Source organism: Clostridium ljungdahlii, assembly GCF_001636845.1.
Classification (GTDB): Bacteria; Bacillota; Clostridia; order Clostridiales; family Clostridiaceae; genus Clostridium_B; species Clostridium_B ljungdahlii_A.
The window spans coordinates 1-44,698 of sequence record NZ_LITT01000017.1 but is presented as its reverse complement, the minus strand read 5'-3'; the positions used below and the strand labels follow the sequence as shown (position 1 = coordinate 44,698).

Annotated in this window: 41 protein-coding genes, 7 tRNA genes, 3 rRNA genes, 1 other RNA gene, 1 pseudogene and 3 other annotated features; of the genes and pseudogenes, 4 read left to right on the top strand and 49 right to left on the bottom strand. The window is 32.4% G+C overall.

What is annotated here, in order from left to right; translation table 11 throughout:
- From WY13_RS08955 to WY13_RS08855, 22 genes are all read right to left on the bottom strand, one after another.
- Window positions 1-540: ribosomal RNA gene (locus WY13_RS08955) — 16S ribosomal RNA — on the bottom strand; the annotation flags it as partial.
- Window positions 541-1,234: 694 nt separating this feature from the next.
- Window positions 1,235-2,179, bottom strand: a complete 945-nt coding sequence (locus tag WY13_RS08950; protein ID WP_063555341.1) for a GNAT family N-acetyltransferase — start codon at window positions 2,177-2,179, stop codon at window positions 1,235-1,237.
- Between the two features lie 335 nt (window positions 2,180-2,514).
- Window positions 2,515-3,765, bottom strand: coding sequence for a DUF1015 domain-containing protein (locus tag WY13_RS08945; protein WP_063555340.1), 1,251 nt, complete (start codon window positions 3,763-3,765; stop codon window positions 2,515-2,517).
- An 11-nt stretch (window positions 3,766-3,776) separates the two neighbouring features.
- Window positions 3,777-4,703 carry a D-2-hydroxyacid dehydrogenase gene (locus WY13_RS08940; protein ID WP_063555339.1) on the bottom strand — a complete coding sequence of 309 codons (927 nt, stop codon included), beginning with the start codon at window positions 4,701-4,703 and terminating at the stop codon, window positions 3,777-3,779.
- Window positions 4,704-4,723: 20 nt separating this feature from the next.
- Window positions 4,724-5,794: a pyridoxal-phosphate-dependent aminotransferase family protein gene (locus WY13_RS08935; protein WP_063555338.1), complete on the bottom strand. Its 1,071-nt coding sequence runs from the start codon at window positions 5,792-5,794 to the stop codon at window positions 4,724-4,726.
- A 111-nt stretch (window positions 5,795-5,905) separates the two neighbouring features.
- Window positions 5,906-6,101: a binding site (T-box leader), on the bottom strand.
- A gap of 78 nt (window positions 6,102-6,179) precedes the next feature.
- Window positions 6,180-6,377 (bottom strand) — a binding site (T-box leader).
- A 101-nt stretch (window positions 6,378-6,478) separates the two neighbouring features.
- Window positions 6,479-6,667, bottom strand: a complete 189-nt coding sequence (locus WY13_RS08930; protein WP_063555337.1) for a hypothetical protein — start codon at window positions 6,665-6,667, stop codon at window positions 6,479-6,481.
- A 26-nt stretch (window positions 6,668-6,693) separates the two neighbouring features.
- On the bottom strand, window positions 6,694-6,879 hold the full coding sequence (locus tag WY13_RS08925) for a hypothetical protein (RefSeq protein WP_063555336.1): 186 nt from the start codon (window positions 6,877-6,879) through the stop codon (window positions 6,694-6,696).
- A gap of 119 nt (window positions 6,880-6,998) precedes the next feature.
- Entirely contained in the window at window positions 6,999-7,625 is a 627-nt protein-coding gene (locus WY13_RS08920) for an EFR1 family ferrodoxin (RefSeq protein ID WP_242866418.1), read from the bottom strand.
- Between the two features lie 2 nt (window positions 7,626-7,627).
- A complete protein-coding gene (locus WY13_RS21795) occupies window positions 7,628-7,780 on the bottom strand; it encodes a hypothetical protein (protein WP_242866417.1) in 153 nt (50 codons plus the stop codon).
- Between the two features lie 75 nt (window positions 7,781-7,855).
- Entirely contained in the window at window positions 7,856-8,539 is a 684-nt protein-coding gene (locus tag WY13_RS08915; RefSeq protein WP_063555335.1) for a hypothetical protein, read from the bottom strand.
- Between the two features lie 18 nt (window positions 8,540-8,557).
- Entirely contained in the window at window positions 8,558-9,109 is a 552-nt protein-coding gene (locus WY13_RS08910; protein ID WP_063555334.1) for an NAD(+) diphosphatase, read from the bottom strand.
- A gap of 133 nt (window positions 9,110-9,242) precedes the next feature.
- Entirely contained in the window at window positions 9,243-9,935 is a 693-nt protein-coding gene (sfsA, locus tag WY13_RS08905) for a DNA/RNA nuclease SfsA (RefSeq protein ID WP_063555333.1), read from the bottom strand.
- A gap of 87 nt (window positions 9,936-10,022) precedes the next feature.
- Window positions 10,023-10,295 carry a pro-sigmaK processing inhibitor BofA family protein gene (locus tag WY13_RS08900; protein WP_013236791.1) on the bottom strand — a complete coding sequence of 91 codons (273 nt, stop codon included), beginning with the start codon at window positions 10,293-10,295 and terminating at the stop codon, window positions 10,023-10,025.
- Window positions 10,296-10,409: 114 nt separating this feature from the next.
- The gene (locus WY13_RS08895; RefSeq protein WP_063555332.1) at window positions 10,410-10,697 is read right to left on the bottom strand and encodes a DUF2508 family protein; all 288 of its coding nucleotides are present in this window, start codon (window positions 10,695-10,697) and stop codon (window positions 10,410-10,412) included.
- Window positions 10,698-10,801: 104 nt separating this feature from the next.
- Window positions 10,802-11,398, bottom strand: a complete 597-nt coding sequence (gene recR / locus WY13_RS08890) for a recombination mediator RecR (protein ID WP_013236789.1) — start codon at window positions 11,396-11,398, stop codon at window positions 10,802-10,804.
- Between the two features lie 48 nt (window positions 11,399-11,446).
- On the bottom strand, window positions 11,447-11,791 hold the full coding sequence (locus WY13_RS08885; protein ID WP_063555331.1) for a YbaB/EbfC family nucleoid-associated protein: 345 nt from the start codon (window positions 11,789-11,791) through the stop codon (window positions 11,447-11,449).
- 81 nt (window positions 11,792-11,872) lie between these two features.
- The gene (gene dnaX / locus WY13_RS08880) at window positions 11,873-13,534 is read right to left on the bottom strand and encodes a DNA polymerase III subunit gamma/tau (RefSeq protein WP_063555330.1); all 1,662 of its coding nucleotides are present in this window, start codon (window positions 13,532-13,534) and stop codon (window positions 11,873-11,875) included.
- 94 nt (window positions 13,535-13,628) lie between these two features.
- Window positions 13,629-13,894: signal recognition particle sRNA large type (gene ffs / locus WY13_RS08875), an RNA gene on the bottom strand.
- Window positions 13,895-13,905: 11 nt separating this feature from the next.
- Window positions 13,906-13,995, bottom strand: a tRNA-Ser gene (locus WY13_RS08870).
- Between the two features lie 255 nt (window positions 13,996-14,250).
- Window positions 14,251-14,343: transfer RNA gene (locus WY13_RS08865), tRNA-Ser, on the bottom strand.
- Between the two features lie 3 nt (window positions 14,344-14,346).
- Window positions 14,347-14,784 (bottom strand): nucleoside deaminase, encoded by a 438-nt coding sequence (locus WY13_RS08860; protein WP_063555329.1) that lies wholly within the window; start codon window positions 14,782-14,784, stop codon window positions 14,347-14,349.
- Between the two features lie 150 nt (window positions 14,785-14,934).
- Window positions 14,935-15,011: transfer RNA gene (locus WY13_RS08855), tRNA-Arg, on the bottom strand.
- A 122-nt stretch (window positions 15,012-15,133) separates the two neighbouring features.
- Between WY13_RS08855 and WY13_RS08850 the strand changes: the two genes are divergently transcribed.
- Both WY13_RS08850 and WY13_RS08845 read left to right on the top strand, forming a co-directional pair.
- Complete coding sequence (locus tag WY13_RS08850; RefSeq protein WP_063555328.1) at window positions 15,134-15,433, top strand: phasin family protein; 300 nt, start codon at window positions 15,134-15,136, stop codon at window positions 15,431-15,433.
- Window positions 15,434-15,467: 34 nt separating this feature from the next.
- Window positions 15,468-17,069, top strand: coding sequence for an ABC1 kinase family protein (locus WY13_RS08845; RefSeq protein ID WP_063555327.1), 1,602 nt, complete (start codon window positions 15,468-15,470; stop codon window positions 17,067-17,069).
- 8 nt (window positions 17,070-17,077) lie between these two features.
- Here the strand turns inward: WY13_RS08845 and WY13_RS08840 are convergent, their stop codons facing one another.
- A complete protein-coding gene (locus WY13_RS08840) occupies window positions 17,078-17,656 on the bottom strand; it encodes a TetR/AcrR family transcriptional regulator (protein ID WP_063555326.1) in 579 nt (192 codons plus the stop codon).
- Between the two features lie 187 nt (window positions 17,657-17,843).
- Here WY13_RS08840 and WY13_RS08835 point away from each other — a divergent pair, with 187 nt between their 5' ends.
- On the top strand, window positions 17,844-18,737 hold the full coding sequence (locus WY13_RS08835) for a phosphatidylserine decarboxylase (protein WP_063555325.1): 894 nt from the start codon (window positions 17,844-17,846) through the stop codon (window positions 18,735-18,737).
- Between the two features lie 118 nt (window positions 18,738-18,855).
- On the opposite strand, the gene WY13_RS08830 is transcribed toward WY13_RS08835, so the two are convergent.
- The 5 genes from WY13_RS08830 to WY13_RS08810 all read right to left on the bottom strand — a co-directional run bounded on the left by WY13_RS08830 (window position 18,856) and on the right by WY13_RS08810 (window position 25,108).
- Window positions 18,856-19,749 carry an AraC family transcriptional regulator gene (locus WY13_RS08830; protein WP_242866415.1) on the bottom strand — a complete coding sequence of 298 codons (894 nt, stop codon included), beginning with the start codon at window positions 19,747-19,749 and terminating at the stop codon, window positions 18,856-18,858.
- Between the two features lie 210 nt (window positions 19,750-19,959).
- Window positions 19,960-20,562 carry a cupin domain-containing protein gene (locus WY13_RS08825; protein WP_063555323.1) on the bottom strand — a complete coding sequence of 201 codons (603 nt, stop codon included), beginning with the start codon at window positions 20,560-20,562 and terminating at the stop codon, window positions 19,960-19,962.
- A 204-nt stretch (window positions 20,563-20,766) separates the two neighbouring features.
- Window positions 20,767-22,116, bottom strand: a complete 1,350-nt coding sequence (locus WY13_RS08820) for a GntP family permease (RefSeq protein WP_063555322.1) — start codon at window positions 22,114-22,116, stop codon at window positions 20,767-20,769.
- 46 nt (window positions 22,117-22,162) lie between these two features.
- On the bottom strand, window positions 22,163-24,136 hold the full coding sequence (locus tag WY13_RS08815; protein WP_063555321.1) for a YjhG/YagF family D-xylonate dehydratase: 1,974 nt from the start codon (window positions 24,134-24,136) through the stop codon (window positions 22,163-22,165).
- Between the two features lie 66 nt (window positions 24,137-24,202).
- Window positions 24,203-25,108 (bottom strand): dihydrodipicolinate synthase family protein, encoded by a 906-nt coding sequence (locus tag WY13_RS08810; protein WP_063555320.1) that lies wholly within the window; start codon window positions 25,106-25,108, stop codon window positions 24,203-24,205.
- A gap of 455 nt (window positions 25,109-25,563) precedes the next feature.
- Between WY13_RS08810 and WY13_RS08805 the strand changes: the two genes are divergently transcribed.
- Window positions 25,564-26,313: an IclR family transcriptional regulator gene (locus WY13_RS08805; protein WP_063555319.1), complete on the top strand. Its 750-nt coding sequence runs from the start codon at window positions 25,564-25,566 to the stop codon at window positions 26,311-26,313.
- A gap of 276 nt (window positions 26,314-26,589) precedes the next feature.
- On the opposite strand, the gene WY13_RS08800 is transcribed toward WY13_RS08805, so the two are convergent.
- The 21 genes and pseudogenes from WY13_RS08800 to WY13_RS08705 all read right to left on the bottom strand — a co-directional run.
- On the bottom strand, window positions 26,590-29,175 hold the full coding sequence (locus tag WY13_RS08800) for an ABC transporter permease (RefSeq protein WP_063555318.1): 2,586 nt from the start codon (window positions 29,173-29,175) through the stop codon (window positions 26,590-26,592).
- On the bottom strand, window positions 29,172-29,855 hold the full coding sequence (locus tag WY13_RS08795; protein WP_063555317.1) for an ABC transporter ATP-binding protein: 684 nt from the start codon (window positions 29,853-29,855) through the stop codon (window positions 29,172-29,174). Before WY13_RS08795 ends, WY13_RS08800 begins: the two co-directional genes overlap by 4 nt.
- An 82-nt stretch (window positions 29,856-29,937) precedes the next feature.
- Entirely contained in the window at window positions 29,938-30,927 is a 990-nt protein-coding gene (locus WY13_RS08790) for a sensor histidine kinase (protein WP_063555316.1), read from the bottom strand.
- On the bottom strand, window positions 30,914-31,600 hold the full coding sequence (locus WY13_RS08785) for a response regulator transcription factor (protein ID WP_063555315.1): 687 nt from the start codon (window positions 31,598-31,600) through the stop codon (window positions 30,914-30,916). The genes WY13_RS08790 and WY13_RS08785 overlap by 14 nt, the downstream gene beginning before the upstream one ends.
- Window positions 31,597-31,791: a hypothetical protein gene (locus tag WY13_RS08780; protein ID WP_063555314.1), complete on the bottom strand. Its 195-nt coding sequence runs from the start codon at window positions 31,789-31,791 to the stop codon at window positions 31,597-31,599. Before WY13_RS08780 ends, WY13_RS08785 begins: the two co-directional genes overlap by 4 nt.
- Before the next feature lie 174 nt (window positions 31,792-31,965).
- Window positions 31,966-32,700: a hypothetical protein gene (locus tag WY13_RS08775; protein ID WP_063555313.1), complete on the bottom strand. Its 735-nt coding sequence runs from the start codon at window positions 32,698-32,700 to the stop codon at window positions 31,966-31,968.
- Window positions 32,691-34,064: a hypothetical protein gene (locus WY13_RS08770; protein WP_242866410.1), complete on the bottom strand. Its 1,374-nt coding sequence runs from the start codon at window positions 34,062-34,064 to the stop codon at window positions 32,691-32,693. The genes WY13_RS08775 and WY13_RS08770 overlap by 10 nt, the downstream gene beginning before the upstream one ends.
- 34 nt (window positions 34,065-34,098) lie before the next feature.
- The gene (locus tag WY13_RS21790; RefSeq protein WP_242866408.1) at window positions 34,099-34,698 is read right to left on the bottom strand and encodes a hypothetical protein; all 600 of its coding nucleotides are present in this window, start codon (window positions 34,696-34,698) and stop codon (window positions 34,099-34,101) included.
- On the bottom strand, window positions 34,699-35,550 hold the full coding sequence (locus tag WY13_RS08765; RefSeq protein WP_063555312.1) for an ATP-binding cassette domain-containing protein: 852 nt from the start codon (window positions 35,548-35,550) through the stop codon (window positions 34,699-34,701).
- A 473-nt stretch (window positions 35,551-36,023) separates the two neighbouring features.
- Window positions 36,024-36,100 (bottom strand) — tRNA-Arg (locus WY13_RS08760).
- A 163-nt stretch (window positions 36,101-36,263) separates the two neighbouring features.
- Window positions 36,264-36,354 (bottom strand) — tRNA-Ser (locus WY13_RS08755).
- 29 nt (window positions 36,355-36,383) lie between these two features.
- Window positions 36,384-36,474: transfer RNA gene (locus WY13_RS08750), tRNA-Ser, on the bottom strand.
- A gap of 257 nt (window positions 36,475-36,731) precedes the next feature.
- A complete protein-coding gene (gene serS, locus WY13_RS08745; protein WP_063555311.1) occupies window positions 36,732-38,012 on the bottom strand; it encodes a serine--tRNA ligase in 1,281 nt (426 codons plus the stop codon).
- Window positions 38,013-38,078: 66 nt separating this feature from the next.
- Window positions 38,079-38,277 (bottom strand) — a binding site (T-box leader).
- Window positions 38,278-38,389: 112 nt separating this feature from the next.
- Window positions 38,390-38,677 (bottom strand): DUF1667 domain-containing protein, encoded by a 288-nt coding sequence (locus WY13_RS08740; RefSeq protein WP_431602453.1) that lies wholly within the window; start codon window positions 38,675-38,677, stop codon window positions 38,390-38,392.
- 57 nt (window positions 38,678-38,734) lie between these two features.
- A pseudogene (locus tag WY13_RS08735) lies at window positions 38,735-40,125 on the bottom strand (NAD(P)/FAD-dependent oxidoreductase).
- A gap of 77 nt (window positions 40,126-40,202) precedes the next feature.
- Complete coding sequence (locus WY13_RS08730) at window positions 40,203-42,920, bottom strand: UPF0182 family protein (protein ID WP_063555309.1); 2,718 nt, start codon at window positions 42,918-42,920, stop codon at window positions 40,203-40,205.
- Window positions 42,921-42,965: 45 nt separating this feature from the next.
- Complete coding sequence (locus WY13_RS08725; protein WP_063555308.1) at window positions 42,966-43,481, bottom strand: transcription repressor NadR; 516 nt, start codon at window positions 43,479-43,481, stop codon at window positions 42,966-42,968.
- A gap of 104 nt (window positions 43,482-43,585) precedes the next feature.
- Window positions 43,586-44,089, bottom strand: a complete 504-nt coding sequence (locus tag WY13_RS08720) for an HDIG domain-containing metalloprotein (protein ID WP_063555307.1) — start codon at window positions 44,087-44,089, stop codon at window positions 43,586-43,588.
- 92 nt (window positions 44,090-44,181) lie between these two features.
- Window positions 44,182-44,258, bottom strand: a tRNA-Ile gene (locus WY13_RS08715).
- Window positions 44,259-44,263: 5 nt separating this feature from the next.
- Window positions 44,264-44,380, bottom strand: a 5S ribosomal RNA gene (gene rrf / locus WY13_RS08710).
- 113 nt (window positions 44,381-44,493) lie between these two features.
- A 23S ribosomal RNA gene (locus tag WY13_RS08705) occupies window positions 44,494-44,698 on the bottom strand; the annotation flags it as partial.

Genomic DNA, 44,698 nt, shown 5'->3' with positions numbered 1-44,698 from the left:
CCCAGTAATTCCGGACAACGCTCGCCACCTACGTATTACCGCGGCTGCTGGCACGTAGTTAGCCGTGGCTTCCTCCTTGGGTACCGTCATTATCGTCCCCAAAGACAGAGCTTTACAATCCGAAAACCTTCTTCACTCACGCGGCGTTGCTGCATCAGGCTTTCGCCCATTGTGCAATATTCCCCACTGCTGCCTCCCGTAGGAGTCTGGACCGTCTCTCAGTTCCAATGTGGCCGATCACCCTCTCAGGTCGGCTACGCATCGTCGCCTTGGTAGGCCGTTACCCTACCAACTAGCTAATGCGCCGCGGGTCCATCTCAAAGCGGATTACTCCTTTAAATCAATTCCCATGTGAAAACTGATTATTATGCGGTATTAATCTCCCTTTCGGGAGGCTATCCCCCTCTTTGAGGTAGGTTACCCACGTGTTACTCACCCGTCCGCCGCTAATCCACTCCCGAAGGAGTTTCATCGCTCGACTTGCATGTGTTAAGCACGCCGCCAGCGTTCGTCCTGAGCCAGGATCAAACTCTTAATTTAAAAGTTTTTATGGCTCTGTTAAAAATCAATACTAACTTCGCATTTCTGCGTCAAACCTTTCGCTGTGGTGCTCATTTACTTAAGTAAACTCCGCTCCTCGCTCAAGGCTTTCCTTGAACTACTCGTTATTATTGATTTTAGAAAATTGATATTAACTTCGCCCTGCGACCTCAAATACTTCACTGTGGTGCTCAATTACGTTAGTAAGTTCCGCTCCTCGTTCAGCATTTTCCTCGCTGTACTCGTTACTATCAATTTTAGTATATTACTAAATGTAATACACAAAATTACGAAATTACTTTTTTAGCTGCTCTCGCAGCTCAAAAGAATTGCTGGTTTATTCTAAATAAGTTATACTTATATCTTCCTCTGTTTAATTTTCAAGGATCATTTTGCCGTCTCACTTCGACAGCTTTTATAGTATATCATCTGAGTTTTAATCTGTCAACATGTTTTTTATTTCTTATAAAATATATTGGCTGAAATCTTTTTTCTCAAGACAACGAAGATTATTATACCACAGGCTAAAGTTCTATAATCTATAATAACTTAAAAATTTTAAGTTTATATCACTAATACTTCTATATTCTATTTATTTCTACATTTTTTATATAAAGATACACATGGATATGTTTATGTAATTTATACTTACAAACTCCTGCTTTTAAGGAGCAAACTTTACTTTCTTTTATTATTATCCTCTGGGATTAATCTTACTAAAAGTTAAATGATCTTGCCACTTTCCATTTATAAATATGTACTTTTCATTCAATCCAATTTTCTTAAACCCACAACTTAAAAGAACTTTCTGGGATCTTATGTTATCCACTAATGTAGAAGCTTCTATTCTATGAAGGTCCATTTCATTAAAGGCATACTCAAGAGTTAATTTTAGTGCCTCTTTCATATATCCATTCCCCTGCTCATCTTCATCTATAGAATATCCTACAAATGCGCTTTTAAATACTCCCATAACTATATTAGATATCTGTATCTTTCCTATAAACGTTTTATCTTTATATATTCCAAGATTCACACTTTTGCCGCTCAAAAATTCTCTGTAACTTTCAATTAAAATCCTCTTTTGAATATCTAAAGTATAAAAATTTTTTTCACGGTCAGGTTCAAATTTGCTCAAATAATCTTTATTCTTTATATAATAATTTAGTACACTTTCTGCACTCTCTGGCGTTAGTACTGAAATATTTATCTTGCTACCTTTTATATGTAATCCCCTACTAATGCTTATGTTTTTAAATTTATCCAGTTCTAATCCAAATAATATTTCATTCTTATATCCAGAATCAGACTTAATACTATTTGATATTATACCCTCAAGTTCAAATCCTAAATCTGTAAATGCAGCTATATTTATATCTTCATCTGCTAATATATTTATTTTATTTAAGTTAGCATTTTTAAAAAGTATTTCTATAAATATGCTAAGTGAATTTTTAAGCAACCTGTAACTAGATTCCCCCCACTTATAGAATTTTATTCTAAGCATACAGCATTTATTTTTAGAGGAAATTTCAATTATGAACGTCCGTCCTAAAGTTATGCCGCAGTTATCCCTTATTATATATTCACTATTACTCCCACTAACTAGACTAATGGTTACAAGTTGTTCTTTAAGCATTTCTACCTCTCCCAATTAAATCAATACTATAGAAATTCCAATTTAAAAATTAATTCTTATATTTTTGTATATACTAATTTAAAATTAAACTTTCTTAATTAATTATAACATAAAAAATGGCTATTATTTTATCAGTAAAAATGCTTTTTCTTCCTTAATACTAGTTATACTAATCTTTCCATTAAATAAAAACTCCAACCTAACCAGGCTGAAGCTTTATTTAATATTATCCTAATATTATGGAGTTAACGACCTATAGTGATTCTAATTTAAATTTTAACTTATATAAAATATACTAACAAAATTGAAATCACACTTAAGAATTTCTATAATATTTACTTTAATTCATGAATGAATAAACCACTTCTAAGTTTAGGTTCAAACCAGGTGGATTTAGGAGGCATTACTTTTCCCGCGTCAGCAATTCCCATTAAGTCATCTAATGTAGTTGGGTACATGGAAAAAGCAACTCCTTCTCCCTCCTTGTCTACCCTTTTTTCCAATTCATTAAGTCCCCTTATTCCTCCTACAAAATCAATTCTAGGATTTGTACGCGGATCGTCTATACCAAGAATTGGATTCAATAAATTATTTTGAAGGACAGAAGCATCTAGCTTTTCAACAACATCACAAGGATCATAAGTACCCTCTTTTGCTTCAATCTCATACCACTTTCCATCTAAATACATACCATAAGTACGTTTCTTAGACGGTCTATAAGGATCTTTACCTTCATATTCTTGTACATTAAACTTTTCTGAAATCTTATTCATATATTCATCACGGGTAAGGCCATTTAAATCTTTTACAACTCTGTTATAATCCATAATGCTTAACTCTGAATCTGGAAAAAGTACAGACAGGAAGAAATTAAATTCTTCATCTCCCTTATAACCTGGATTTTCTTTTCTTCTTTTAATACCAACTTTAACTGCAGAAGCTGTCCTATGATGGCCATCTGCTATATAAAGACTGTCTATATTATTAAACAACTGACAAATAGTATCTATTACCTTGTCATCATCTATAACCCATACAGTATTTGTAACGCCGTCCTCGGCTATAAAATCATAAACCGGTTTTTTTTCATTAGTCCATTTATCTACTATATTATTAATTTTTTCATTATGCCTATATGTCAAAAAAATTGGTCCTGTATTTGCATCACAAGTATCAACATGGTTTATTCTATCCTGTTCCTTGTCTTTTCTTGTAAATTCATGCTTTTTTATTTTATTATCAATATAATCATCTATAGAAGTACATCCTACTATACCTGTCTGAGCCTTCCCATTTCTAATCAATCTGTATATATAGAGATTTCTCTTATTATCTTTTATAAGCAAATTATTATTTATCATGTTTTGCAAATTTTCATTTGCCTTTTCATATACCTTTTTATCATAAGGATCTATATTCCTATCTAAATCAATTTCAGCTTTATCTATATGCAAAAAAGAATATGCATTGTCTTTTGCCATTTCTCTTGCCTCTTCACTATTCATAACATCATAGGGAAGTGCAGCTATTTTACAAGCTGCATCTTCCCTTGGTCTTATGGCTTTGAAGGCTTTTAAAGTTGCCATTTTAGTCCTCCTTATGCATTAACCAAATTTTTATCTAAACATTTTTCAACTATATCTACAATTTCCATTCCAATTCTCTTTTGAGCTTCAACTGTTGAACCACCTATATGAGGTGTTACTGATACTCTATCATTATTTAAGAGTTCTTCACATGGTTTAGGCTCATTTTCAAATACATCCAGTGCAGCTCCTGCTACCTTTTCTGTATTTAATGCCTTTGCTAGAGCTTTCTCGTCTATGACTCCGCCTCTTGCACAGTTTATTACAAAAACTCCATCTTTCATAATGTTGAATTCTTTTTCTCCTATTACAGCTCCCTGCTCTTTATTGAAAGGTATATGAACAGATATATAATCTGCTTTCTTTAACAAATCGTTGAGTTCACAGAATTCATAATTATTATATCCTTTTGCCATACCAAGAATGTCTGTATATATTATCTTCATTCCCATAGCAGCTGCTCTCTTTGCAACCTCTTTTGCAATTCTTCCAAATCCTATAAGCCCCAATGTTTTTCCATACAATTCTACGCCTTTATATTTCTTTTTCTCCCATTTTCCATCTCTCATAGTTACATTGGCTATATTAATATATCTTGATACTGCAAATATATGGCCCATAGTAAGCTCTGCTACTGACACAGTACTGGCATTTGGAGTATTTCTAACTGTTATTCCGTTTTGAGTAGCATACTTTACATCTATATTATCTACTCCAACTCCCCCTCTTATTATAAGTCTTAAATTACCTTTTTTAGCTTCATCTATAAGTGGTTTTCTCATTTTAGTAGCAGATCTAACTACTATTACATCAAATTCTTTTATTTTTTCTTTTAATTCATCTTCTTCAAAATGTTTGTCTACAACTTCATAACCATCTTCTATTAATTTATTTAAAGCTTCTTTTTCCATTCCATCACTAACTAATACTTTTATCATTTCCCTAGCCCCCTTAAAACTTATAATCCTAATATGTCATTGATATTTTCCAAAAGTTCTTTTATATCATCAAGAGTACAATCAGCCATATGAGCTATTCTAAATGCTTTTCCCTTTAATTTTCCGTATCCATTTGATATCTGGAATCCTCTTTCACCTAATTTTTTATTAAGCTCTGCTACATCTATATCCCTAGTATTCTTTATATTAGTAAGAGTATTTGAAAGATATCTTTCATCTGCAAATAATTCAAAATATTTTTTAGCCCATTCTCTAACATAATTAGCCATTTCCAAATGTCTCTTATATCTGTTTTCAAGCCCCTCTTCTAAAATTCTATCCAATTGATAGTCCATTGCGAACATATGTGAAAGAGATGGAGTAGATGGATATTGGTAATCTTTCTTTTGTATATAATTATATATTGAAAGTAAATCCAAATAATACCCTCTAAACTTTACATTTTTTGCTCTTTCTACCGCTTTTTTCGAAAAAGAACATATAGCCATTCCTGGAGGAAGTCCTAAAGCTTTCTGGCTCGATGTCAAACATATATCAATGCCAAGCTTATCTACTTCTATTTTAGTACCTCCCATAGAGCTAACTGTATCCACACACCATACTATATCTGGATATTTTTTTACCACTTCTGCTATTTCTTCTATTGGATTCATAACTCCTGTAGAAGTTTCATTATGAGTTATACAAAGTGAATCATATTTACCTGTAGCTAAAGCTTTGTCTATTTCATTGACATCCGCTGCCTTACCCCATTCTACTTCGTATAAATCTGCTGGTACGTTATTACATTCCGCAATTTGATGCCATCTTTTTCCGAAAGCTCCTATTGAAAAAACTGCTGCCCTCTTAGCTGTACTACATCTTATAGCACCTTCCAGAAGTCCTGTTCCAGATGATGTTGAAAGTAAAATTTCTTCCTTTGTATGAAATACTTTTCTCATTTTGTCACTAATGTCTCTTTGAAGCTTGGAAGCTTCTTTACTTCTATGTCCTATCATAGGTGTAGCCATTTTCTCTAATACATCTTCTCTAACTTCTACTGGTCCAGGAATAAATAATTTCTTATGCATGTTTTTACCTCCAAATAAATTTATTTAATTAATAATCTAACGTTATTTAACAGTTTAAAGTTTTACATTAATAAAGCGCATGTTGTAAAAAATAAAAGCCAACCAGATCCCTTTAGGGACGATTGCCTCGCGTTGCCACCCTTGTTGGTTATAATAATATAACCCACTCATTAAAATAACGGTTTTTCCGTATTATTCATCATAATAATTCTCCGAGGTGGATTCACAAAAGCATCGGTATCAGTTTACACCTTCCACTGACTCTCTATTACCTAACTTATGTTACTATTCTCTTCATAGAATAATATTAAATTTGAAATACTATTAGCAAAATACTTAACATATGAGAATTCATTATAAATAAAAAAGAACCAATCAAATCCCACATAGGGACGATTGGTTCGCGTTGCCACCCTTATTAGTTATATAATAATATAACTCTCTCATTAAAATAACGGTTTTTCCGTATTATTCATCATAATAATTCTCTGAGGTGGATTCACAAAAGCATTGGTATCAGTTTGCACCTTCCACTGACTCTCTATTACCTAACTTATGTTACTATTCTCTTCATAGAACAATATCAAATTTACTAACGTTTGTCTTTCATTGGTATCATTATATAGTTTATATTTTTATATGTCAATACCTATTTTTAAAATTAAAAAAATAATTTTTTAATAACTATGTTTGGTCTAAACTGGTTAAGACTTTGTCATAGAGATCCTTAATACATATGCCATTTTGCAAGTTTCTGCAATTAGTACAGCTTTTGGTGTCAGAATTTTCTATGCCAGAATTAAATGAAATATCCTTTTTCTCATACCCTGGACAAGAGTTAGCAACACCTATCATTTGCCCTATATTTCCCATTTTAGCTGCCCCTTTCACTGTTAAATTTAATTCATACTTATCACTTGTTCAATTTTGTAAAGCAAATCTTTACTGCATTTGTTATTTACAAAATTCACACAATTACTGCAACTTCCTGAGATATAGCTTACCTTCAATCCCAGAATACTATTTTTAGATTCATATTCCTTACAATTTTCTGCAACAATTCTTTTATCTTGGGCTGAAATCATAAAACTCACTCCTGAAAAATATTGTATTTTTATTATCCCCAAGCTAAAAAATTTAATTCTAAAATAGCCTCTAACATTAAAATTGTTAGAAGCTATTTGTGTAATTCAATATTAAAAATTTATTTATTCAGATCTAATACCTGTATGATATTTTTTTGAGTTTGATCAATTTTTTTACCTTTATATCTTATTACATTTATTGGGCATATATGTATACACCTCAGACATAAAATACATTTGCTGTGAAAAACTGCATGTCCATTTTCAAATGTTATATTGCCTTGAGGGCAGTTTCTAAGGCATAACCCACATTTAACGCAATCTTTAGTTGATGATATATTTCTAGATAATTTAGGTACCCTACCTTTAAATACGTTGTGCAGTACTTTACTAAATTGAAGCCTTATTAAAGAATTAGATTCTTTTACAATCCTCCCCTTTATAAAACTTTCTACTATATTTGTAATCTTTTTATCAACAGAAATAAGCAAATTTTCTATTTCACTTTCATTATATTTTTTACCTATAAAGAAGTAAAAATTATTAGGCATTTTTATGCTAATCTGTATAGCTGGTACATATCCTTTCTTTTTTAAACATCCTGCAACAAAACAAGAAGCTGAAGATGACGAAGCACCTTGTGTAGAATATACTATAGCCCTTATATTTCCTTTTGTATTATTCAGTCTGTTTAAAAAATTGGTTACAATTTTGGGTGGTAATTTCCAATGTACAGGAAAACCAATGATTATAAAATCATATTTTTTATTTCTCTCTCTTCTACAGCTTGAATATACGCTAAGTCTATATCTACATTATAAAACTGAAATTTTTCCTTAAATCTATCCGCCACCCACTTGGTATTTCCTGTACCACTAAAATAATATAAAATACCCTTCATACTAATTTAATCTTTTATTTTTAAATAATTAAAATAAAAGTAGTTACTCCTCTCCCTATAATATACTGTAAATATTTATTCTGGTCTTATATTTTTATATTTTTTCCTATGTTCAATCATAATTTGTCTTAAGATTTCAGCTGAAGTAGGAGGCGTAAAAGCTACAGCATTAGCTCCTGCACGTATAGTTTCTCTTATATTTTCCTCTGTAGGTCCTCCTGTAGCTATTATTGGAAAATTAGGATACTGACTTCTAACTTTTTTAACTATTTTAGTAGTTTCCTCAGCTCCAGATACATTTATTATAGTAGCTCCCGCTTCTATTCTATTTTGTACATCCTCGTATTCAGATACTATAGTTACTATTATTGGTATGTCTATACTATCCCTCATTTGTTCTATGACTTCATTAGATGTAGGACTATTTACAACAACTCCCATGGCACCTTTAAATTCTGCATCTAATGCTAAATTTAAAATTCTTTTGGCTGTTGAAATTCCGCTTCCAACCCCACAAAAAACAGGTATATCTGCGGACAAAATAATTGCGTGTGTTATAAGAGGCTGCGGTGTGAAAGGATATACAGCAATAACTGCATCTGCATCCGTATTTTTTATAATAGCTACATCCGTAGTGAATAAAAAAGACTTTAGCCTTTTTCCAAATATTCTTATTCCACTTGCTTCTCTAATAACTTCAGGTACTCTAATCATATGCTTTCTTTCAATTCCATCTACTTGCGGTATATATTTAGCCATGTTTTCCCCTCCTTATATTTAACTATCTGTTTGACAATTGTTATTATCACATCTATAGGCTTTTTCTCCAGTATAACCTAATTCCTTTAAAACCTTTCTAACTATTCTCTTCCCAATTTCATCCTCTTTCATTTCACACAGTGCATCTTCTATATATCCCCAATTTACCCATTCGACTTCTGCAGATTTTTTTATATTTCCACCATCATACTTCGCCATAAAAGTAAGCATTATTATTTCTTTATTGTTATTTTTTACATATTCACTCCCTAAATATTTTAAATCCTTTACCTTAAGTCCTGCTTCTTCAAATACTTCTCTATGCACAGTTTCTTCTACTGTTTCTCCATTTGTAACATATCCCGACAATAAAACCTTAGAGTCTTTAAATATATAACTTTGTTTTAATAACAATATTTTATTTTCCTTTATTACAGCAACTATTACACAAGGTCTTGGAGTATCAAAATACATTATATCATCTTTAGGACAATAAGGTACCCCCCCTTCATCCCAGCTGTATTTTTCTTCTAACTCTCCTCCACACATAGGACAATACTTAAATTTCATATACACACTGCCTCATAAAGCAGCTACACCTCCTTAACCTGAACAAATAAAATTTTCCAAAATTTATATATTAATTATACTATAAAATTAGTGAGTACATTATAAAATATATACTAAAATAATATTTTTTTATTTATAGGCATACTTTTATTTCATCTTTTAATATTATAAAATTTTCACCTAAAAAACAATCATAAGCAAGAATTTTTACTCCTTCTTTATCAGCATACCTAAGGTACTCTCCAAACTTTTTATCAATTTCGTCGTAAGGCCTGAAACACTTAATACCTTCCATTTGAATTAAGAATAAAACTGCAGCACCCATATTAGATTTTTTTACTTGCACTAATTCCAATAAATGTTTTCTTCCTCTTTCTGTAGGTGCATCTGGAAACCTGGCAACTCCATCTTCTTCAAAAGTAACTCCTTTCACTTCAAGATAATATTCCTTATTATCTTTATCCAATAACTTAAAATCAAACCTGCTGTTTCCGAAAGTTTTTTCCCGCTCTATGTTTTTACAATCTCTAAAATAACTTATTTTGTTCATTTTTAGTGCTTCATCTACAATTCTATTTGGAATTTGGGAATCTATATTTATTAATCTTGTTCCTTTGTAGGCAGCTATTAAATCGTACTTTGTCTTTCTATTTGGGTTATTTTCTTCCCTTAAAATTACTGTTGCTCCAGGTATGAGAATTTCCCTGCACCTTCCTGTATTAGGTACATGAATCATTAATTGCACACCATCTATATTTACATAGGCTTGAAATCTATTAGGCCTACTAATAAACCTAGCCTTTACTATTTGTTTGTTAAATATCAATACACCATCTCCAATAAAGCCAAATTTATGTTAATCAAAATAAAACCACCCTTTTAAAAAATAAAAAGTGGTTTATTAATAAAAATTTTAGAGAAATAGTTTAAATATTATAAGAAATATCACTCCTGGTATTCCAAAAAATCCTGCAATAAGTGCTGTAATTGCATTAATACCTATACTAAATGAAAAGTATTTTCCTATTAAGTTCACTATAACTAGCAGTACTACACCAAGTACAGCATTTATAATAAGTTTAAATAAAATTTTTAAAGGCCATGAAAATACTTTTACTAACACATAAAGTCCTAATATGGCAATTAAAAAATATCCTATATACTGAAACATATCGCTTGTTAACATATTGCTTATTCCTCCTCATTTTTCTTATAGTAAAAAATTTAACATAAATACTATCTAATTTATATTCTAACAATTAAAAAATATTAATAAAAGGAATAAGCTAAAAATTTTTGTTTAAGATGATTTTTTATTTTCCTTTAAATTAGGAAACATACTATTGTAATTCAAATCTATTCCATTTTTCTTTACTTCATTTAATAAATACATATATTTTGATTTTGCTGCCTCTTCCATATATATAGCGTAATCAACCAAGTGTGGATCTTTCACGGTATCAAAGTATATAGCACATCTTTCCAACTCTTCCCTAGCTTCATTTATATCATTTAATAATTTTTTTTGATTTTTTGTGTACTTCGAATTTTTTGCCAACAAATATTTGATTATATTATACTTGTTCATAAAATCAGAATCCTCCTAAATTGTATGTTATTTTAATAATTGACATAAATTAACGTCAATATACATTATTAAAGAATCCTGATTTAAACGCATTATAATTTATTTTATATCTCCACTCTACCTTCTAGTGCTTTTGACAGAGTAATTTCATCTGCATATTCTAAGTTTCCACCAACAGGAATACCATGGGCTATTCTAGTTACCTTCACTCCAAGGTGTTTCAATATTTTAGATATATACATAGCTGTAGCTTCTCCTTCTACATTTGGGTTAGTTGCAACTATGACTTCTTTTACATTCCCATTAATTCTTGTTATAAGTTCCTTAAGCTTTATATCATTAGGTCCTCTTCCTGCCATAGGTGATATATTGCCGTGCAACACATGATAAACACCATTGTACTCTTTAATTCTTTCCATAGCCATTATATCCTTAGGCTGTTCTACTACACATATTACGCTCTTATCTCTATTTGGATTTGAACATATAGCACAGGGATCTGAATCTGTAAAATTTCCACAAACAGAGCAGTATCTTATAGTACCTCTTGCATTAACTAAAGCTTTTGCAAACTCCTTTACTTCATCACCCGGTAAATTCAATATATAAAGGGTAAGTCTTTGAGCTGTTTTATAGCCTATTCCCGGTAACTTTGCAAACTCTTCTATTAATTTTTCAATAGCTGCAGGATAAAAATCCATAGTATCACCTCAATTTAAAACCCCATCAATAAGATGGGGTCCATAATCTTAAAACATTCCTGGTATATTAAGTCCACCAGTTACTTTTTTCATTTCAGAAGCAGTCTCCTTTTCTGCATTTTTAAGTGCCTCATTACATGCAGCCAAAATTAGATCTTGAAGCATTTCTACATCTTCTGGATCTACAACTTCTGGTTTAATTTTTATATCTACTATTTCCTTTTTACCATTTACTGATACAGTAACTGCTTCACCGCCAGCAGTAGCAGAAAACTTTTTATTTTCAAGTTCTGATTGCATAGTCTCCATTTGTTTTTGAAGTTTCTGGGCTTGCTTCATTAAATTGTTCATATTTCCGCCGCCGCCAAAATTAGGTACTCCACCTCTTGCCATAGTATATTTCCTCCTCAATTAACTAATATATATTTAATTATACCATATTTTTATTAAATTTTATCTAAGGTTATTTTACATTTATTCATCAAATATTTCTACTATATCCTCCCCAAATGTATCCTTTAATAATTTCTCCTTGGATACAGATACATCCTCCACTTCGTCTTCTATAATGTATCTAATCATAATTTTTTCCTTCAACACTTCTGAAAAAACCTGTTCAACTATTTTTCTATTTTCATTCTTTTCCAGCCTCTGTTTATGGAAAGCATATTCTTTACCATACTCTATAGTTATTATACCTTTTTCACATTTAACTACTTTTCCTGTAGTAAGTGCTGCAAACAAAACCATTTGATGCTTACTTTTAAGTGATTCAAGTATATCTTTCCAACTTTTTTTAACTATGTCTAGTGTTATCTTTGAATATATATTTTCTTTATTTGCTGTCTGTGCTTCGTCATTTGATGAATTATTTTTCGTTTTATCTTCTTCAGTACTACTTTCTCTATAGGTATCTCCTATTTTTTTAAGTACAGTTTCTTTTTCCACCTTGGAATTAATCTTTTCATTTGATATTTTAATTTTTCCTTGCCTGAAAGCTTCTTCCAATCTATTTAATCTTGCAAGCATTACTTCCTTTGACGTATCATACTCTATTTTACACATCTTTATAGCTGAAAGTTCTAGATAAATTCTGCTTTGTTTAGTCCATTTAGATTGTTCCTGGGCATCTTGAAGTATTCTTATATCTCTCATTATTTCTTCTACACGTATTTTCTGTGCTTGATCTTTTAAAAGATTTATATTTTCTTCTGACATATCAAGTACATCTTCTGGATTATTAGACACCTTTACCATTAAAAGATTTCTTAGGTGAATTATCATATCCTTAATAAAGTTAAATATATCTTTTCCACTTAAAACTATATCATCAATTACTCTCATAGAAGATTCTACGTTCTTTTCTATTATGCTGTCTGTAAGTTTTAATAAATTCTCATTAGTAACTAGACCTAACATGTTAACTACATCGTCGTATTCAACTTTACCATTTCCCATAGATATTGCCTGATCCAATATACTAAGTGCATCTCTCATGGCTCCATCGCATATTCTGGCTATTAAATTTAGACTTCTGTCATCTGCAAAAATTCCCTGTTCACTAACTATACATCTTAATCTATTAAATATCTCTGAACTTTTTATCCTTCTGAAATCAAATTTTTGACATCTGGAAAGTATAGTAACAGGTAATTTCTGGGGATCAGTAGTAGCAAGAATAAATATTACGTTTAGAGGTGGTTCTTCTAAAGTCTTTAAAAATGCGTTTACTGCTTCTTGAGTAAGCATATGAACTTCATCCATTATATAAACTTTGTATTTACCCTCCTGAGGAGGATATTTTACATTTTCTATTACATCTTTAATATCTTCCAGTCTTCTTTTGGAAGCAGCATCCATTTCAATTACATCTATTGAAATACCTGCATTTATTTTTTTGCACATCTCACATTCATTACAAGGTTCTCCATCTTGAAGGTTCAAACAATTTACCGCTTTTGCCAGTATCTTCGCCGTAGAAGTCTTTCCTGTACCCCTTGTTCCAGAAAATAAGTATGCATGTGCTATTCTATGGTTTAATATTTGATTTTTCAATGTAACTGTTATATGATCTTGGCCTACAACATCTGAAAAAGTTTTAGGTCTCCATTCTCTATATAATGCAGTATAAGGCATATTATCACCTTCCTTCATATATTATAACCTATCTTTAATCGTATAACAAAAAAGATACCTTATGGTATCTTTTAATTTTCAGTCATTATTAAAGTCGTGCACCTTGCTTCGTCTAGTAAACTATAAGCGTTACCCATACAGTTAACTCAAACCAGGTTTATCCACGGCACACGAAAATATTCACTTACCGCTGCTTCCTTCCGGACCTGACGGGGTTCATGAGTTTCCGTTGCGTGGGATCCAGTTCTCAACGCCACTTTTATGGGCCAGACCTCACATTTTACAGCCTAAGCTAGGAATTCAACCCTGCTATAGCGGATTGCAGGTTACAGGGCACCGCTAACTCCCCATCTAGCACGACAAAGTTAAAATGGCGGAGAGAGGGGGATTCGAACCCCCGGTAGAGTTTCCCCTACACACGCTTTCCAGGCGTGCTCCTTCAACCACTCGGACATCTCTCCACAGGTTTACTCATGAAATAAATTTATATTAAGTTTTATGGTTTAGAAACCACCACAACAATCAGTATTATACTATGAAAGTAATAAGATTTCAACACTTTTTATAAAAAAATTTATATGTAAATTTCTGCCTATAACTTGATTTAGATTAAATCACAAAAAGCATGATATATCATAATCAAATTATCACAAAACTCTGCACATAAAAACACCCTAAATCACAATCGTAATTAAGGTATATCTCTATTTACATTATGGCGGAGAGAGGGGGATTCGAACCCCCGGTGCGGTTTTACACTGCACAATTGATTTCGAGTCAATCACCTTCGACCTCTCGGACATCTCTCCATATTACCTTCTACTTTTAAAAAATTTTTCTAACATTTCACTGCACTGTTCATTATACATCCACTGAATATCTACCCAACGATTTAAACGCCTATTTTGTAATATATTAATTACAGAGCCACAAGCCCCCATAGTAGGATCAAAGGTGCCTATATACAGTTTGTTTATCCTGCACTGTAATATAGCTCCTGCGCACATAGGACACGGCTCTAAAGTAACATACATACTACAGCCAGTCAATCTCCAATTACTAAGTATCTCTGACGCATTTTGAATAGCAAGCATTTCTGCATGGGCAGTAGCAATTCCAACTGTCTCTTTTAAATTATGACAACTTGATATTATTTCATTATCTTTTACTATAACAGCTCCTACTGGAACTTCACCTAATTTCAACCCTATTTTTGCCTGCCTTATGGCTTCCAGCATAAAGTCTTTCATAAAATACCCCAAAAGTTTAAGTATTTATTGCATTATGACACATATAAATTGAATAAATAAAATATAAATATAAAATAAGGATATACTATAAAAAGCAATGAAAATCCTCATAAAATAAACGTCCTGCAAATATAATATTTACAAGACTTATGGTGCGCCCGAGAGGAGTCGAACCTCCGGCACGCGGTTTAGGAAACCGCTGCTCTATCCTACTGAGCTACGAGCGCATATATATAATCGCTACTTAACTATTTTATTATAGTTTATAATAATTGTCAATTTTTTTTATTTAATAATTGAAAAATCAAATATATTAGTGATTATAACCTAATTATAAGGGAGGAAAAATATGATTAATGAATTAAAGAGTTTATTCTTAGCTGGGGTAGGTTCAGCTGCATATACCTATGAAAAAGCAGTAAATTTAATTTCCGAAATGGTAGAGAAAGGAAAAATAACAGTAGATGAGGGAAAACAATTATCCGAAGAATTAAAGAAAAATGCTTTAGCCAAAAAAGATCAAATAAAGCCATTAACTAAAAATGAAGTTATATCTATATTAAATAACATGAACTTTGCTTCCAAAGAAGATATTACATCAATAAATGATAGATTAACTAAACTTGAAAATAAAAACAATAATGACTAAAGCCAATTTAGGCTTTAGTCATTTGAGATAACTTATGAGAAAAATATATTCACAAAGATTTAAAGAAATAATGAAGGTACTAGCTAAGTATGGTTTTAAATTTTTAAGAGAAACTAAAAGTCCTAATAAAAATAAATCTCCTGAAAATCTAAGAAAGGCTTTTGAGGAACTTGGACCTACCTTTATAAAAATAGGCCAAATACTTAGTTCAAGACCAGACATATTACCTTCGTCCTACATTAAAGAACTTTCAAAGCTCCAAGATGATGTACTTCCAGAGAAGTATGAAGATATAGATATAGTATTTTTCAATGAATTTAATGAAAATATAAATGAATGCTTTTTATATTTTGAAAGAAATCCTATAGCCTCTGGATCAATTGCACAAGTACATAATGCAACTTTAAAAAATGGGAAAAAAGTCATTGTAAAAGTGCAGAGACCTGATATAAAACAAAAAATGGAAACAGATATATCCATATTGTATAAAATCATGAAATTTACTAAAAACAAATTTAAAGATACACTGATAGATCCAGAAGAAGCTTTAAAAGAACTGCTCTCTTCAACTAGAAAAGAACTAGATTTCAACCTTGAAGCAGACAACATGATAAAATTTAAAGAACTAAACAAAAACGTAAAATTTTGTTATGTTCCCTATATAATAAAAGATTTATGTGGAAGTAAAGTACTTACCATGGAAAAAGTCTACGGATTTAAAATAAATAATATGGAAAAATTGGAAGAAGGGAATTACGACTTACAGGACTTAGGCAAAAAATTAGCCTTATGTTTTTTTAAACAAGTTTTCACAGATGGGTTCTTTCATGCAGATCCCCATCCAGGTAATTTATTGATACAAGACAACAAAATATGTTTTATTGATTTTGGAATAATGGGTACCATTTCTCCTAGATTAAAATTACTCTTAAACGATGCAATTATGTCCATTGCCTATAAAGACACAGATAAGCTTGTATCCGTAATTATGTCCATAGGTATAAAAAAAGAACTAACAGACAGAAATAAACTGTATGAAGACGTAGAATTATTTCTGTCAAATTATCTGTTCACTTCTCTCAAAAACATAAAAATTTCCGTACTTTTAACAGAAATTTTTAAATGTGCAAAAAACAACAACATCACTTTACCTAGGGATTTAATATTATTAGTAAAAAGCTTAATTATAGTAGAAGGCTTAGTAGCTGAAATAGCTCCTGACATAGAAATTTTAGATATAGCAGTACCCTTTGTGAAAAACAATAATGAATTTTATTTTTTGAAAAATTTTGATCTAGAAAATATACTTATAGATTCTTGTAACTTCACAAAAAATTTTTTCAAACTTCCTATGAAAACCGTAGAATTAATAGACAGCATATTAAATGGAAGAGCTAAAATTCAACTAAAATTTAATAAAATAGATGATTCATTAAATCAATTAAATAAAATGGTAAATAGACTTTCTATCTCACTTATATTATGTTCTATGATTATAAGTTCTTCCTTAATTTTAAATTCAAATATAGGTCCAAAAATACATGCCATACCTTTACTGCATGTTATAAATTTTTTATTTTTTATAGTAATCGGTATTACTCTAATAATTTCAATAATTAAATCTGGAAAACTTTAAGGAGAGATTCAATTTAGGATCTCTCCTTTTATTCCATTTAAAATTCTATACATAAGATTATCTATCATTCCATTTAAATCTTTGTTTTTTTCATTTATCAATTCATAAACAGCAACAGAACAAATTGTCCCAAATAAATCATATGCTAAAAATGAAGAATTACATGTTTTTATGTATCCCTTCTCCATAGCATCATCTAAGTAGGACTGTATATATACTATGTATTTTCTTATATATTCCCTTAATTCCAATTGTCTTACTTCTTGACCCCAAAGTTGGCTCATAACCACCTTAAAGAAATCCCTATTTTCATAAACTAATCCCCACTGAACTTTACATACAATTTTTATTCTGTTTAAAGGGTTCTTTTCATTTTTGGATTCCTCTTCTATGCTTTTTCTTATTACATTCATGCCCTCTTCTATAATATATTTAAATATCTCTTCTTTACTTTTAAAATGATAGTATAATGTTCCCTTTGCTACTCCTGCATCTGCTGCTATAGCATCCATAGTAGCACCACTGTATCCATTCTTGGAAAAAACTTTTATAGCAGACTCAAAAATGGTTCTTTTAGTATTACTCATTAATACCACTCCAGATTTTTATTATATAATTGCTGACTGGTCAGTACAATTATATTCATTTACATTATACTTTTGTTATTAAAATAACTCAATAGTTTTTAATACATTAATTTTACAAAAATTATTTCTATATTAACATTATAGTGTTAAAATAAGCTGTAAATAAAATGTTTTAAGGTAGGAAAAAATGATTAAGTATTTTGATAGAAAAAATAAAAAATATGAAACAGAAAAAGTAGCAGGAGGAACTTATTTAAATTGGACTTATTCTTCCCCTTGTGGAATGAAATTATTAGAACTCATAATTAAGAAAAAAGTTTTTTCTAAATTATATGGGAGCTTTTGCAATAGCAAATACAGCAAAAAGAAAATTAGTCCATTTATAAAAGATTTCAATATAGATATAAATGAATTTAGAGAAAACTATAAAAATTTTAGATGTTTTAATGACTTTTTTTCAAGATCTCTCAAAGATACTGCAAGACCTATTGATAGTAACAAAAATATATTAATATCTCCCGGAGATGGAAGATTAATGATATATGAAAATATAGATTTAAACAAAATCGTTCAGATTAAGGGATATACATATAGTCTTTTTGATTTAATAGATAATCCCCAAATAGCTAAAAAGTTTAAAAATGGTACCTGTTTAATATTAAGACTTTGCCCTACAGATTACCATAGATTTCATTTTATAGATTCTGGTATATGTGAATCTACACATAAAATTAAAGGTAATTACTATTCTGTAAATCCAATTGCCTTAAAAAATATTGCTAATCTTTTTTGTAAAAACAAAAGAGAGTGGAGCATATTTCATTCAGACAACTTCGGTGATATACTCTATGTAGAAGTAGGTGCTACCTGCGTAGGTTCTATAATTCAAACCTATTTACCTGAAGGAACTATTAAAAAAGGTGATGAAAAAGGTTACTTTAAGTTCGGTGGCTCTACAGTTATATTATTTTTTGAGCAGAACAAAGTAACTATGGATAAAGATTTGCTAAAACAATCAAATTTAGGGTATGAAACCAAAATACTTATGGGCGAGACTATAGGAACCAAATTTACTTACTAATAGTAGAATAGATATAACTAAAGCGGATAGTTAAGGCTATCTGCTTTAGTTATATCTACAAATTTAAAATGTCCAACCTCTTACTAAAAAAATTCCATGATTTTAATATTAAGGGGATTTATGAATTAATACATTTTCTTTTTACAGGAATCCATACTTCACACTTATATTCCTCTTGCTTTTTACCATTCCAAAAGTTCTTTTCAATGCATGGGCCTTCCACTTGTTCAAATCCAGAAGAAGGAAACCATTCGGAATATATACGTCTCCATATGTCCTGTATAATCAAGTTATCTGGTGTAATTCCATGACCTTCAAATACTGCCCATGTAAGTTTAGGTATTTCAAGTATGGTAAATTCATCTGATATCTCAGTTTTAGGCATTTCATATCCCATCATATATTTTCTTGTACCATCTTCTTTAAAGTCATAATGAAATCCATCCAACAAAGTACCTTTAGGATTACCTAATATTTCATTAATTCTGTCATGTGTTCCATCTTCAAAAATCTTACTAATGAATTTCGGTATTTCTCTATAAGCGGCATCATTAACTTTAGTTGTCATAAAACCTATTCCAAAAACTTTAAAAGCTTCCTTTTCTACTATTCTATAAATCATTTCACATTCTCCTTTTATTGATATTTGAAATGAGATTTTTGGAAAGGCTTTAATTTTTCCATTAAACTTTTTTAAAAATGATGGAGATATTCCATGAAGCCTTTGAAATGCTTTAGTAAACGCTTCTGGGCTCTCATAACCATATTTTAATGCCACATCAATAACTTTTTTATCTGTTGAAGCTAATTCTTCTGCGGCAAGAGTTAGCCTCCGATTTCTTATATATTGGCTTACAGTAACCCCTGTTAATGCATAAAACATACGTTGAAAGTGATATCGTGATGAACATGCAACCTTTGATATATCTTCTATATTAAGTTCCATATCTAGATTGTTTTCAATATACTCAAGTGTATTATTTAGCAGCTTAATTGTCTCCAAAGATCTCATCTCCTTTTAAAATCATTATATAAGAATTAGAAAATATACTCCTGTGTTTTTGTGCTTTACTTTGTCTTATGACATAAAACATACTTTTACTTATTCATCCTTTATACCATATTCAAGGATATATTTAAAATACAAACATAAAAAACACCGTAAAATTCTTTTGAATAATACAGTGTTAAAATAATTGTTTACTTTTTTACGTAATTAGTACTAATCCCTTTCAGCAGCTTGTGCATCTGCTTTAGTGACATGAACTGTATTTCGTGGATGCTGAGGAGGTGCATAAATAGAATATACTTTAAGAGCTTTATTGCCTGTGTTGATAACATTATGCCATGTACCTGCAGGTATCATTATTGCGAAGTCATCATATACTTTTTTCTGAAAGTTCAAATTGTATTTACTTTTTCCCATTTTAACAAGTCCCTGGCCTTCTTCAATACGTATGAATTGGTCAACATTTGGATGAATTTCCAAGCCAATATCATCACCAACATTGATGCTCATTAATGTAACTTGCAGATGTTTTCCTGTCCATAAAGCAGTACGAAAAGTATTATTTTGTTTAGCTGCCTTATTAATGTTAACTACAAAGGGTTGTGGTCCATAATCCTTCAATTGAATTGATCCATTACTCCTTGATAATTGTGAAGATTCAAATCTTGAATCATCCTCAATTTCATCATCAAAAGGAATATAGGGATCATTAAATTGTCTCAAATAATTTGGGTCATACAAAGGACATGGATAAGCATTATACATTTGTGTATTAATGCAATCATCACATGGATACTTTCTATAATTATTATACATATTGTTCCTTTCTTTCATAGTCTTACGAAATTATAATATGTTCTAGGTGTTCAAAATGTGATTAAATACAAAGCCCTTGGAATCACAGGATTTAGATTCCAAGGGGAGCATTATCAGTGTTAAGTTTTATTAAATATTCTTAAGCTGATGACATTAGACATAAGATGTTACTAAGTAAAATAATTATTTAGATCCTACTTAGTATTAGACAATCATATTCAATATCAAAATGCATATTAATCCTGTTACTGATAAAACGGTTGATAATAAAGTCCAGGTTGAAAATGTTTCCTTCATACTGAAACCAAAATATTCTTTAACCATCCAGAATCCTGCATCGTTTACATGAGAGGCTATTGCACTTCCACATCCGGTTGCAAGTGTTACTAAAGCCAAATTAACATGTCCGCAGCTAGCAAGCATTGGAATAACTAGACCTGATGTTGATAAAGCCGCTACAGTTGCAGACCCTAAAGAAATACGTAAGATTGCTGCAACTACCCATGCAAGTAGTATAGGCGATATAGCACTTCCACTGAATAACGTAGCTATATATTTACCAACACCTCCATCAATAAGTACTTGTTTAAAAGCACCACCGCCACCAATAATTAAGATCATCATTCCAATTGATGCAGCTGCAGCTGAGCAGGAAGCTCCCACTTGTTTAATTGGAATTTTTCTTCCTATTCCCATTGTATATACTGCAACTATTAAAGATATAAGCATTGCAGTATCTGGATTACCAATAAAGTTAACAATAGTAAAAAACGAATTTCCTTTAATTCCTGCTGTCTTTTGTATCATTGAAATTATTGTGGAAATCATCATCAAAATAACAGGAAACATTGCCGTTAATAAACTAATTCCAAAACCAGGTGTTTCTTCTATTTTAAATGTTTTTTGTTCGCCTAAAGATTCAATATTTCCGGTTTTTTCAAAAGCACTTGGTATAATTTTTTTAGCAACCTTAGTGAATAATGGTCCTGCCATAATAACACATGGTATTGCTACAATAATACCATATAATAAAACTGTTCCAATGTCTGCTCCATATGCTCCAGCTATTACTGTTGGTCCTGGATGTGGAGGTAGAAAGCTGTGTGTTACTAATAAAGCTGCAAGCATAGGAATGCCTAAATATATTGGAGGAATTTTTAATTCTCTTGCAATAGAAAATACAATTGGAATTAACAAAACTAATCCTACTTCAAAGAACATTGCTATACCAACAACAAATGAAGCAACTACAACAGCCCACTGAATTCGTTTTACACCAAACTTGTTAATTAAAGTCATAGCAATACGATGTGCTCCGCCTGAATCGGCAACTAATCTACCAAGCATGGCACCAAGACCAAATATTAAAGCAATATGGCCGAGCGTTCCACCCATACCGTTTTCGATGCTTGAAACAATTTTTCCAAGAGGTATTCCCAAACCCAAAGCTACAGCAAATGAAACAATCAGCAGTGAAAGAAATGTGTTTAATTTAAATTTAGAAATTAATATAATTAAGAATAATACACCTAACCCTACCATTAGTAATGGCATAATATACTCCCCCTAACCTCTTTAGTTTTTAAACATAAAAGATTTATTATTTTTTAGTTAACGCTTTTTTACCAGCTTCAAGAACTTCAATAATTTTATCCACGTCATATACGCTTCCTCTCCAGGTTCCACCGCTGACAGATTGAAGTGCTGCCCACAATCTTGTATCATCTGGAAGATCTGGATCAGGTTTAAGATATGGATGAGGCTTACGTGATTCCAATACTTTAGCTGCTTCTTCATAAGAAAGTTTGTTGTCTTCAGTTCCAATGAAATTAATTGATCCCTCAAGTTTATTAGTATCAACTATTATTTCAATAACATCTTCATCCCTTAATTTTCCGATAGGACCTCCTGCTAATGCTTCAGGACCTACATGTCCAAAACAAGCACCTGTAGAAACACCAGAAAAACGTGCATCTGTGATTAGAGAAACATGTTTACCAAAAGACAAATGTTTTAAAGCAGAAGTTAACTGATATGTTTCTTCCATTCCAGTTCCCATTGGGCCTCCGCCCATCACAATCATTATGTCACCAGCCTTGATCTTTCCCACATCTTTAAGTGCTTTAATAGCTGCCTTTTCAGATGTGAAAACTTTAGCTTTTCCAGTATGTCTAAATATTCCATCATCACCTATAACTGATGGATCAATAGCCGTTGATTTTACTACTGAACCTTCAGGTGCAATGTTTCCTACCGGAAAAGTTACTGTTGATGTTAATCCTCTTTCTTTTGCCTGGCTTGGGTTCATGATAATTTCATCAGGATTAATTTTATCCACTTCAAGCAGACGTTTTCTGCACTCAGCACGTCTTTCGGATTTTTTCCACCAATCAAGGTTATCTCCAAGTGTTTCTCCTGTAACAGTAAGAACATCTTCGTGCAGCAGACCAAGTTTTCTTAAATGAAGCATAACTTCAGGAACTCCACCTGCTAAGAATGCACTTACTGTTGGATAATTAACTGGTCCAATAGGAAGAACACTCACTAAACGAGGCACTTTCTTATTAATTCTTGCCCAGTCTTCCACAGTAGGAATTTTGCAGTTAGCAGCATATGCAATTGCTGGGAGATGAAGAAGCAAGTTTGTCGATCCCCCAAAAGCAGCGTGAACTACCATAGCATTCTCAATTGCTCTATCTGTAATAATATCCTTTGTAGTTATTTCATTGTCTGCCATATCCAAAACTGCTTTAGCTGATTGTCTAGCGATTTCTTTCCATATTGGCTGACCAGAAGGTGCTAAAGCAGAATGAGGCAATGCTATTCCAAGTGCTTCAGCAATAACTTGAGAAGTGCCGGCTGTACCTAAAAATTGACATCCTCCACCAGCAGAAGCACAAGCGTTACATCCACGTCGGCAAGCATCTTCTAATGAAAGTTCATTATTTGCAAATCTGACTCCAATAGTCTGAATAGTTCCTGCATCCTCCCCATCTATAGCTTTAAGTGTTGCACCACCAGGAACTATAATAGTTGGTAAATCATGCATAGATGCTAGTGCCATCATCATGGAAGGCAGTCCTTTGTCACATGAAGCTACCCCCATTACTGCACGGCGTGTTGGCAGTGAACGAATTAAACGGCGGCATACTATTGCCGAATCATTACGATAAGGAAGAGAGTCAAACATTCCAGTTGTACCCTGACTACGACCATCACATGGATCTGTTACATATGCAGCATAAGGAACACCTCCAAGTTTCTTTATTTCTTCAGCTGCTGCTCTCATTTGTAATCCTAATTCAAAGTGGCCTGTATGTAACCCTACAGCAATTGGAGTACCATCATTATCACGAATTCCTCCTTGATTACTAAGTATCAACACATCACCGCCAAGGAGTTTAGATGGTTCCCATCCCATACCAGCATTTAAAGTCATTCCAAATATATTTCCGCTGGGTGAATCTTTTAGCAATTCCGGAGTAAGTGGAAGTGAACCTTTGGGTCCTTCTGCGTGAGTATGAATTTCATATAAAGATGAGTCTTCTTCACCATAAATTGATTTTAACGACATAATAACCATTCCTCTCTATGATTTAAAAATCTTTTTGTATAGTAACTTTTAAGAAACTGCAGTAGATTATTTTGATATTATATGATTGATCTCTTTCATAAGCTTTTTAATTGAATTGGTTTGTTCTTCATTCGCTTGAAGAAGAGGAGTTTTGCAGTAGTCTTTAATATCCAGGCCTTTTAACATCATGGCTTTTTTTATAATTGGAATAAAGCATTTACTAATTTCATATAAATCTGCTAACTTATCAACACAATTTTGAATTTCAGCTGCTTTATCCATGTTTTTCTCATTAACTGCTTTTACCCAATCTACAAAAATCTCTGGATAAAGATTGGAAAGTGCGCTAATACATCCGCTGCCACCAGAAAGAATATTACGAACAAAGTTTTCATCAAACCCTGAGAATACCTCAAAACCAGGAAACTCATTCTGTACGGTTTGGATTAATTTTCTAGTATGTCCCATTTCGGATACTGTATCTTTATAACCAACAATGTTGCTGTGCTTTCTCAGTAAATTAAGTGTTAATTCCGGCGATAAATCATGTCCTGTTCTGTCAGGGTAATTATATAAATAAATATTACCTTTTACAGATTCAGCTACCTTTCCATAGTAAAATTCCAAACTTTCATCCGTTAGACTAAAATAATATGGACTAATAATAATAATATCATCTGCTCCAGCATCCATGGCATAATTGGAAAGTTCAATTGTATCTTCTATTGTCATACAGCCTGTCCCGATAATAACCTTTGTCCTTTTATTTACATAGGAAGTAACAAGATCAATTAATTTCTTCCTTTGTTCAGTAGACATGGCATAGAACTCACCTGAACTGCCCATAATAAGCAGACCATCTATACCTGCGCTTATGAGATAGTCATAAATATTTTTATTTGCCTGGATATCTAAGTTTCCATTAGCGTCAAATGCAGTAACAACAGGTGTTATAAATTTAGCTTTTTTCATATGTGTTTTCCCCCTTAGTAACAATTAGACTAAATTCAAAGTCTAATTTGTAATTGTTTACATATATTTTAAATAATTAGTTTAACTACTTAATAATTCACAAAAATAGTTAAAGCTTTTATCCATACTTAAGTAATAATTTAAAATTTTTAGTGATACCTTAATGACTGATGAGATTGTTCCTCCTTTTATCTTTTCGTATATACAAAACATATTTGTTTATACGAATATTATAATTAAATAATATCACAATTTTTTGTCATGTCAAGGTAATATTTCGGTATTGTTGTAAAATTAAAAAAATAGAGACATTTTTCTTGATATTTTAATCGAAGTGCTTTTATAGAAATATTTATTTTTATATGTGTAAATGGAGATTGAATATTACTAATAAGGCATTTATAATTATTATTGTATAATAAAGTTTTATAAAAATTTGAATGGTGGTTGTAAATATGACACATAAACCAACGGAAAGAGTGTTAAATATATTAAATCTTTTGTCAGTCAAGCCTAAAGGCTTAACGTTAACAGAGATTTCTGAAGCAATTGATGTACCCAAAAGCACTCTTTATCCTATTATCCAGACAATGTTAGAACGTAATTTTCTTTCTCTTGAAAAAAACTCTCTAAAATATTCAATAGGAATTTCCGCTTTTTGTATCGGAGCATCCTATTCACGAAATAAAAATATGTTAGATTTTATACAAAAAATAATGAAGAATATTGTCAGTAATATCAATGAAACCTGTCAAATGGGTATTCTTGATGGAAACAATGTACTTTATATATTAAAAGAAGATCCTATAAAAGATATTGATATTCGACTTATTTCATATGTAGGGAAACGAATACCTGCTTATTGTACGGCATTAGGAAAAGCCCTATTAAGCGAATACAGTATTGAAGAAATAAAAACACTTTATTCTGATGGCTTAAAACCCATTACCAAAAATACTATAACGGATTTTTCTGTTTTAGAAGAGGAATTAAAAAAGATTAGAGAAACTCATTTTGCAACAGAAGTTGAAGAAGTAACAGAATTTTTACGCTGCTATGCTGTTCCCCTGATCTCAAAAGGAAAAACATCTGCAGCCATCAGCATAAGTATTCCAACTTTCCGAGCTACTGAAGAAAAAAACAAACTGGCAATTGAATTATTATTAAAGGCAAAAGAACAAATTGATGCTGTTAATTTGAATTAAGTCTTATCAGCACCAATAATGCTATTTAAATGAATTTACTGAAACGTCGCATTACCTTAAAAACTTTATGGCGTTTTAGTAAATTATTCACTTTTTAAGTATTATATTAAATAAAGAATAACAAGAATGCATATCTCCCATTTTTTGTTTTCGAAACCTTTTACCAAATTAGTGACTGCCCAATAAGAACCAAGAGCAAGCGGAGTAAATATAAAATAAACACGGGGATACCTCATAAGATACCGCCGTATTTTCAATGTCAATATCAGCTTTGAATCAATCCATGTCATCCCGAAGCGCGTCAATAATATTTTCTTTCTTTACCTTGCTAATAGAATACATCATTGTAATAAACACAATAAATAGCACACCGAACACGCTGATTCCGATACTACCCCACGGCATTACAAAATGGGTACTGTCGCCACTCATTACTTTGTGCATGATCCATGATAATATGATTGCCAGAGGAAGCCCGAAGAGCAGCGCCTTCATGCCATAAAAGATACACTCGAAATTCATCATCTTTTGGAAATCGTGGTCGGACATTCCAACAGAGCGAAGCATGGCAAGCTCACGTCTGCGCATCTTGATGTTCGTGGAAATTGTGTTGAACACATTGGCAACTGCAATCAGCGAAATCATAATTATAAAAGCATAGGAAAACACATCGGCAATGAATATCATATTGCGGCTCTGATCAAGCGCTCCAGACATATTCAAAAGGATGTACGGGCTTGTAATTCCCATATCCTGAACTATCTCTTTCATTTTATCCGATGACTTCGATGGGTTCTTTGACTGAAATGTCATGCCCTTAGTTATAATATCTGCAGGAGTAACAGTGGCATTAAACTTTTCCTTGAGTGAATATGGGGCAGTCACATAAATTCCACCTGATTTTTGCCTTATGTCTGTTAAGATAGGAGGTGTATCAAGTGGCACAAAATTGTTCATAAATGTAATACTTACATTATATCCCTGTTTCATCTCCGGCTTGCCATTTGTTTTGGGAAAAATGGTAAAATTACTGGCAGAACTCTTGAACACATTTGGAATTTGGCTGGCCGTTTTCTGATTGTCGTGGCTGTCCACTTTGGCAACACCGATTAATTTCGCATTTTGTCCGGTATATTTATCTGTAGGCAAACCTAAACTTTTGACAATCTTCAGATAGGTACTGTCATCTAAAAATTGAATTTGCACTGGCAGATTCACCGTTTCGTTTGGCGAATGTGAACCTAAAGATTTCTTGTAAGCGTCTGAAAGATCACTGCCCTTGGCAGCACAGAAATAATTCATAACAACTTGATACGAACTTTCGTGAACACCATCGACGTTTTTTAGTTTGTTATAAAGCTGCAGCATTTCGCTGTCTTTCATATCATGTGTGCCAAAACCGACATCACTATTAGTAACCTCTTTTGCACCCGCCGACACCTGTTTCAAATCTATTACCATTGCACTGGTCGATATAAATAACACTACGCTTAAAACAAGTGACAGCACAATACTGCGATAACGCTTTTTGTTCCTCTTAAAGTTCTTTAATGCAAGAGTTCCCTCCAAGCCGTAAATGCGCTCCACAAGTTTTGACGTTTTCACAGCTTTTGATTCGACTTTGACATCATTCGTCTGGCGAATACACTCCATAACAGGCATATTGGCAGCCTTGCGAGCTGGAATATCTGCCGAAATCAAGATTGTGATCATGCTGGTCACTACTGCTGCAATGATTGCGGGAGCGGACACTGTCAATGTCAAAGGTACATTTGCGAAAAGAACGTTTGCGAAGTTTTTGGCGACGATGCCAATCGCAAGTTTGATGCTGACTATGCCAATGAAAACACCAATCGGGATACCAATGGCACCGATACAAAGTCCTTCAAACAGCACTGAATGTCGCAGCTGCTTTGGGGTGGCTCCCACCGATGAGAGAATCCCAAATTGGTGTGTGCGCTCGTTCAAGGAGATATTGAATGAATTATAAATCAGAAAAATAGAACCAATCATAATGATGATGAGTACAATAGCACCGGCTGAGTACAAAAATGCATTGAACACCTTATCGCTCGGATCGTTTGAAAGAGCAATGAAACGCAGCACATCACTATTAAAGATGTAAGCATGACCTCCAGCTGTATTTTTTGCATAAGTATGAGCCTCAAACGGTTTTTTTAGCGTGACAAACAAGCTGATATTGTTTGCCGTATCTGCTGCATCTGAAGTTGTAATTGCGGTATATCCAGGCGCAGAATCTTCATCAAAGTGAGGCGTTTCGCAAAAACCGACCACTGTGTAAGTTTTCTCTGTTTTTGGCACAAGGGTTTCTTTCCCGGAAATGTAAGGGTCGTGTTGACCAAGACTTTTGTTTCCACTCATGCGGCTTCCAATAGCAAGGGTAAGTGTGTCACCCACACGTAACTTAACGCCGTCTTTTATTACGACTCTCTCAGGAACAACAATCTCTCTGTTGTTTTTTGGCAACCTGCCGGCACACAATGTGAGTGGGAGGGCATTAAATGTTTTCTTGCTGAATCCAGCGATAAAAAAATACGGTTTGTCGTGAATTTTTCCACCGTTAAGTTTTGCGTAGCCAATATTTTTAAATGATGTGGTATTTTCAACTTTGTTGTTACTTACCTGCTTCGCTGCGAAAGAAGGATCCACATCCTCAAATTTGATGTGCCAGCCACCATATTTGTGAGCCTCACCGTTTGACATATAGTTCAGCAGAGAAACGCCAAAAGTGACAACTGCCGTAATCAGGGCAGCGGACAGTACAACTCCGATTACCGTTACAATCGTTCGTGTACGGTTTTTTTTCATGCTTTGAAGTGTAACTTTGTTGAAAATGTTCATGGTCTCACCTTCTCGTCTCGCACTACTTTGCCGTCCGATATACCGATAATGCGATCTGCTTGCAGGGCAATATCTTCGTCATGTGTAACAACGATAAGTGTCTGATTGTATTTTTTATTGCTTTCTTTAAGCAGCTTTATAATTTCATGTCCATTTCGGCTGTCCAAACTACCCGTGGGTTCATCCGCAAGCATTACCGCCGGAGCGTTCATCAAAGCACGCCCTATGGAAACACGCTGCTGCTGACCGCCTGAAAGCTGATTGGGTAAATGTGTTTCTCGTCCCTTTAACCCAAGCAATTCCAGCAATTCATTCAACCTCTTCTTATTGACCTTTCGTTTGTCCATTAGTATAGGCAATGTGATGTTTTCCACAACATTCAGAGTGGGAATGAGGTTGTGAAACTGATAAATCAGTCCAACCTGACGCCTGCGGAAGATGGCAAGTTTTTCATTGTTCTGTGCATATACATCCTGACCCTCTAAATATATCTTTCCGCTTGTTGGCACATCCACACCAGCGATAGCATGCAGTATAGTGGACTTGCCAGAGCCAGAGGAACCGATAATTGAAGTAAATCCTCCTTTTTCTATTGTAAGCGAAACATGGTCAAGCGCAGTAACCTGATTTTCACCAGTGCCGTAGACCTTGCATAAATTTTCAATTTTTAAAAACTCCATTATGTGAGCCTCCCTTTTCATGTTTTACCTATATAATAGAACTCTCAACTTACATCTCTGTGACTTTAAAGTGAGAGATTCGTCACTTTGGGAAACGAAGGTCAAACATGGCACCACCCTGTGAGTGATTTTTGGCGGTAATCGTCCCACCCTGCCGTGTTATAATCATCTTGCAGAGAGCCAATCCAATCCCGTATCCTGTGGCACTTGAGTTTTTTCCACGATAGAACCTGTCAAACAGGAAGGGTAAATCTTCCTTTTTAAAGCCCGCGCCGCTGTCGTGGATGGTGATCTCGGTAAACAATGGGTTGTCCATGCCGATAATCTCAATCTTCCCATCATCGCCTGCACTTTCCATGCAATTTTTGATGATATTTTGGATTGCTTCCGAAAGCCAACCAGAATCGCCCTGAATGATTATCCCTTTCGGCACGTCTATTTGCAAAACAATATCGTGCAGTTCCATTTGGATCAAAAGCGGGTGAATCGCAGCGCTTATCAAAGTATTCACATCTATCTGTTCACATTTAAAAACCACAATGCCTGCATCCAGGCGGGATAATTTGAGAAGGGAAGTAAGCAGCCAATCCATATGCACAAATAATTCCTTTGTTTCCCGTATCAATGCTTTCCGTTCATTTTCGTCAGGGTTATTCTCTAATAATGATAGAATGAGGTTTACGGATGTGAGAGGGGTACGGAGTTGATGAGCTATGTCGGCCAGCGAATCAGCAAGATGTTCTTTTTCTTTTTTCAGTGCATCATTTTGCTCCCGAATACGCAGCGTCATTTTTGTTACCTCGCTTTGCAGAATGGAAAGTTCGCCCTCATCTAATTCACAAATATACAGATGATCAGCATTATGAAGCACAATATCAATTTGATCTGAAATTTGTGCAATGCTTTTATATCGGGCTTTGGTAAATGCAAAAAACGCTATTCCAAAGGTGGTGGCAGAAGCAATGGCAAGAATTCCAGCTGCTGCATTAATTGCAAATTCCAACGTAACAGCAGCTGCAGCTATTAAGGAGAACAAAATAGCAAACTTTCTAAACTCTCTATTCCGAAACATACCCGTCCCCCAGTCTATATCCAGTCCCACGAACGGTCAGAATTATTTTCGGACTTGCTGGGTTGTTCTCTATCTTCTCCCGCAGTCGTTTAATGTATACAGTCAATGTATTATCATTAACAAACTCGCCCGCAGCATCCCACAATTCGTCAAGCAACCTGCTCCTTGTGATAATACTTTTAGGATTATTAATAAATACCAGAAGCAATCGATATTCCAATGCTGAAAGAAAAACTTCGATGCCATCCTTTTTCACAACACCGCTTGCCATATCAACATGAAGCCCGCAGATTTCAAAAGCCGATGGAGAACGTCCGCTTTTTCGCAGGGCGGTTCTAATTCGTGCAATAAGTTCACGTGGACGAAAAGGCTTGGTAATATAGTCGTCTGCGCCCATGTTCAGCCCAGTAACAACACTCGCTTCATCACCAGAAGCCGTCAGAAAGATAACGGGAACATCCTGCATTTCTTTGATTTCCGTGCAAACTGTAAAGCCATTTCCGTCAGGCAAAGAAATATCTATAAGCGCCAGGTCAAATTTATTTCCAGCAAGCATGGCAATAGCATCACTACGCGTAGGGGCATGAGTAACTGTAAATCCTTCCGAGCGGAGCAAAAGCACAAGGTTTCTGGCGATTGTCTTATCATCCTCAACCAAAAATATCCGTTTCATTTATTTTCACCACCCTTTGCTTTACTGCTCCTATATCGTCCGTCAGCCGGTTTTTTAGCGTGAGCAGGCACAAGCCATGTATTTCCCATTTTTTCAGCTCCTTTAATCCGTCCAGCAGAGCAATAGTACACTACCATTCTGTCTGTGATTTTCCAATTTTTAGCTGCTTCTTTTGTTGTTATATAATCCACGCATAGCACCTCCATAATTTTATTATATTTCCTTTAACGGAAATATACAAATTGAATATAAAACAACATCAAGGCTATTTGGGTTGCATACATATAAACTTTTTACTTTCTGCTGTTCAGCAGATCTAACCACACAAAAATTAGCTTTTGTCTTAATAGATTTATACTAACTTTTTAAGGTTTTCCAGAAAGCTTCTTAAATGAAGCCACATATAAAACCATTCCTACTAGAGCAAATGTAAGCCTACTCATTATAAAATCTAAAGACAATCTAAAAACAGGTTCACCGAGACTATCAACTGGTAGAACTGTAGGCATATAAGTCACATATCCTTTGGCGAAAATATCAATAAAAGGTGAACTGTTAAAACTTATAAGTGACAAGATCAAAACAATTGGAATCCAAGCATAAAGCAACGTTTGGCTTTTGCTGCCTAAAAACATACTCGTTCCAAAAACAAACACAAAAGTGGGAAGTAGTATTATTAAGATCGGTGATAAAAAGTTTTGAAAATCTGTAAAATTAAAAGTTGTCTTGTAAAACACCAAACTTATCAAAATACAGCATATGGCAATAATTAAGTAAGAAATAAACAGGGCAAAGCTTTTTGTAGCCAAATACTTTTTCTGTGGTAAAGACGTACATGAAGTAATTTCTCTTACTCTTTGTTCGTTTCTAGAAAAAAGTCCTGTGCAAGAAAGCATTAGAATTAATAACATAATCGTATTTATATCACACAAAAACTTGCAATAACTCCACTTGGAAAAAGGTGCCATACCAGAAACACCTTGTATTATTTCTGTATAGAGGTCAATCACTGAAAATAAAAGTGCAATTATGAAAGTTATCATAAATATTTTTGAAAAAATTATTCTTTTCAGCTCGTATTTAAGAATTTTTATATCCATTGACGGCTACCTCCTTTTGTGACACCAGTAATATTTAAAAACTTAGAAAAAGATAGTTTTTTATCTTTTTTACCATAATATTCTTTGTAAATAACTTTCATGGAATTAAAATACTTTTCTTCACCAATCTGCTTATAAACATTGTAAACTTCAAGTGGTCCCAAACCATAAACTTCACCACCTCTTAAAAATAATGAGACGTAATACTTTGGAAGCATTGATAATTTGTTCATGTATTCAGGATTTCTTCGATAAAAGTTTCGATTCAATTCATTTGCTCCTTCTTTCCACTTTTTCACCAATAAATTTTCTGCATAGGCTTTTCCAAATTTCTTTTTCAAAAATAAATAAGTGCTAAAATCCGCAAAAGCTTCATCTGACCATTCATCGTGATTTTTATCTATTTGGTTATGGCTGTTTGCGTTAGATACATCTATTCCAGTGCCCCACCATTGATGAGCAATTTCATGCGTGAGCAAAGCAAAAGTGTCAGAAGAAGAGGCTTGCGATGAATCCACGTTGGATTTTTTCTTTAAACAATCTTCGGAAACATAAGAAATATTTCCTCTTTGAAATCCACCTCCGCCCTGTACTCCTGATGTTACGACTACTTTAAGACTATCTCTGCCTAGGGGCCCAAATTTTTCCGAAAAGAATGAGAATATATCTAAAGTGTCATTTCCTCTGGATTCAAATTCTTTTCTCGCAGCCAATGGATAGAAAAACTCCACATTTGTGCCCCTTACATTTCTTTCAAATATTCCATATTGTCCGGCTTTCAAAGATAAATCACTTAATTTATCACAAGAAAAACTCCAAGCAGTAAGACCATCGTGTTCAGAAATTTTGCGATTTTTTTCTCCCTGAGTTATGACTGTAAACTTTGAGTCTATTTTTATTGTTCCTCCAATAATCCTATCCTTTTGTTCAACATAAACAACAGGAGTGATCTCATTAGCCTTCCCTAGACTTATATAATTTTTGTTGATTCCTTGGGAAAAATCTTTAGTTGCACTTATGGCTTTCGGTGTACCTGAATACCTTATGCTTAATTTAGCTTTAGTGTTTTTGGGAATGCTTATTTCAAAAACGTTGCTAAGTTTTGCACTATTCAAAATCTTGGACGAAACCTGTGTGTAGTTTATGTCTACACTGTCTAACTTGATCTCATTAATGTTGTAATCGTCTGCTAATTCAAAATATACATTTTGAGGCTTATCAGTACCGTTTTGCAGTTCCTCACAATAAGCTCCGCTAGCACAATTTTTATCTTTTTCTATCTTAAAATCTACAAACATATTTGAAGTTCCTATGACATTGGTGTTTACAGGCGTTTCTTTTTTACCACTAATCAATACTGACACAATATCCGTAAGCGAAATTGGTTTGAAAATTGGTTCATTTTGAAAAACGAAAAATACTCCAAAAAGAGAAACCAAAAAGCACCGCTAAAAGCATAATAATGCAGGTTATATTAACGTTTCTAAATGTAAGGTAAAATCCTGCAGTCATAAGAATTGTTAGTACAATCGAGCCAAAAATTATTAAGGTGTAACTGAGCAGTAAATAACTAAAATTGCTTAGACTGCCAACGTTAAATATATAATGGGGGATCATAATTATCATTGAACCAACCGTTGAAATAAAACCAGCACACATTAATCCTGTAATTTTGGTTAAATGTATCTTTATAGAACTTGATATTGGTTCAATTATATAATTGACTCTAAACCTAAGTATTTTGTCAAACTCAAAAACTGTTAGTGCAATAAACGCAAGAGTTGAAAGTATTGCTCCTATCTTTGCGGGAAAAAGTATTGTTTGAGATAAAAGAGTAGAGCTATTTATTCCAAATATTGAATTGCTAATATCTTCGCTAATATAGTTTGAGAGCAATGCACCAATCAGAGGAGAAGATGACGCAAGTAAGATTATTATTTGAGTAAACCTGGACTTCAGAATCCGCTTTGTTTCATGGACAAGAAATGTATTTCTCATTTAATGGACACCCCCATTATGTATGACGTATGTGTACGCATCTTCAAGAGTAGGCTCGATAAGTGGAATAGAGCTTTCTATTTTTTTACCAATAACACGACAAGATATGCCATTACCCGTAAACAATTTGGATGTTATTATATACTTACCTCCAATTCTTTTTTCTAAAGCCTCGTTATCCTTTTCCTCAATAAAACCAACACGTCCGTGTACAGCTTTTATTAAATCCGGCGAAGTTCCGTCAAATAAAATCGTACCGTTATTAATAATTATAATTCTATTGCAAATGGCTTGTATATCATCGATGATGTGAGTGGAAAGTAATACTATTTTGTCATTTGCAGTCTGTGAAAATACATTTCTGAATTTAATTCTTTCTTCTGGGTCAAGTCCAACTGTAGGCTCATCTAAAATGATAAGTTCAGGATTTCCAAGTAATACTTGCGCTATACCAACACGCTGCCTCTGACCGCCTGAAAGAGTTTTAATTTTGAAATTTCTTTTTTCTTGCAAATTAGTCTGTTCAATAGCTTGTCTGATAATATCTTTCACATTGTTTTTAATTTCTTTTAATGCACACATGTAGTCCAAAAATTCATAAACTGTTAATTCGTCATATAAACCAAAGCTTTGGGGCAAATACCCGAGCTGCTTTCTGAGTTCTTTTTCGTGTTTTTGGATTGGTTTACCATCAACAATTATTTTGCCGGCTGTTGGTATTATCTTCGATACTAATAGTTTCATAAAGGTACTTTTTCCAGCACCATTGGGACCCAAAAGCCCTATAAAATTCGGGCTGTTCACTTCCAAATTCATATTGCTTAGTGCCTTTTTTCCTGTTTTATATGTCATACTTACGTTTTTAATACTAATTTTTCATAAATGCTGTTACACCCCTTTCTCATGTTTTACCTATATAATAGAACCTTCAACTTACATCTGTGTGACTTTTAGGTGATAGATTCGTCACTTTGGAAAACGAAATGTCTAAATGCCAATAAATGCAGTAGATAAAATATCATCAAATACTAAAGTAAACATAAATAATTCCAAAAAAAATAATAGATAGGCTTCCTCAAACTCTATCTATTATTTAACTTATACAATTTTACTAAGCAGACTAAATTCATAATCCACCCTCTTATTACTAATGTTATACCACAAGTATATAAATATTATAACATAACTAGATGATTCATATTCAAATATGGGTGCAAAATTAACCCTATTTTATTTTATAAAAAGCTATAAGGGGTAAAAAAGGTGGTAAAATCTAATTTTAGATAAAATAAAAAACACTGAAAGTCAGTGTTTGGAATGGATTATGGTGCGTCAGAGAGGAGTCGAACCCCCGGCACGCTGGTTCGTAGCCAACTGCTCTATCCAACTGAGCTACTGACGCAAATTAACAGTGTTATATTAACACAAATACCAATTAAAATCAAGGCTATTTACTATATCAAGTTAAAATTTATATACCTATCTTAGTAAATAAAAAAAGAAGTAACCACTTTACTGGATAACTTCCTCAAGTAACTATATTTAAACCATCATTAAAATTATAATGGCGGAGAAAGAGGGATTTGAACCCTCGCACCGGTTACCCGATCTACGCCCTTAGCAGGGGCGCCTCTTCAGCCACTTGAGTATTTCTCCATGCCCTACGTTTAAATATAATTATTATATGGCGGAAAGAAAGGGATTCGAACCCTTGGTACGGTCACCCGTACGCCGGTTTTCAAGACCGGTGCCTTAAACCAACTCGACCATCTTTCCTAGACCAACATGACAAGTATTATTATAACAACAGTCTATATATATGTCAACATTTTTTTATCTTTTATATTGAATTTTTATATAAAAAATTCAATATAACTACTTTTTATCTAAAATAAGCCTAATAATTCATTTAATTTTCTCTGTATTTAGTATACTAAAGGAGATATAATGAATTATTTCATTATATCTCTCAATATACCCAAAATACTCTCACAATATCTTATTTTAAAAATATTGTATTTTTTAAAATAATTTTATTTTATTACTTCTTTTCCACCCATATATGGTCTTAATATTTCAGGAATTATAACACTTCCATCTTCTTGCTGATAATTTTCCAAAATAGCTGCAACTGTTCTTCCTATAGCAACTCCTGATCCATTTAAAGTATGTACATACCTTGGTTTGTCTTTTGGAGTTTCCTTATATTTTATATTAGCACGTCTTGCCTGGAAATCCTCAAAATTACTACAGCTTGATATTTCTACATATCTATTGTAACTTGGCATCCAAACCTCTATATCATACTTAAGTGCTGCAGTAAAGCCCAAGTCTCCCTTACATATTCTAACTACTCTATATGGAATTTTCAGTCCTTTAAGCACATCTTCCGCATCATTAGTGAGTTTTTCAAGCTCATCATAAGATTCTTCAGGTCTTGTGAATTTAACCATTTCAACTTTATTAAATTGATGTTGTCTTATTATTCCTCTTGTATCTCTTCCTGCTGATCCTGCCTCTGCTCTAAAACATGCACTATATGCGACATATTTCAATGGCAAATCTTCTCCTTTTAAAACCTCATCTCTATGAAAATTAGTTACTGGTACTTCTGCAGTTGGGATCAAAAAGTAATCATTATTTGATATTCTAAAAGCATCCTCTTCAAATTTAGGAAGCTGACCTGTACCAGTCATGCTAGTTCTATTTACCATATAAGGAGGTAATATTTCTGTATATCCATGCTTTTCTGTATGAAAATCCAAATAATAAGTTATTATAGCTCTTTCAAGTTTAGCTCCTAATCCTTTGTAAAATGTAAATCTAGAACCTGACACCTTTCCACCTCTTTCAAAGTCAAGTATATCAAGATCTGTACCTATATCCCAATGAGCTTTAGGTTTAAAATCAAACTTAGTAGGCTCTGACCATTTTCTAATTTCTACATTATCTTCGTCTGATTTTCCTTCTGGAACTGCAGGATTAGGAATATTAGGTATCCTAAGCATTATGTACTCTATCTTTCCATTTAATTCTGATAATTCAGTATCATATTGTTTTATGTTATCTGATACATGTTTCATTTCAGCAACTAAATCATCTGCATTTTCACCATTTCTTTTCATTTTAGCTATCTGAGCTGAATCTTGATTTCTTTTACTCTTTAAAGCTTCTACTTCAACTAGAATTTTTCTTCTCTTCTCATCTAAAGCTATTACTTCATCGATAGTTGCTGGATCGAAATCTTCTCCTCTATTTGAAAGTTGTTTTTTTACTTCCTCTGGATTGTTTCTTATTCTTTTTAAATCTAACATATTTTATAAATCCTCCCTAATCATCTATATAGTTTCCTATAATATAAAAAGAGCCTTTACGTACCCCAAAGGGACGAAAGACTCCGTGTTGCCACCCTATTTAATTAACAAGTTAATGCTAATTCTCTCTAATTTATAACGGCATTACCGAACTGCTTTTATCAGTACTTCCAAGGTGGATTCACAATATTATGATATCAGCTTGCACCAAGATACTGACTCTCTTAAATCACTTTAAAGCTACTAACCTCTTCATCAGTTAATTTTTAATTAAATATATATTTTTTTATTCTAATGCTAAATTTACATATATACTAAATATATTTCCACTACTTATTATAACCAAGATATTAAAAATAATAAAGGTAAATTTGAAATTATTTTGTAATTTTATTAACATTTTTAGTACAAATTATGTCCACCTTCGTATTTAGTATATTTTTGCAAATTATATCTCCAATTTTTATAGGCGCCCCAACATGTATTCTAGCTAAAACTTTTGAGCATTCAAGCCACAGGCTTTTATCTAGTGGTTTAGAGCTCTTTACTGACACTACGTTGCAATTACACCCTTTTATTCTAACTATAGTAGTAAATATATCACACTTATTATCTTCTTTTAATTTCAAATTTTCATTAATATCCTGTCTATCTTTACTAACTATACATTGCCTATCGAATTTAGTACATGCACTCTCCTTTATCAATTCTAACTCCCCCAATTACATTTTATCAAACTCCTTTATTCTACCTACCATGATATTGGAATTTTTAGAATCTTTAACTATATCGGTCATTTTTTTATTAGTCTCCCTTGCAAGAATTGATGCCACTTCATAAAGGCACCTAGTCCCTCTACAATCCCCAAAAGTTGCACCTGTCCTTCTTTTTATACCTTCTATAGTACGTGCCCCTAATGGTCTACTTATGGCATCTATTATTTCACCTTCTGTTACCTTATTACAATAACATATCACCTTTCCATATTTCCTATTTAGTTTTATTATTTTTTTCTTTCCTCATTAGAAAGTTCTCTAAATTTATAGAATTCCCTCCTCTTATCCATAAAATCCTTTTTCAAGCGGCAATTTAGTTTGTTTACTACTGTCTTGCACACTATATTTGCAATTGCAGGTGTCATTGTAACCTGACCATAATGTTTTCCTATTATTTTAATATAATCTTCATCAATTAAACTATCGTCTATAATTAAAAAATCATCATAAAAATGTGAGTCATAAAAATCATTAATGTTTTCCTCTGATAAATTTTTTATAAAACCGCTTATTTTTTGTAGTCCCTCTTCACAACTTATTTTTTTATCATTCTTTAATCCTACTAACAATTTATTTTCTTTTCCAGGGATAATATATGTTTTATTATTCCTCTCCCCTATTGTAGAAATTATATTATTATAGGGTTTGGTTAATTTTTTTTCTACGGAAAAATATTTTAAATATTTTACATTTCGATTTACCTTATTTTCTCTATCTATACTATAATTTTTACCCGGGGTTGTATTTAGTACCATATTACATGTGAATTTGTTTTTATTGGTCACTACCTTGAACCCTTTGGATATACTTTCTATATCCAAAACTTCTTCCCCTAATTTAAAATTGACCCCATTGTCACAAGCAATTTCACCATAAGAAATAGCTAAATCATAGGGTGATATAATCCCCGTATTTTTAGAATAAATAGCTTTCTTTATATTTTTTTCTAAATTCGGCTCTACCTTCTGTACTTCTTCTCCATCTAACAGCTGTATGTTTTCCATGCCCCTATTCAAAGCTTTATTATACATACAAATTAGCTTTTTCTCACCTTCTTTAGTATCTGCTAACAGTAAGTATCCCTTCCTCTCAAAGAAGATATTAAACTTAGATGCCAAGTCAGACATAATCTTACTGCCAGCAAATTCAAGTTTGGATAATGATATATCTTCACATTCCAATCCATCATACACTATAGAGTAATCTATAGGCGCTACATCATTAGCAATATCATAATCTTTTTCAATCAATGCTATATTTAAATTATACTTTGAAAGTTCATAGGAAATTGCACATCCTATTATTCCCCCACCTAATATAAGCACATCATAATCCATGTTAAATCTCCCCTTCAAAGAAATCTTTATTTTAATAATCTAAAAATAGCCCTGTTTCTACTACTTTGTATTAAATTCTATTTACTTAGTGAATTCAATATATCTCCAAGTTTTTTAATATTATCTCCATATCCTGACCAATCACCATTTTTTTGTGCATTTAATGCATTCTCGTACAAACTCTTAGCCTGTTTTATCTTTTCCTGATTGTCGTTATTAGTAGGCACTAGTTGACTTTGAGCAGTGCTATTTCCTTGTAATTGATTATTTTGTTCATAGTTAAATATCTGCTGCAAAGCATCATCTATACTTTCAGCTAATATTATTTTATCACCATAAGATACTACAACTCTTTTCATCTCTGGTATACTATCTTTACCACTAGCTCTAAGATACATAGGTTCTATATAAACCAAAGAATTATTTATAGGAACTATCATGGTATCACCAAATTGAACCTTAGACCCATCTTTATTCCAAAGTGACAGTTGAGTAGATATAGTCGTATCCTGATTCAATTTTTGTTTAAACAAGTATGGGCTGTATATCGTCTTCTCTGGAGGGAATTTATATAGAATCATCTTTCCATAGTTTTTTCCATCCATCCTAGCTCCAAATAAAGCTACCATATTGTCCTTATCTCTCATATTAAAATATTGCAGCAATATCATTTCTTCTTTATTAGCACCTGGAAGTTTCATAACAACATAAGGAGACTCCATTAGATTCTTTTCGCCACTAACCTGTTTTTGGTTCTTAGCTACTTCCCATAAATCTTCTCCACTATAAAATACTCCTGGATCTGTTACATGATATTTTCCAAGTACACTACATTGAATATTAAACAAATCCTTTGGATACTTAAAATGCTTAACTATATCAGGTGATAGTTGATTTATATTTTTAAATAAGTTAGGAAATATTTTTGCATAGCTCTTTACTATAGGATCAGTTTTATCCACTATATAAAAATTTACATCTCCATTTAAAGCATCTACAGTAACCTTCACAGAATTTCTTATATAATTTACATCATTCTGAGGTTGTGAAAAAGGATATCTATTTGAAACAGTGTATCCATCTAATATCCAATATAACTTTCCTCCACTTGCAACTATATACGGATCTGAGTCATAGTTTAAAAAAGGTGCTATTTTATTGACTCTATCAACTATATTCCTATTTATCAGTATCTTGCTTTCTTTTGATATATCCCTAGATAATAAAAAATTTAAATCCTTTTGATTTATTGCAAATAACAGTCTATTTAAAAATCCTAACTTTATTCCGTCTGTTCCATTATAAATATTAGTTGCATTATTACTTCCTTTAGGATAATCAAATTCACCTATTTTAGTATTAACTACTGCATAGTCATCCGTTTTTTCACCAAAATATATTCTTGGATTTTGGATTTTTATATCAGTAGAATTGTTAGGTGGCATATCCTTTATAACAAAGTTAGGCTGTCCTTCTGAAGTTACTGAATTAACTTTATTCATAACTATTCCATAACCATGGGTATATATAAGATGCCTATTTTGCCATGTATTTGGATCTATTGCCCTGCTGTTTATTTCCCTTGCACCTACAAAAACTTGATTAAATTTTCCATTTATATTGTATCTGTCTATATCAATATTATTAAAGTTATAATAATATCTTATAATTTGAACTTGATTATAAAATTCAAGTGTAGGATCAAAAGAATTTATCCTTATATTATTTATCGTGTCCATATTATTTTCTATATCCTTTGAAGTTAAATCATCCTTGACTTCAAAAGACCTAGCATCCACATTATCAATATTAAATGCACTACGAGTATAATCTATATTATATTTTATATATGGACTTTCTAAAGTTTTTTGATTGGATTTAACCACAAAATTTTGAACCACAAAAGCCATTAGATTTCCACTTATAATTAAAACTATTATTACAACTATAGATGCCACTATAGGTTTAATTTTAACTCTAATTATACTAATAAATATAACTATAGCAGCAATAAAAGATGCTACTACAATAATTTTGTAGAACAGCAAACTTACATGAGCATCTGTATAACTTGCACCAAATGCTACTCCATTTTGACTATAAACAAGGCTAATACACTTTAAAATATACCCTATTGATATACACAATATTATAAGAGCAGCTAAAACTGCCAATTGTTTTCCTGCAAATCTAGTAAGCCCACTATCTAATATATTTATTTTACCAAAATTTTTCTTAAAACTTCGTGATACAAATCTATCCTTCATACTTAATATAAAGTATGTAAAAAGAGTTATCAATCCTAATAAAATAAATAAGCTTACAAGTGCACTGTATATAGATTGTATAAGTGGCAATTTAAATATATAAAAAGAAATATCTAAATTTAAAATTGGGTCTTTTTTGTTGAAAGGTACTGAATTTGTAAATTGTAAAATTCTATACCAATAAGCTGATGCAAATACATAAGAAGCTAAAAAAGACACAATTAAATCAATAAAAAGAACTATTTTTCTCTCAATTTTAACTTTACTACTTTTTACCTCAACAACTTTTCTATACTTTATAATGCTTATCCTTAGGCTTTTATAATATAACCATATTCCTATAAAGCTTACAATAAATAAAGGTATCATAAGCTTACATACCGCTACAAGTTTGGTAAAATAAACAGATAAGTATCCTACTTGCTTATACCATTGTATATTTATTGCGAAATTTACGATATTATTTAAAAATGAAATACACAGTACTAAAACTAAAATAAAAATACCTATTGCCACTTTCCTTCTCATAATAAAACCACCTCTTTTATAAATATAAAAAATCTTAGCTATGGCTTAGTCAGAAATCATATATTTTTTCTCCTTCAATTCCCTTTTTATATTCTTAATTATGTCATCGTTTTCTGCAACTATAGTATGTAAATGAACACCTCCTGTTAATATCAATAATGGTTCTGCTTTATACTGTTTTATTTTATTTATAAAATTTTCAACATCATATAAATTTTTTATCATAAGCATACCTTTTATTTCACCATAAAGTGGATGTTCTACTATTACATCCTGTACTTTACCACCAAATTTAACTATAATTTTAAGTTCATCCTCTATTTTGCTTGTTTCGTGTGAAACTGCTATTACAGCCTTAACTAAATTTTTTTCTGCTTTTGGAATCAGATAACCATCTGGAGTTGCTATTATATCTTTACCTTCTGCCCTTAAAATTGCTATATCTTTAACTATTATTTGTCTAGTAACCCCTAATTTTTCTGCCAAAATATGCCCTTTTTGAGGTTTATCATTTTTTTTAAGAATTTCCTCAATATATATTCTCCTTTTTTTTGAATCCATCTTAACCTCCACTAATACACTTATACATTAATTATATCATAAAAATTGGAATAAATTTATACACATAAAATACTTATAAATTTAAAAAAATTTGACTTATAAGTCTAATTTCTTTTATCGCAGTACTTTAATATCTTTAACTCCAAATTATTATTATGAATATTGTTATTATGATGATTTTCTATCAAATAAAATAACTTTTTATTATACTCTATCTTTTTTAATAGATCTACTCCTATTTTACTATGATTGTAATATACATTTATCTTTGGCTTTTGAGAAAATTTTCTTAATTTTCCTTTTGAAATTCTATCCATTGATACTATAAATGATTTGTCTATTAGATTTAGCTTTCTATGTATCTTGCCTATATCATGCAAGAGAGCAGCCTTTAGTAGTAATTTTTCATCTACTTTACCTTGCTTACTATTACAAATACGCTCTACATCATATGCTACTTTTACGCAATGCTTTTGTTCATTTATGGACAGCTTATTAAATAGTTTTAATTCTTCTATACTTAAAATATTTTTTATAAACTTACTATCCTGTTCATTAATTCTAGAAGTTAATGCCCAATAAAATTGCTTTATTCTATAAAATATCAATATAAATCTCCTCCAACTAATACACTATTTAAAGTGTACCATAATACGGACAAAAAATAAAAGAACTACATAAAACTATGTAGTTCTTTTCATGGTGGACCTTCAGGGACTCGAACCCCGGACCCACCGGTTATGAGCCGGTTGCTCTAACCAACTGAGCTAAAGATCCTTATTACCTGGCAGCGACCTATTCTCCCACAGGGCCTCCCCTGCAGTACCATCGGCACTCTGAAGCTTAACCTTCCTGTTCGGTATGGATAGGGGTGTTACCTTCACGTCATTACCACCAGATCTATTATCGAAAATTGCTATTTCTATCAATTTTCTTTTATATTATCTTTTAAGAGTTCAAATTACTCTGTCCTCTCAAAATTGCACAGTAAACTTTTTTCTTTCGTTTTTATTTGGTCAAGCCCTCGACCTATTAGTATCAGTCAGCTTAACAAGTTGCCCTGCTTACACCTCTGACCTATCTCCTCGTGTTCTTCGAGGGGTCTTACTAGCTTACGCTATGGGAAATCTTATCTTGAGGTGGGCTTCACACTTAGATGCTTTCAGCGTTTATCCCTTCCCAACTTGGCTACCCAGCTGTGCTCCTGGCGGAACAAC

Coding starts and splice junctions, on each gene's coding strand:
- recR (WP_013236789.1), bottom strand. CDS start 11,398: ATGGATTTTTATCCTGCAGCTATTGAAAAATTAATAGAAGAGTTTGCA.
- WY13_RS08800 (WP_063555318.1), bottom strand. CDS start 29,175: ATGAACATTTTCAACAAAGTTACACTTCAAAGCATGAAAAAAAACCGT.
- WY13_RS08810 (WP_063555320.1), bottom strand. CDS start 25,108: ATGAAAAAAGCTAAATTTATAACACCTGTTGTTACTGCATTTGACGCT.
- WY13_RS08885 (WP_063555331.1), bottom strand. CDS start 11,791: ATGGCAAGAGGTGGAGTACCTAATTTTGGCGGCGGCGGAAATATGAAC.
- WY13_RS08925 (WP_063555336.1), bottom strand. CDS start 6,879: ATGATTTCAGCCCAAGATAAAAGAATTGTTGCAGAAAATTGTAAGGAA.
- WY13_RS08900 (WP_013236791.1), bottom strand. CDS start 10,295: ATGTTAACAAGCGATATGTTTCAGTATATAGGATATTTTTTAATTGCC.
- WY13_RS08930 (WP_063555337.1), bottom strand. CDS start 6,667: ATGGGAAATATAGGGCAAATGATAGGTGTTGCTAACTCTTGTCCAGGG.
- WY13_RS08775 (WP_063555313.1), bottom strand. CDS start 32,700: ATGGATATAAAAATTCTTAAATACGAGCTGAAAAGAATAATTTTTTCA.
- WY13_RS08860 (WP_063555329.1), bottom strand. CDS start 14,784: ATGAAAGACTTTATGCTGGAAGCCATAAGGCAGGCAAAAATAGGGTTG.
- WY13_RS08825 (WP_063555323.1), bottom strand. CDS start 20,562: ATGTATAATAATTATAGAAAGTATCCATGTGATGATTGCATTAATACA.
- WY13_RS08845 (WP_063555327.1), top strand. CDS start 15,468: ATGAGAAAAATATATTCACAAAGATTTAAAGAAATAATGAAGGTACTA.
- WY13_RS08765 (WP_063555312.1), bottom strand. CDS start 35,550: ATGACATATAAAACAGGAAAAAAGGCACTAAGCAATATGAATTTGGAA.
- WY13_RS08725 (WP_063555308.1), bottom strand. CDS start 43,481: ATGGATTCAAAAAAAAGGAGAATATATATTGAGGAAATTCTTAAAAAA.
- WY13_RS21795 (WP_242866417.1), bottom strand. CDS start 7,780: ATGAAGGGTATTTTATATTATTTTAGTGGTACAGGAAATACCAAGTGG.
- WY13_RS08835 (WP_063555325.1), top strand. CDS start 17,844: ATGATTAAGTATTTTGATAGAAAAAATAAAAAATATGAAACAGAAAAA.
- serS (WP_063555311.1), bottom strand. CDS start 38,012: ATGTTAGATTTAAAAAGAATAAGAAACAATCCAGAGGAAGTAAAAAAA.
- WY13_RS08935 (WP_063555338.1), bottom strand. CDS start 5,794: ATGCATAAGAAATTATTTATTCCTGGACCAGTAGAAGTTAGAGAAGAT.
- WY13_RS08785 (WP_063555315.1), bottom strand. CDS start 31,600: ATGAAACGGATATTTTTGGTTGAGGATGATAAGACAATCGCCAGAAAC.
- WY13_RS08910 (WP_063555334.1), bottom strand. CDS start 9,109: ATGAAATTTAAGTATTGTCCTATGTGTGGAGGAGAGTTAGAAGAAAAA.
- WY13_RS08915 (WP_063555335.1), bottom strand. CDS start 8,539: ATGGCTAAATATATACCGCAAGTAGATGGAATTGAAAGAAAGCATATG.
- WY13_RS08850 (WP_063555328.1), top strand. CDS start 15,134: ATGATTAATGAATTAAAGAGTTTATTCTTAGCTGGGGTAGGTTCAGCT.
- WY13_RS08815 (WP_063555321.1), bottom strand. CDS start 24,136: ATGTCGTTAAAATCAATTTATGGTGAAGAAGACTCATCTTTATATGAA.
- dnaX (WP_063555330.1), bottom strand. CDS start 13,534: ATGCCTTATACTGCATTATATAGAGAATGGAGACCTAAAACTTTTTCA.
- WY13_RS08840 (WP_063555326.1), bottom strand. CDS start 17,656: ATGAGTAATACTAAAAGAACCATTTTTGAGTCTGCTATAAAAGTTTTT.
- WY13_RS08730 (WP_063555309.1), bottom strand. CDS start 42,920: ATGAGAAGGAAAGTGGCAATAGGTATTTTTATTTTAGTTTTAGTACTG.
- WY13_RS08940 (WP_063555339.1), bottom strand. CDS start 4,703: ATGATAAAAGTATTAGTTAGTGATGGAATGGAAAAAGAAGCTTTAAAT.
- WY13_RS08805 (WP_063555319.1), top strand. CDS start 25,564: ATGACACATAAACCAACGGAAAGAGTGTTAAATATATTAAATCTTTTG.
- WY13_RS08790 (WP_063555316.1), bottom strand. CDS start 30,927: ATGTTTCGGAATAGAGAGTTTAGAAAGTTTGCTATTTTGTTCTCCTTA.
- WY13_RS08895 (WP_063555332.1), bottom strand. CDS start 10,697: ATGAACAAGTATAATATAATCAAATATTTGTTGGCAAAAAATTCGAAG.
- WY13_RS08830 (WP_242866415.1), bottom strand. CDS start 19,749: ATGAGATCTTTGGAGACAATTAAGCTGCTAAATAATACACTTGAGTAT.
- WY13_RS21790 (WP_242866408.1), bottom strand. CDS start 34,698: ATGAGAAATACATTTCTTGTCCATGAAACAAAGCGGATTCTGAAGTCC.
- WY13_RS08820 (WP_063555322.1), bottom strand. CDS start 22,116: ATGCCATTACTAATGGTAGGGTTAGGTGTATTATTCTTAATTATATTA.
- WY13_RS08950 (WP_063555341.1), bottom strand. CDS start 2,179: ATGCTTAAAGAACAACTTGTAACCATTAGTCTAGTTAGTGGGAGTAAT.
- WY13_RS08945 (WP_063555340.1), bottom strand. CDS start 3,765: ATGGCAACTTTAAAAGCCTTCAAAGCCATAAGACCAAGGGAAGATGCA.
- WY13_RS08795 (WP_063555317.1), bottom strand. CDS start 29,855: ATGGAGTTTTTAAAAATTGAAAATTTATGCAAGGTCTACGGCACTGGT.